The following is a 57,671-nucleotide window of genomic DNA, read 5'->3' as shown; positions in this document are numbered from 1 at the left end:
CTTAATAATGCCGATGTCATCCCATGAAAAGGACTAGACTCATCAATAATGTGCATCACCGTCCAAGATAAAGAAAAGCTAGGTGTCTGATTTCTCACCAGTTTAAGATCATATATCTTGCACCCATACCGATAATTGTGAATTGTCCATTGTGAATTTGAATATGAACTCGTGAATGCAAGTGTTTTCCCGGCTGCTGAAAAAATCTCTGTAATTTAAATTTCATGGGCAGTAAGTAAAAGTCCAGTGAATGATAGGATGACTAAAGATAAATATATTTAATTAACAATGAACCGAATTTTTTGGATTACTGCCTTAATTGCCTTTATTAACTCCCTAAGTTTTACAATTTTAATCCCCATAATTTATCTTTATGGTAAACAATTTGGTTTAAATGATTTCCAAACCAGTTTATTATTCTCAACATATTCCATTGCTCAATTTTTCGCCACTCCTGTAATTGGTAAACTCTCCGACAGATTTGGACGGAAACCATTATTAATAATTAGTTTAGCCGGAACAGTAATTGCTAATACCATAGCCGGAACTGCCACAACAGCAACTTTACTATTTTTCGCCAGATTTTTAGATGGTATCACAGGTGGAAATGCTTCTGTTGCCCAAGCCGTTATTTCTGATGTTACCAGTCAAAAAGATCGCGCTCAGGCATTTGGGATTTATGGTGCAGCAATGGGATTAGGCTTTGTTCTTGGCCCAGCGACTAGTTTAGTAGCACAGCAAATTTCTTTAGGAACAGCATTTTTAGTTTCCGGTGCAGTTGCTCTTATCGGGATGTTAATGACAATATTTTTATTACCAGAAACTATCCAAAATAAATCTCCAAAATCCACAAACATCTTTGATTTAGGGTTAGATAATTTAATTAAAGGATTTGCTATGCCAGGCATTGGCATTTTATTATTTATTAACTTTTGCACAGGGACAACATTTACCATGTTTACCTACGCATTTCAACCCTATTTTATTCAAGTTTTAGATCAAAATAATAAATCTTTAACACTCTTATTTTTAGTTTTTGGCACATTAGGAGTAGTTATGCAAACTTGGGGAGTATCTATTCTTCGTCGTAAATTTAATGTTGTCAAAATATTATTTTTAGGCTTATTTGTTCGCAGTTTATCATTTATATTAATGCCTGTTTGGCCTAGCATCACTTATTTTGTCGTAGTTAGCATATTATTTGCACTGTTTAACGCCCTAGTCCAACCCATGATTAGTACATTGATTTCTCTCAATGCTCAACCGCAAGATCAGGGAACTGTATTAGGATTAAACGCATCCTATTTAAGTATTTCCAGCGGTATTGGACCAGTGATTGCTGGGATGATAGTTCAACAATCTCAACCCATTACATACAGCTATCCTTTATATCTAGCAGGAGTTTTAACATTTTTGGTGTTAGTGTTAGCCATAGCTACGCGCAAAAGATACAGCACTGCGATTTGATTTGTGAATTTACAGTAGGTTCATTTATTAAATGCACAAGTTGATGGAAATTTTTCATCAACTTAATTAAATTTAAACTTTATTTATATCTGTATCCTTGAAAACAACTGGAAAATCCGGATCTTAACCTTGTTTCTGAAAAATATTGCTAGTCCTGGCAACTTGTCAATAATGTTACTTTCGTGTAATATACATCTTTGGTTGTGAAAATATTTTTACAACGGGGTTTCCAATCATCAATTCAACATTCCGACAATAACCACACCAGGCAAAAATATGCTGTTTTTTTTCAAGTTGATTGATTATTTATTAGCCGCAGTTGCTATCACATCAATTTTCATCATTTATGTTGGTTCTAGTGATCAACAATATATAACTGCTGCATCCGTTGCTTTAAGTGTTGCTCTTGGTTTGTTTATCTTCAATAGACAATCTGTGAAAAATGCTCAAAAGGAATCACAAAAAACTGAGCTTTCCAAAAAAGCTGAACTCTATACCTCTCTATTAAGCAATGGCACTACATTGGACTATAATACAGTTTTACCAGCACGAGCTAAAGCTTTAGAATATTGTCAAGAGTTGATTGATGATTATAAAAGTTCTCGAAATCTCGCCAGAACTCTTTACTATGTTTTGCAAATTTCTACCGTTATTTTGTCAGGTGTCACACCAATTTTAGTGTTGGTGGATAAATTAGAAGCAGGACAAAGCTGGTTAAAATGGCTGCCTGTTATTTGCCCAGCCGTTGCTTCCATTGTTGCTAGTATCGTTACCTCATTTCCTTTTGAAAAAAATTGGATGGCTGCTAACAAAGCCGTTGAATTATTAGAAGCTGAACAGGAAAAGTTTATTTTGGGAATTAGCCCAGCCTATCGTTGTTATGATATTTCCGAAGAAGGTAAACAACAACAAAGAGTAAGTCAGGCAATAGAACTATTTATTAATCAAGTGAATAATATTCACCTCCAAATAGTTCAACCCAGCAGTGATTCAGAACAAGGAAATCAAGAAAAACAAGAGTCACCACAACCTGAAGAATCAACTACAGGACAAAAAGTGGCTGCATAATCTTGGGCGCAGGGACTAATCTAATTGGACGCAGGACCTGCGCCCCTACGGAATTTCTGAAGGATCAAAAATGTCAGTTATCCCTGACATTACGGTTTATAGTAAAAAAATAGTTAGAATAGTGTAGACCCTCTTTTCCAGGGAGTCAACCCACTCGTGATTCTGATTAATTGCAACTTTGTATGAATTTAAATAGCCAGTCTGCCAATTCTTCCGATACATATTCCCAACGTTTGGCAGACATTGTGGGAACAGTGATCGCTTTGATCACCCTCACTTTACCAGTATTTATCATCGCCCACTATTCTTCAGTCAATGTTGAAAACAATCAGCCATCCTTAAGCTATGACCTATCTATTCCTGGAGATTAAAATATACAGCAGAATTTAGGAGTCAAAGCAGAGGATAATGGGCAGGGAGTTTTTTTCTCTGCTTTTTTTTGATCATTTGTGAAATTCACCAAGATTTTTAGCAGGAATCTGGGGGAAGAGATCCACAATGCCTTAGAATCTTACACTGGGAGCGAAAATGGCTGCTACCGCTTATTCACTTTTAGTAAAGGAGTTTTGTTGTGGATTTATCTTTGATTCCTGCCCAACCAAAGCCAGGTGTAATTAATGTCCTGATTGAAATTGCTGGCGGAAGTAAAAATAAATACGAATACGATAAGGATTTACAAGCATTTGCTTTAGATCGGGTTCTCTATTCTTCGGTTAAGTATCCTTATGATTATGGTTTTATCCCTAATACCTTAGCTGATGATGGCGATCCGTTAGATGGTATGGTAATCATGGATGAACCAACATTTCCCGGTTGCGTGATTGCGGCTAGACCAGTTGGTTATTTGGAAATGATTGATGGTGGCGATCGTGATGAAAAAATTCTTTGTGTTCCCGATAAAGATCCGCGCTATGCTCATGTAAAGTCTCTCAAAGACATATCCCCTCACCGACTAGAAGAAATTGCTGAATTTTTCCGTAGTTATAAAAATTTGGAAAAAAAGGTCACGCAAATTCTCGGTTGGCAGGATGTGGATAAGGTAGCTCCCTTGGTGGAAAAGTTCATTCAAGCAGCTAAAGCTAAAGCATAATAGATTATGGGTGATGGTAATGTGAATTACTCATTACCCACTAAACCGATAATTGTGGAATCATCAGTAACAACTTACTGAGTCTAATTCCCAACTATCTTACTGGTTGCAAAAAAAATTTAAACTCAAATGCAGCGCACTCTCTTGTCGGCAAAAATTCATAACTGTACGCTCACAGCAGCAAATATTAACTATGTGGGTAGTATCAGCATTGACGAGGTTCTCCTGAAAAAAGCTGGTATATTCCTCTATGAGCAGGTACAAGTAGTGAATATTGCTAATGGTGAGCGTTTTATTACTTATGCCATACCTGCTCCCGCTAATTCAGGAGCGATTGAATTAAATGGAGCAGCCGCACGTTTAGGTGTAGTTGGCGATCGCTTGATTATCATGACTTACGGGCAGTTTACTATGGAAGAGTTAAAATGTCACTCTCCTACCGTTGTAATTGTGGATGAAAAAAACCAGTTATTAGAAGTGCGACATTATGATGATCTGCTTAGTAAGCTCTAATTTTGTTGAAAATGTCAAATTTTGAGTTGTCCGATTCTCAAATTTATGCTCCTGAACAACTAAGTCCTACCCTTGCTGGTGAATCTGATCTATTTCAGGTGCGATTCTTGTACGTGGTTTGATTCCTACTCCTAGTGGCTCAGAAAGCTGGAGTAAAACGGTTAGTAATCTCCTATCATCATTCTGATGATGATGATTTTCTTGATCATGTTCAAACTGAAATTCAGTCAGTATTCCCTAAAGCATTACTAGCTCGTGAAGGACTTATTTTAAGTATTAATTAATATAACCGCCTAAGAGGTGGGCGGGAAATCGCCAAAATGTGTACAGAAACGTGAAATCGCCCAAAACTGCCATCTTCCTGTTACCAATTCTCTAAACTTAATTCTTCAACTCTCAATAAATCACGATCATTAGAAACTAGAATAAAACCTTTAACAATAGCAGTTGCAGCAATTAAGATATCTTCTGTTTGAATTGGTAATCCTCTTAATCTGAGATTTGCATGAATTTCTGACGCTTTTTCTAAAATCGCTAAATCATCTAATAAAATGATTTGATAATCTTGGCAAAATTCATCAAAATTTTCTAGTTGTTTAGTTGCTTTTACTGCAAACAATCCTCTTTTAACCTCAAAATAAGTAATGCAACTGATACATACTAATTCTCTTTGAGATTTTAATTGTTCTAGTCTTGCCTTAATTTGAAAATTATTTTTCAGTGCGAAGGAAACAATGTTTGTATCTAATAAATAAGTCATTGTCTCTATTTCCGTTTAATTGCTTCATCAAAAATAGCCATTTGTTCGGGTGTTAATTCATTCAAAGTCCCTGCGACTGCTTCTGTCACCATAATACAGCTACAATGTTTTTTTAATTCTTGATCTGACATAGTATTAAATTCTTCAATGGGTAAGTTAGTTTCAAATAATGTGGATAAAAGTTCAACCATCTCTGTAGGATTAAGTTCTTCTTTAAACAAAGGACGTTCTTCCATTAAAATAGCCACAATTTTCTCGATTCTGTTGATCATGGATTCTTGTTGAAGTTCTGTTGATAACATAATATTTCCTCCGAGGAAATGTAAATGATATTCATGGATGTTATTTATTGTAGCATTTTTTAGTTTTGTGATGTTTGTTGATTGTTACAGTGTTAATTTCTGAGGAATAGATTGTGTCATCAATTAAACTTGCCGTTTGTATTAAATTCTTGTATAACTAGAAGTTGAAATTGTCCGTTCTCAAATTTATAACAGAAAGTATCAAGCATCTAGCTGTGTGTTATATTTTTTTTAGTCTGTGTTAACAGGAGGATCTCAATGAGCCTGGTCATTTCCGAAGATATTGTCCAAGCTAGTGGACTATCAGAAAAAGAATTAGTTTTAGAATTGATTATCCTCTTATTTCAAACCCACTTTCCGCACTTCATTTTGTAATACGCGAATATTTCCATAATTTTATTTTTTATCGTTCAATAAAACACATATTTTATCCATCATTTTAGGTATTAATATTGAACAATCTAAGGCTTATTAGGCATAATTCTTGAAAAGATGGATACTACATTGTGAAGTGCGGAATATGGGTTCAAAGGAAAAAAATTAGTATCGGTAAAGCATCTCAACTGGCTAAAATGCCTTTACTACAATTTCAAAATGAATTAGCTATGAGAAACATTAATATTCATTATGATGAAACTGATTTAGATGTTGATTTAAAAAACTTGGGAATTATCTAAAATTTATGATCATAGTTAGCAATACTTCACCTATTACTAATCTATCAGCTATCGGGAAAAATCCAATTAGTAGAACAACTTTATGGATAAATTATCATATCATCAGCCGTTTTTCAAGAATTAACACAATGGGGAGATTCAATACCAGGAGCAAAAGAAGTCAAAACTTATGACTGGATTATTGTAAAACCTGTTAATAATGTTAGTTTAGGACAATCTTTATTATCTCATTAATGCTTGAAACCCAGCTTGAATAAAATGCTTATCAAAAGTTAAAGCTTGAGTAACTTTATTTTGTTTCATTACCACAAAAGAAACACAATCAACTAAACCCCATGATTTATCTTGATGTTGTTTGTATAAATTTAATGCCTCTTCAAATAATTCAGGATTTAACCGGATAACTTCTACTTCATCAGAATTTAAAAAAGTTTCCATTAATTCAACTGCTTCACTTTTATAATTACTCGATAAAGCATTACCAACTTCTAATAAAATTGCATCAGTGGTTATCAAAGGATAATTTTCAAATTTTTGAGCTAATTCTAAAGCTTTGACATGATATTGATCCCGTTTGTTTATTAAGGCTACAATAAACAGCGTATCAACAAAAATTTTATCCCTCACTTGTATCTCTCCCTAAACTAACACTCACTTGAATCGAGAAATCTTCAGGAGCATCAATTTTAATCTTTCGTAATTTGGACATGAGACTAGGTTTTTTAACAGCATTTTCTGCATCGCTTAACTGTTCAATAATCCCATAAACTTGATTAAGTTGTTCTTCTGTTAAATTTTTGAGTTTCTCTTGAATCATTTGTTTTGTAATCATAGTAACTTACCTCAAATAACTATTCTTAAGCACAATTATAGCAAATGACTCTCTAAATTTTCTGATGTTGTACATTGTAGCATTTTTTAGTTTTGTGATGTTTGTTGATTGTTACAGTGTTAATTTCTGAGTCATAGATTGTGTCATCAATTAAATTTGCCGTTTGTATTAAATTCTTGTATAACTGGAGTTCCTGAAGGTGAAGGAGCTACTATTCTGATGTTTAAATCAATTGTTAATTGGTTTTTCTCAAGAGTTATATTTGCTTCCTGTACTAAAAGTTTTATAGATACACCGTCACCTATTTCAGATTCAATAGAAGGCTGGCTTTTATATCCTGCTTCCTCAAGCCATTCAGTAATATTTCTCCAATTTTCTACCTTTTCATCAGATTTATCTACTAAACTTTTCACATACTTATACAAAGTATTGCAAAGGTCTACTTCGACACCTTTAACATTTTTATTCAGCCTCTCCGCTATCTCGGCGGGGCTGTAACCACAAAGTAACCCACGTAAATGTAGTTTCTCAACAGGTGTGAGCCGTTTACCCTTAGCAGATGCGATATCTGTGTATAGAGTTTCTAAATCCCAGTAGTTTGTGGCTTGAGCAAAGCGTTCTTCAGTAGATGCCATTGTCAACATTGTGTACATAAAATTTACTAACCTTATACTAGCCTAACTTCTAATATTGGCTAGTACACACCTAAATTCCGCAATGATAGTCTAGATTTAGACATTTTTAGCATTATTATCATGGTTTCATTTTATCCCGGTCAGAAAGCTAATGAACTAGCTAAGGGCGCTCAAGAACGATATGATCGCGCTTTAGAATGGTTGAAAATTGAGGAAGCAGCAACAAATAAGTTAGCAGAGGAGTATGGTGAACTCCAACTACAGGTGATAAAAGAAACTATTAAGCGTTTTGTAGATTTCGTTGAGCGCACTGGGAGAAAGGCTTCTGAAAGCGAGAGGAGGCTTTTAGAGGGTATGGACTTTTCGGTTCAACAGATTAAAGAATACAAAGCTGCTGCGGTAGGAGCAGAACAATATTTCGGTGCTGGGGCTAAATCCGTAGGAGCAGCAGTAGCAGGTTATGGTGGTGCTATTGGTGTTGCAACTTCAATAGGAGCAGCAAGTACAGGAACAGCGATATCAGGCCTCAGTGGAGCAGCAGCTTGGAATGCAACTTTAGCATGGTTTGGCGGTGGAGCGATCGCTGCTGGTGGCGGTGGTATGGCTTTAGGTACTGTTGTGCTAGGCGGTATTACCATTTTACCAGCTTTAGCGATTGGCAGCTTTTTTGCGGCTAGTGAAGGTGAAAAAGCCATGACAAAAGCGAGAGAGTATGTAGCAAAAGTAAATCAAGCAGTTACAGAAATTAACGCGGCTGAAGAATATTCTCAAGAGGTAAAACGGCGTATTACTGAGTTAAAGGGTGTGTTTGAATCTATTAACACTCATGCTATTCAAAGTCTTAATCAACTTCAATCTCAACCTTTTGATTCAAAGAGAGATGCTGATAAGTTTCGACAAGTAGGAACTCTCATGAAGTCCCTTATAGAAATTTTGAAGACTCCAGTATTAAACAGTGATGGAAAACTTAACCTTGGCTCTGTAACCGTCATAGAAAAATATCGCATTCTACCAGGTAAATAGAAATGACAGTCAAGAAAGTTCATGTAGAAGTATTGGGTGCAGGTGTAGATGCGGCTCACACCTTACGAGCTATTGTTGAAGCCTACACTGAGTACAAAATTGTTGCACAAGAAGAAACGACTAAACGACGTGGTATAGAAGCCTGGGAAAAAGCTACAATTGCGAAGATTCAAGCTGATCGTGATATTCTGATTAACTATCTTGAAAACTCGTTTGATGAACGAGCTAAGAATTTTAGCTTTCTGTTTGAAAAAGTAGATCAGGCAATAGCAAAGGGTGATAATAACCAATTAACTTTAGCTTTGCATTCTATCACAGAAATAGCAAAGTCTAGTCCATTTAAAGATTTTGCTGATTTGAAATCGGTAACAGCAGCCCTTGATGATCCAGATCATGAATGGGTTATCTAATTGAAAAAGACTCTGCGATAGAATTCTAATATTGATAGAAAAATTAGCTTATACACTTATAGACTATGACAATCCGAAAATATCTCACTGAATTCGGCCTTCATATGAGGGCAAGTAATATATATATAGTTCAACAAGATACCCTAGAAATATTGAATGAACTTGAAATATCAGATGAAAATGAGAAATTTCAAATTAATCCTTGTCATATCTACATGATTACTCGTCAACCACGTATAACACTAGACACTGAATCTTCTAAAATTGAAGGACAGTTTATAAAAGGTCGTTTAAAAATTCAGCAAAAAGATACTTATAAATATATAGGATTTGAATATCCTATGCCATCTGATAGTTACGATCTATCTATATATTGTCATTATCCCTATACAGAAATTATTTTAAAAGATGATCAAGGCACTGAGCGTTTTCGATTTACTAGCACTCAACTACTAGCAGACATGATGAAAACTACACAATATTCTGATAACTCAAATACAAGAGAATTTCTAGAACTAATTAGTTTTGAAGTTTTATATATTGGGCAATCATTTGGTAGAGAAGGATCAAGAACAGCATTAGATAGACTTTTGAAACATGAGACTTTACAAAAGATTTATTCTAAATCAATAAATCAATCACCTGATCAAGAAATTTGGTTGTTTCTTTTAAACTTTGAACAAACTAAAATTATAACAATTGATCCTCTGCAAGAATATTACGGTACTTCTTTGGATGACAATAATAGGCATCTTGAAAAAGCATTTTTGGAAGAAATATCAGAAGATCAAAAAATAAATTTTACAGAAGCTGCACTCATTCGATATTTTCAACCTGAATATAACAAGATTTACAAAATAAATTTTCCTAGCTCTGAGCATAAAACCTACTCTGAATGCTATGAATTAGATATAAATACAATTTCATTTGAGATTGAAACTCAAAGAACTGGTTGTATAATAAAATCCACACAAGTACCTCCCAAATGGGTTCATTTAGCAGAGTTTCCCTTACATTCTTCAGAAGAACGCAAGAGTATGTTAGACCTAAAGATATTAGAAAAGCAAGATAATGAACTCAGTAATCCATAACCTAAATAGTAATTTACCAAATTATCGTTTAAACTTTTCACTATAAATGAACCCTTTTACTTTATTCATTTGATCAACTATATCCTCTCTTCTCCATTGTCTCAGTAAAGTAGCCTGTATTCTGGGATTGGAGTAGAGACTGGGAATAAGTAATTGTCGCTTTTATCTATATAAACACATCTATATAAAAAATCTCCCATAAATCATGCAAAAACCGCAATCATTATATCCGGTTTTTGCATGATTACTCAAATTTAGTAACCTACTATACGAATTGTTATGAAAAATCACACTAACGTAACAATATCGGAACTGTCACACCACCAACCAGGAAACTAATATCAGTTATTTCCCCAACGTGGCAAGTACAGAACCGATAAGAACACGGATACACAGTTAATTAAGTCCTGTTCCCAAAAAAAGCCCATGATAGAAACAGCAACTACCACAGACAAACTAAATAAATTCGAGAAATTCAAAGCCGAAAAAGACGGACTTGCAGTTAAAAACGAAATAGAGAATTTTGCCCAAATCGGTTGGGAAGCAATGGACGAAAACGACCTTAACCATCGCCTAAAATGGTTAGGTGTATTTTTCCGTCCTGTGACTCCCGGTAAATTCATGATGCGGATGCGTTTACCTAACGGTATTCTCAACAGCAGTCAATTGTCAGCTTTAGCAGAAGTGGTACAGCGTTACGGTGAAAATGGCAGCGCCGATATTACCACCAGACAGAATATACAACTACGCGGGATCAACTTTGAAGATATCCCCGATATCTTTAATAAATTTCACAAAGTCGGATTAACTACTATCCAATCCGGCATGGATAACGTTCGTAATATTACAGGTGATCCTGTAGCGGGTTTGGATGCAGATGAGTTTTATGATACCAGAGAATTAGTCCAGCAAGTCCAGGATATGCTGACTAACAACGGTGAAGGTAATCCAGAATTTAGCAATCTTCCCCGGAAATTTAATATTGCAATTACCGGAGGCAGAGATAATTCAGTTCACGCAGAAATTAACGATTTAGCCTTTATTCCCGCTTTTTGGGGAAATGAAGATGAAACCCCAATCTTTGGTTTTAACGTCATTGTCGGCGGCTTATTTTCTGCAAAACGTTGTGAAGCAGCCATTCCTTTAAATGTTTGGGTATCTCCCGCCGAAGTTGTATCATTATGCAAAGTCATTGTCGAGATTTTCCGAGATCATGGCTTACGCGCAAATAGACTAAAAGCCCGGTTAATGTGGTTACTTGATGAATGGGGGATAGAAAAATTCCGCGCAGAAGTAGAAAAGCGAGTTGGAAAATCATTATTATCCGCAGCAGCAAAAGATGAAATTGACTGGGAAAAACGGGATCATGTGGGCATATATAAACAAAAACAACCTGGATTTAACTACGCAGGTTTAAATATTCCCGTGGGAAGATTGTCTGCTGATGATATGTTTGAAATTGCCCGATTGTCCGAAGTTTATGGAAGTGGAGAAATCCGGTTTACCGTTGAACAAAATATCATTATCCCGAATATTCCTGATTCCAGTTTAACAGCATTTTTCACAGAATCAGTATTAGAGAAATTTTCAGTTAATCCTGGTTTATTGATGCGATCGCTAGTATCATGTACAGGCGCACAATTTTGCAACTTTGCCTTAATAGAAACCAAAAATCGCGCCCTATCAATGATTAAATCATTGGAATCTGAACTAACTTTATCACGTCCCGTGCGAATCCATTGGACAGGATGCCCTAACTCCTGTGGACAGCCCCAAGTAGCCGATATTGGCTTAATGGGAACTAAAGTGCGTAAAAATGGCAAAATGTTGGAAGGTGTAGACATTTACATGGGTGGAACAGTGGGGAAAGACGCACATTTAGGAACCTGTGTGCAAAAAAGTATTCCCTGCGAAGACTTACAACCCCTATTAAGAGAAATACTAATTACCAAATTTGGGGCAAAATTGCGAGAACCAGCAATAATTTAACCTCAATAACTAGACATCAAATCATCCGCGTTTATCTGCGTTTATCCGCGTTTGATAAATCATTAATTTAGGCAATTTCATAATTGTCCTTGGATTTTTATATCCAATTTTTCAGAAATTCAATTATTTTGTGAGAGAAAAGAAATGTTAAAAGGATTATTTTCATTCCAAGGACGCTATCGCATACTACATCAAACATGGTTTGCATTTTTCCTAACCTTTGTTTGTTGGTTTAACTTTGCCCCCTTCGCTACCACAATTGGAAAAGAATTACATTTACTTCCTGAACAAATTAAAACATTAGGAATTTGTAACCTAGCATTAACAATTCCCGCTCGTCTAATTATTGGGATGTTATTGGATAAATTCGGGCCAAGAATTACCTATTCCCTCTTATTAATGTTTGCAGTTGTTCCTTGTTTAGCAACAGCATTAGCCCAAGACTTTAACCAACTAGTTATTAGTCGCTTATTAATGGGAATAGTCGGTTCTGGATTTGTGGTAGGAATCCGCATGGTAGCCGAATGGTTTCCTCCCAAAGAAATGGGAATTGCTCAAGGTATTTATGGCGGTTGGGGTAACTTTGGAGCATTTGGAGCAGAATTTGCTTTACCAACAATTGCAATTGCAACTAGCGTTTTAAGTGGTAGTGGTTCTAACTGGAGATTAACAATTGCATTAACAGGAATTGTTACCGCAATTTACGGACTATTCTACTTTAAAAGCGTTGAAGATACACCCATTGGTAAAGTTTATCAAAAACCCAATAAAAATGGTTCTTTAGAAGTAACATCAGTCAAAAGCTTTTGGGCGTTGATTGTTTCCAACCTTGGTTTAATATTCGCATTGGGTTTATTAGCTTGGAGACTAGAACAAAAGAAAATTCATTTCCTCACACTCAGCCAAATGTATATAGTTTGGATTGTATTAGCAGGATTATTTGCTTACCAAAGTTACCAAGCTTATCAAGTTAATCACGAATTACTAACAGGAAAAAAAACCTACCCAGCAAATCAACGTTATCAATTTGGTCAAGTAGCATTATTAGAATTTACCTACATTACCAACTTTGGTTCAGAACTTGCAGCCGTTTCCATGCTCCCAGCATTCTTTGAAAAAACCTTTGGTTTAGAACATATTGTCGCCGGCATGATTGCATCTATTTATCCCTTTCTTAACTTAGTTTCTCGTCCCAGTGGTGGTTTAATTTCCGATAAATTAGGTTCGCGTAAATGGACAATGACAATAGTTTCTGCGGGGATTGCAATAGGTTATTTAATGGCACATTTCATTAACAAAGATTGGCCTATCCCCCTCGCAATTGCTGTCACCATGTTCGCTGCTTACTTTGCTCAAGCTGGTTGTGGTGCAACCTACGGAATAGTGCCATTAATCAAAAAAGAAGCAACCGGACAAATAGCCGGAAACGTCGGTGCTTACGGCAACTTTGGCGGCGTAGTTTATCTGACAATCTTCAGTTTAACAGACGCATCAACCCTATTTGCAACAATGGGAATAGCCGCCATGATTTGCGCCTTTATGTGTGGATTCTTCCTCAAAGAACCAAAAAATTCATTTGCATCTGATAATGAAAATGAAGGAGAAATAATTAATCATCAATCTGTTTTAATAGAAGAATAATTATCTCACGCAAAGGCGCAAAGGTAAGAAGATAAAAACTAGAAATTAAAAATATTTCTCCTCTTATGAAATTATCTCTGTGTCCTCTGTGCCTCTGTGGTTCGTTTATCATAACTTTGCGCCTTTGCTCCTTAGCGTCTACCCTGCGGGATCTCTAAGAGAGATTGCGCGAAATAACTTTTTAAACCTGCAAATATTATGACAGAATTTACCAAAACACTTTGTCCTTATTGCGGGGTTGGTTGTGGTTTAGAAGTTTCTGCACCAGCCCAACATGGAAAAGCCACAAATCGAGATAGTGAAGGAATTCCTATTTGGCGAGTTAGGGGTGATAAATCCCATCCTTCTAGTCAAGGAATGGTATGTGTTAAAGGTGCAACTATTGCTGAATCTTTGGATAAAAGTAGATTACATTATCCCATGGTGCGCGATTCTTTAGATGCAGAATTTCGGCGTGTGAGTTGGAATGAAGCTTTTGATATTATTACCCACCGGATTCAAAGATTGAGATTGAATCAAGCCACAGATTCTATCTGTATGTATGGTTCTGGACAATTTCAAACAGAAGATTATTATATTGCTCAAAAGTTACTTAAAGGTTGTTTAGGAACTAATAATTTCGATGCTAATTCCCGGTTGTGTATGTCTAGTGCGGTATCTGGGTATATTCAAAGTTTTGGTGCTGATGGTCCTCCTTGCTGTTACGATGATTTAGAATTAACTGATTGTGCTTTTTTAATTGGTACAAATACAGCAGAATGTCATCCCATTATTTTTAATAAGTTAGCAAAATATCATAAAAAAAATCGCCATGTTAAAATGGTTGTGGTTGATCCTCGCCGCACTCCTACAGCCGAAGCCGCAGATTTACATTTAGCTATTCGTCCAGGTACAGATATTGATTTGTTAAATGGTATTGCCTATTTATTAATGAAATGGAATTATATAGATACAGTTTTTATTGATGATTGTACTAGCAATTTTCCGGCTTATGCTGAGGTGATTCGGCATTATTCACCGGAAGTTGTGGCGAGTCGTTGTGGTATTAGTATTGAAGATTTAGAAACCGCTGCTAAATATTGGGGAAAAGCAAAATCTGTACTTTCTTTATGGTCAATGGGTGTTAATCAATCTTCAGAAGGTACGGCTAAAGTTAGAACTATTATTAATTTACATTTAATGACGGGACAAATCGGTAAACCTGGTGCAGGTCCTTTTTCTTTGACTGGTCAACCTAATGCTATGGGTGGCAGAGAAGCGGGAGGGTTAGCCCATTTATTACCGGGTTATCGGTTGGTAAAAAATGCCCAACATCGCGCAGAAGTTGAGGATTTTTGGGGTTTGGAAAGAGGACAAATTTCCCGTGTTCCTGGTTTAACTGCTTGGGAAATGATCACTGGTTTAGAAACTGGAAATGTGGGTTTATTGTGGATTGCTGCCACTAATCCGGCTGTGAGTATGCCCGATTTAGAAAGAACTAAAAAGGCGTTGTTAAAATCTCCTTTTACTATCTATCAAGATGCTTATTACCCTACGGAAACATCAGCTTATGCTCATGTTTTGTTACCGGGGGCGCAGTGGGGTGAAAAAACTGGGATTATGACGAATTCGGAAAGAATGGTAACGCTATGTTCGGCTTTTCGTGAACCACCCAGAGAAGCAAAACCTGATTGGGAAATTTTTGCGGAAGTGGGAAAAAGATTAGGTTTTACTGATAAATTTACTTTTAATAATTCTGCGGAAGTTTATCAGGAATTTGTCCAATTAACTCGTCAGCGTCCTTGTGATATGTCGGGTTTAAGTCATGGGTTTTTAGCCGCACAAGGTCCAACTCATTGGCCTTATGCACAGGGTAGTAATTCAGAAACTAAGCGTCTATATACTAATTTGCGATTTCATACAAATGATGGACGCGCTAAGTTTGGTGCATATTATTCTAAAGGACTTGCTGAACCACCTGATGAAAATTATCCTTTTATATTAACCACTGGTAGATTATATGGGCATTGGCATACACAAACACGAACTGGCAGAATTGAGAAAATTCGCAAACTGCACCCGCAACCGTTTATTGAGATTCATCCCCGTGATGCTGCTGCTTTGGGTATTATTGATAATCAGTGGTTAGAGGTGCGATCGCGTCGTGGTACAACTAAGTTTCCAGCTAAAGTTACAAAAGCTATTTCTCCCGGTACTGTCTTTGTCCCTATGCACTGGGGTAAACTGTGGGCAGATGATGCGGAAGCTAACGCTCTTACCCATTCAGAAGCTTGTCCTGATTCACTCCAACCGGAATTAAAAGCCTGTGCTGTGCAGTTAGTTCCAATTCTTGTAGAATCTACGGTTAAAAATTATCAACTTCAGTCTTCTCAGTGGTAAGCTTTTGTCTGAATCAGGATGTCCAGGATTAAAGGATAAACAGGATAAATAGGGTGAGAACAAAAACTTTATCACCAATTACCGATTAAAATCTTTGCAGCAAAGTATTAATTTGTTGCAGTTTAGCTGCTAATACACCACTGCTGATTAGTTCGGTGGCTGTGTCTATACCAGCTTGCATATCTGAACAAATACCAGTGCGCCATAGATAAAAACCACCATTCCATAGGGCTGTTTGGCTGAGTTCGCTGGTTTTTCCCGTTAAAATCCCCTGCATTTCCTTAATGAGTTCTTCTGTGGTAGTTAGGGGAACGTTTTTAGTGATAAAGCCATATTCACGGGGTGCGAGTTGTAGCCGGGTTAATACTTCTGGGTTTGATGAAGATAAGCCAATGATAGCTGTGCGATCGCGTGGTAAGTCACAACTACCCTCTAAACCCTTGATAAAAGTGTATTTATTCACCCCACGTAATCCCAAAGCAGTCTGAAACATTCCTTCTGTGGGTGGATGAACAAAACCGGCAATAATGTGAGCATCACTCGTATATGGACACCAAATCAACTCCATTGTGGCTAACGGTGGACGTTTACCCAATTGCTCACGGTATTCCCACAAAGTTTGATTTAAAGGAAAATGCTTAGGTGTATAAATAAAACCAATTCCTGTTTGTTCAAAAACCTGCTGGGTTTGTTCGAGTGATAAACCAGTCCAATCTATTCCTAAACCTTGCCAAATCTCGATTAAAGGTAAACCATATTTTGTGGGTAAGCGGTTTCCTCCGTGCATAATTACAGGTTGTCCCGCAGCAGCTAATAATAAAGCCGTAATTATATTAATTGGTGCAGTGCGGGTTCTGCCATCATAGGGTATACCCAAAACAATCACAGGTTGGGCTACTGGTAGCAATTTGGGTCCGATTTCATAGTAACTGTCTAACATCCCTGCTAATTCTTCACCTGTGGGACGTTTAATGCGGTGAGCAATTAAAAATGCGCCAATTTGCGCTGGTGTGGCTTCACCTAATAACATCATTTTTGTTGCAGTAGCGGCTTCAGCACGAGTTAAATTATCTGATGTGTGAGTTCCACTACCTACTTTTTGAATAAATTCTCTAAATTTATTAGTCATTTGTTAGTTGTCAGTTGTCAGTGGAAAAAGGTAATAGTTTATTTTTAATTTTTTATTTCCGGAATATTATCTTTGACAAGTTGCCAAAAATATTTAATAGGGGGAATGTGAAGACGATCTTGGGTTGTTACCATCACTACCCGACGAGTTAGACTAGAATTGTCAGCTAAATTACTATTGTCGGCTAGGGGACGAACTGCCAGGGTGGGATCATGTCTGGCTTCTATTAATGCTGATTGGGGAAGTAAGGCAATGAGTTCTCCTTGACGAACTACTCCCCGAAAGGCATCTAGGGTGTTTACTTCTAAAGCTGCTTTGAGTGTAGCTTTCATCTGTTCAAATTTATCTTGAATCAGACGTTGCATTCCATAACCATCTTTAAATACTACTTGGGGATAACGAATTAACTCTAACCAGGGGATAGATTCATATTCAGATAGGGGATGATTTGCTGCGATGAGGACTTCTATGGGTTCTTCATATAGCAATTCTACGGCCATTTCTTTGCCGGTGATTAAAAAGCGATTGTGCATTACAATTGCTAAGTCTACTAAACCATCTTTGAGGACTTTCAGAGAGCGATCGCTTCCTAATGATGTGACTCGCAATTGCACCTCTGGATAATGATGACAAAATTTTTGTAACACTGGTGGTAGGTAAGAAGCACAGACTGAATGAATCGCTGCAATACATAGTTCTGGTTGCTTTCCCCCGATTAAATCTGTTAATTCCTGTGTAGCGGATTCCCATTCCTGGCAGATTTTATGCACACGAGGAAGTAAGCGTTCACCTCCTAAGGTTAATTTGGCATGGGTGCTGCGATGAAATAATTCTATGCCCAAATCTGCTTCTAATGCCTGAATTTGCCGACTAATAGTTGATTGAGTCACACCACATTGTTTAGCTGCTTGTTGAAAGCTACCTGTTTGAATGATCGCTAAAAAGGCTTGCAACTGCTCTAGACGCATTTTAATAGAACCTAAGTATAAATGAATAACTCTTATTAATTTAACGGGTTATCTGTATAATTTTAATTTAATTTAATTTGTTGTCCAGCATTTAACTTACATAATCACATTAGCAAAAATACTTGTGCATACTGAATTGATGCGTTATATAACAACTGATATAACAAGGAATAGGGAATAAAGTCAGAAAATTATTTCCCTCTGCCTCTTTCCTCCTGATTCCTGCTATGAGGTACATATCCAGCGGGCAAGATGCCCGCACTACAAGAGTTTCATAATTCAAGTTTGTACCTCATTAGAGCAAAATCTGCTGTATGATGACAGCCTGGAGAGTGTCAAGTTGCTTTAACTAAGATAGAACCACCTTCAATTTTAGCTTGGTAAGTTTTCAGCGGTTTTTTAGCAGGACCTCCTTGTGCTTTACCATCAGGAGCAAATTTTGCACCATGACAGGGACAGACAAATTTACTTTGTTTTGCGTTCCAATCAATGGTACAACCTTGATGAGTACAGGTAGGATTAACCGCAATCAGATTTTTTGCGGCTTTAGATGTGCCAACTACTAATACTGCGCCAATGGTTGAATCTTCTACTAATAGTTGCCCAGTTTTGTCTAATTGTGCCACAGTACCAACTTTTTGCCAGCCTTTCGTGGCAGCATTAGCAGATGTACTCGTTTCGGGAGAACAGGCTGCAATTGCGACAGGTAAGGAACTCGCTAAACAACCTAATCCTACCCAATTTATAAAGTCACGACGTTTCATATTTGCTGGTAATCAATATGTGATTTTTTACTAATATCTATTATTACTGGCAATGTTGGATAATGTCATTATTTAATTATTGATTTGTGCTGATGGAATTGAGGGCGCATACCCTGCAACTCTACGGTTTTTGTGAGTTTAAATCATTGTTTTTGCTAAGAAGAGTTTATCAAAGGAGCAATTTAAATTATTATTAAAACACATTGACTCCGTTAGGAATGTGCTATTATAACCTCGTATAAATAACAGTAGTCAAACCACATAAATTCATGGATATTGCTGTAATCGTTAAGTTTCTCGCTCCCTGTATGCCTTTTTTGCTGACTATGGGTAATAAAGCCGCAGAAGGTGCTTCCCAGAAAGTCGGTGAGGATGTTTGGAATAGGGCTAAAGCGATTTGGGATAAGTTATGGCCGAAGGTAGAAGCCAAGGAAGAAGCTAAAAAAGCTGCTACGAAGGCTCAACAAAACCCAGATGATGATGATTTACAAGCAGCTTTCCGGGTACAAATGAGGGAGATTTTAGAAGCAGATACAGCGCTCGCTGAAGAAATTGCTAACTTAAAACTATGGTTAAATAATCAAAATATTTCTTTGATTGGCATTGAAGGCATTGGTGGAACTGGTAAATCAATGTTGGCGGCGAAAATCTATGAAGATGAAACTATAACGGGTTTTAGAAAACGTTTTTGGGCTGATGTTGGTTATGGGGCAATTTTTACTGATGTGGCTACTCAAGTTTTACAAAAATTTGGTTATAAAGTCCCAAATCAAGAAATAGAGTTAGTACAAACTTTGGTAAAATGTTTGCAATCAGGTGAATATTTATTGATTATTGATAACTTAGAAAGTCTCTTACAAATAGATGGAATTTGGGGAAGTCAATTCTATGAAGACTTTTTTAAAACTTGGGTAGAATGTGGAGGTAAAAGTAAAGTAATTGTCACCACTAGGGAAAGACCAGAATTACCGAAAAGATGGGAATGGCTACCCTTATCAGGTTTAAAAATAGAAGATGGGGTAGCACTATTAACAGCTTTAGGTATTCAAGGAAATTTAGAGGAATTTGTCAAATTAGTAGACGGTTATCCCTTGCTGTTGCAATTTGTGGCAGATTTATTAAAGGAAGAATATCCCCAAGACCCAAATTTAAAAAGATTGGAAAGTTTAGGTTTGGGGAATTTGCAGCAATTATTGACGGATAAAAAAGTAGTTGGCCAGCACCGTCGGGAAAATGTGGCGATGGTGTTGGTATTAGATACCAGTTTTGGGCGTTTGAGTGAGTTGCAAAAGTCTCTATTACAAAATATTAGTGTTTATCGTGGTGCGGTAAATAGTAAAGCTGCGGTATCTGTATGTTTAGGAAGTTCAGAAACAGAGATTGAGAGGGAATTAAGAAATCTTGTCAAGCGTTCTTTTTTATCAGAAAAACTGATTGATGATTACAGATGGTTTGAGTTTCAGCCTGTGGTGTGGGAATATGTGAGATATAATGCAGGTGATCAGACAGAAGCACATCAAAAAGCTATTAATTATTATCTTTTAAATGTTAAACAAAAACCTTGGCAGACGAAAGAAGATATCAAGGAATATTTAGAAATTTTCTATCACTGGTATCAATTGCAAGATTATGATTCAGCATTTGAGGTGATTAGGCATTGTGATGATTTTTTGACTTTGGGGGGTTATTATGCCAACCAAGTGGAATTATATGGGCAGTTGGTAAATAAATGGTCGGAAATTGATGATAGAGAAAATTGGAATTATCAGGCTTCTCTCACTTCATTAGGCAATGCTTACAAGTCCCTGGGACAGTACGAAAGGGCGATCGCATTCCACCAGCAGTCTTTGGATATAGCTAAGGAGATAGGGGATATTCAGGGGGAAAGTAATTCCTTAAACAATTTAGGCAATGCTTACGAGTCCCTGGGACAGTACGAAAGGGCGATCGCTTTCTACCAGCAGTCTTTGGATATAGCTAAGGAGATAGGGTATNNNCGACTCCCTGGGACAGTACCAAAGGGCGATCGCTTTCCACCAGCAGTCTTTGGATATAGCTAAGGAGATAGGGTATATTCAGGGGGAAAGTGTTTCCTTAATCGGTTTAGGCAATGCTTACGGCTCCCTGGGACAGTACGAAAGGGCGATCGCTTTCTACCAGCAGTCTTTGCAGATAAAAAGGGAAATTGGCGATCGTGATGGTGAAGCCCTATGTCTACAAAATTTGGGTGTTGCTTATGGTAAGTGTGGCAAAATTAAAGAAGCATATTCAGCATCTTATCAAGCCCAAGTAATTCGCCAAGAACTTGGAGTTTCAATGTTTTATCCCCAGTGGATGAAATCATTAATAAATTTCGCTCAACGTGGTTATTTGCAATTAATTTTGTGTTTTATTTTTGGGTTGATAGCTTTTCCTTTTGCTTTAGTGTGGATTGTTATAATGTATTTATGGCTCTGGCTACGCGGTTCATTTCGGCGATGACATAAACTGTAAACATATATGATAGAAATTTAATGTAAATTCAAAGTTGTAAAATCCAATGTATGACAACATCTGTAAATATCTCGCCGAAAACTTCCAAGCAGACTTAGCCACATGGTTACTTGGTTCACCAGTTGAATTAACAGAACTGAGTCCAACAGAATTATCAAATGAACCAATTCGCGCTGATGCGTTAATTTTATTACAATCAGAGAACTTAATATTACATATTGAGTTTCAGACCGATGGTAATAAAAATATACCCTTTCGGATGTTAGATTATCGAGTTAGAGGTTATCGGCGTTTTCCTGACAAAGAGATGCGCCAAGTAGTGATTTATTTGAGAAAAACAGATTCTGAATTAGTCCATGAGAATAGTTTCAGATTAAACAAAACCCACCATGAGTTTGAAGTAATCCGTCTATGGGAACAACCAACAGAACAATTTATGACCGCGCCCGGTTTATTACCATTTGCCGTGCTAAGTCAGACAGAAGATCCTACAATGGTATTGAGCCAGGTAGCACAAGCAGTCGAAAAAATTAAAGATCAACAACAACAAAGGGATATAGCTGCTGCCAGCAGTATTTTAGCCGGGTTGGTGTTAAATAGAAATGTAATCAAGAAAATTTTCAGGAGTGAGATTATGCGCGAATCAGTAATTTATCAAGACATCCTCGAAGAAGGTGAAGCTAAAGGTGAAGCCAAAGGTAGGGCTGAAGGCAAGGCTGAAACAACAAGAAAATTGGCTATAAATTTATTACGAATTGGTATGAATTTAGAGCAAATTGCTGAAGTTACCGAATTATCTGTTGAAGAAGTTCAAGCTTTACAACAAGAAATTCAATCATTGTAAAACTGAGTATTTGTAGTGATTTTTCAGTAAAGAGTGCGATTCCTACGGAGCGCTTCGCTATCGCTCTCCGTAGGAATTATGTATACCTCACAACCAACGAAGATGAGCGATCGCCCCTTGATTTAAAAAACTCTGCTATGATGTAATAACTATATCAATTCAAAACAACTAAAATCATGCAAAAAATAGAAATTGAACTTGATCAAGAAACTTTTAACAAAATAGAACAATTGACACAAACACATCATTGTGAAGTTTCCGATTTAATCAAAGCAATGATTGAGCAATTAACTAAACCAGAAATTATCAACAATTCATTTATTGGTGAATGGTCTAATGATGCTGAATTAGTAGATAAAATGGTTGAAGATATTTTACAATATAGAAATTCATAGAAATTGGTGAATAATATATCAAAAAAGGAGACTTGACACTATGTTACAAAATACCTATCAACTTCCCTTAACATTTGAGCAAATTCTAACTTTAGTTAAACAACTTTCTAATTCCGAAAAATTATTACTTAGTAAAGAGTTAGAAAAAGAAACATTGAATAATGAATTAACAGAGTTATTAGAAATATTTCAAACTGATGAATTGTCATTAGAAGAAATTACAGAAGAAGTTGAAATTGTCCGTTCTCAAATTTATAACAGAAAGGATCAAATATCTACCTGTGTGCTATAATTTTTCTAGTCTGTGTTAACGGGAGGATATCAATGAGCTTAGTCATTTCCGAAGATATTGTTCAAGCAAGTGGATTATCGGAAAAAGAATTAGTTTTAGAGTTGATTATTCTATTATTTGAAAGAAAAAAAATTAGTATCGGTAAAGCATCCCAACTTGCTAAAATGCCTTTATTGCAATTTCAAAATGAATTAGCCATCAGAAACATTAATATTCATTATGATGAAACTGATTTAGACGTTGATTTAAAAAACTTGGGAATTATCTAAAATTTATGATCATAGTTAGCAATACTTCACCTATTACTAATCTATCAGCTATAGGAAAAATCCAATTATTAGAACAACTTTATGGAGAAATTATCATATCATCAGCCGTTTTTCAAGAATTGACGCAATGGGGAGATTCAATCCCAGGAGCAAAAGAAGTAAAAACTTATGACTGGATTATTGTAAAACCTGTTAATAATATTAGTTTAGTACAATCTTTAAAAAACAAATTGGATGAAGGAGAATCTTCAGTAATAGCTTTAGCATTAGAATTAAATGCAGATTGGTTAATTATAGATGAACAATTAGGCAGACAAACAGCAACAGAATATAACTTGAAGATAACAGGTATTCTAGGAATTTTAATTGAGGCAAAACGTCAGAAATTAATTCCATTAGTTAAACCTATTCTTGATGATTTAATCAATACAGCTAAATTTTGGGTTAATCCCTCTCTTTATAATCGTATTTTATCAATTGTTGGTGAATGATAATAGGTAACAGGTAAAAACCAATTACCAATTACCAATTACCTATTACCTATTACCTATTCGCTAAATATTGATACATCTCCCATCTTGCATTAACTTCTGCTTGCGCTTGTTCTAGCAACAACTTCGCCACCTCTGGTTTACTCTTCGTCAACATCTTAAACCGATTCTCTTGATACATTGACTTTTCCACCGATTCAGAAGGCGCTTTCATATCCAATTGTAGGGGGTTCTTACCCTCATTTTGTAATGCCGGATTATAGCGATATAACAACCATCTTCCTGAGTCTACTAACGCCTTTTGTTGTTGTAAACCAGTGGTCATATCAATACCGTGAGCAATACAATGACTGTAGGCAATTATGATTGATGGACCATCAAAAGCTTCCGCTTCTAAAAATGCTTTGAGTGTATGTTCATCCTTCGCACCTAACGCCACACTCGCCACATAAACATTACCATAAGTCATCGCCATTAAACCCAAATCTTTCTTAGGTGCAGGTTTTCCACCAGTCGCATATTTAGCAACTGCGGCTTTGGGAGTGGCTTTAGAAGATTGTCCTCCAGTGTTAGAATAAACTTCTGTATCCATGACCAAAATATTGACATTGCGACCTGTAGAAATCACATGATCAATCCCACCAAAATCTATATCATACGCCCAACCATCACCCCCAACTATCCACACACTTTTCTTAACTAAATAATCAGCGAGGGATTTGAGATTTTCAAACGCAGATAAACGCTGATTAACGCGGATATTTTTTGATTCTATCTGCGTGTATCTGTGTTCATCTGCGTTTAAAATTTCTTGGAGTTTGTGTTTGAGAATGACAATTCTTTCCCGTTGGTCCCAAATATCAGCTTCGGTTTTTTGTTCAGCTTTGAGAATGGCATTAACTAAATTATCGCCAATTTCATTACTTAATTGTGACAATAATTCGGCAGCAAATTCCGCTTGTTTGTCTATAGATAAACGATAACCAAAACCGAATTCGGCGTTATCTTCAAATAAACTATTAGACCATGCTGGACCTCTTCCTTCTGCGTTTTGACTCCAAGGTGTTGTGGGGAGATTTCCCCCATAAATGGAAGAACAGCCGGTGGCGTTGGCAACGAGTGAGCGATCGCCAAACAATTGTGTTAATAATTTAAGGTAGGGTGTTTCTCCACAACCAGCACAAGCACCAGAAAATTCAAACAACGGTTCTTGTAATTGCTGCTGACGAATTTGGCTTACTTTCAAAGTTTTCCGGTCAGGATTTGGTAAATTCAAAAAGAAATTCCAATTTTCCCGTTCTTGTTCCCGCAACGGTAATTGCGGACTCATATTAATCGCCTTGCGGGTGGGTTCTGCTTTGTTTTTGGCAGGACAGACGCTAACACAAATTTCACAGCCTGTACAGTCTTCTGGCGCTACCTGAATGGTGAATTTCTGGTTAGCAAAGTTCTTGTCTTTGCTGTTAGTGGATTTAAAAGTTATCGGTGCGTTGACTAACTCACTGGGTTGATAAGCTTTAGCGCGAATAGCAGCGTGAGGACAAACCATCACACATTTACCACATTGAACGCAGACATCACCATCCCAAACGGGTATTTCTTCTGCAACGTTGCGTTTTTCCCATTTTGCAGTGCCACTGGGGAAAGTTCCGTCAGCAGGTAAAGCACTCACAGGTAAATCATCACCTTCCCAGACCATGATTTTGCTAAGAACATTCTCGATAAATTTGGGTTTGGTAATTGCTAATTGCGTTTCTTCCCTATTACCTCTTACTAATGACCTATTACCGACTTCATGGAGATTTTCTAGAGTGTTGTCTACCGCTTTTAAATTCATGTTGACAACTTCTGCGCCTTTTTTACCATAGGTTTTTTCTATGGCTTGTTTGATTTTAGCAATTGCTGCTTTTTCTGGTAATACTCCTGCTAAAGCAAAGAAACACACCTGCATGATAGTATTAATTCTGTGTCCCATACCACTATTTTTAGCTACTTGACTAGCGTTAATAGCGTAAATTTTCAGATTTTTGTCAATAATCTGCTGTTGGACTTTTGGGGGTAGATTTTCCCAAACATGATCAGCATCATAAGGACTATTTAACAGCAAAGTCGCCCCTGGTGCAGCAGCTTTTAAAATATCAATACTTTCCACAAATCCCCAATGGTGACAACCGATAAAATTAGCTTTGTCTATGAGGTACGTTGAGCGAATTTTTCCAGTTCCAAAACGCAGATGAGAAACTGTCATTGAACCGGATTTTTTGGAATCATAAACAAAGTAACCTTGGGCGTTATTTTCTGTGCCTTCACCGATGATTTTGATCGAGTTCTTATTTGCACCAACTGTACCGTCTGAACCCAAACCATAGAACATGGCGCGAACTACATAATCTGGTTCTGTGGAGAAATTGGGGTCAAAATTCAAAGAAGTGAAAGTGACATCATCATTAATCCCAATTGTGAAATGATTTTTGGGTTTAATTTGAGTGAGATTATCAAATACACTCTTCACCATTGCGGGAGTAAATTCTTTAGAAGACAGTCCATATCTTCCCCCAACAATTTTCGGGAATGTGGTTTTTTTCCAGCCTTCATAAATGGCTGTCACCACATCTAAATATAAAGGTTCTCCTGCGCTTCCGGCTTCTTTGGTTCTATCAAGAACGGCAATAGATTTAACACTATTTGGTAATGCTTCTATAAATCTGTGAACATCAAAAGGACGGAAAAGCCGCACTTTGATAACTCCGACTTTTTCCCCTTGGTTGTTGAGATAATCCACTGTTTCATGAACAGTTTCACAACCAGAACCCATAATCACAATTACTCTTTCTGCGTTAGTGCTTCCATGATATTCATAAAGTTTGTAATATCTGCCTGTGCGTTCTCCAAATTTGTCCATAATTTTTTGGACAATATCAGCACAAACATTGTAATAAGGATTTGCACCTTCACGCGATTGGAAATAAACATCAGGATTTTGTGCCGTTCCTCGTAATACTGGATTATCTGGAGTTAAGCAGCGTTGACGATGTGCAGATATTGATTCTACAGAAATAAGTTCCTGTAAATCTTCATCAGATAATAATTCAACTTTCTGCACTTCATGGGAAGTTCTAAACCCATCAAAAAAGTGCATAAATGGTATTCTTGCTTCTAATGTTGCTGCATGAGAAATCAGTGCAAAATCATGACTCTCCTGTACAGAAGCGGAACATAAAAAAGCGAAACCAGTCGCTCTTGCAGCCATGACATCACTATGATCACCGAAAATAGATAACGCATGGGTAGCTAAAGAACGAGCAGAAACATGAAGTACGAAACTGGTTAATTCTCCGGCAATTTTGTACAAGTTAGGAATCATTAATAATAATCCCTGAGAAGCGGTGAAAGTTGTACTTAATGCCCCCGTTTGTAATGCCCCATGGACAGCAGCAGCAGCCCCTCCTTCGCTTTGCATTTGGGTGACACTGGGAACTGTTCCCCATAAATTGGGTTTATTTTCAGACATCCAAGCATCAGCCCATTCACCCATATTTGAAGATGGGGTGATAGGATAAATAGCAATAACTTCGTTTAATTTGTAAGCTACACGGGCAACGGCTTCGTTACCATCAATTGTGGCATAAGATTTGGTCATGATTTTCCTTTCTGTGTCTTTTCTGGTTGTTTAAACTGTATGCAGAGAAACCAAAAAGATAAGCATTAGAAATAGCTAAAGTCAGGAAGTTAATTTGTGATCTTTTTTACAGTTTTATGAATTAAAAATTATTACTCATGAATTATTCTGACTTTTAGCCAATATTCTAATTATAGCAGACGATAAATATCCGATCTACTCTTGAGATGTACGGAATTTGTTCAAAACTCAAATAGGAGTCCTATATGAAGGTTTGATGGTTTGATGATTGTCATGGGGTGGAGGTACGGGAAGTTTTCGGGTAGCAATTCTCATGTTGAAACTAAGTACAGGGTTAGGCGATTTTATTTTTATTTAACAAATAGTCTCTCAAACTGGGGTTAAAATCAAAACGCTTATCCAATTGAGAATACGAAACTTTACTTATGCTCAATCCAGTACCAGTCCAAGATAATAATGTCAATATTTTAGTAATTGGCGCAGGAGTAAGCGGTCTAACAACCGCTATTTGTCTGAGAGAAGCTGGTTTTAATGTGATTATTGTTGCAGACCGTTTCACCCCCGATTTAACCTCTGTTGTCGCAGGTGCGTTGTGGGAATGGCCACCAGCAGTTTGTGGTCGTCATGGAACTCCCAGATCACTAGAACGCTCTAAAGAGTGGTGTATGACTGCCTACAATAAATTCAAAGAAATACACGCAGAGTTTGGTTCACAAGAAACAGGCGTTTATTTAAGGGATTCCTATTTTTATTTCCGAGATATTTTGGAAAATAGACCTGCTGATTTTCGCAAGATGAATGAACTCAAGGATAAGGTTGATGGATTTGAAAGAGGATTACACATCGTTAAAGAAACCATTGATTTAACTTTCCAAGGCGGCATAAAAGATGCTTTTAAGCATATGGCTCCAATGGCAAATACTGATGTCTACATGAAGTGGTTACTGCAATACGTCAAGGATATTGGATGTGAAATCATCCAGGAAAAAATTACTGTCAATGTAGTTCAAAATGAGCAGGAACTTCTCCGTCGCTTCAATGCAAAAGCAATTGTTAATTGTGCGGGACTAGGTTCTATCGCAACTACAGGAGATACTTCCATGTATCCCTTGAGAGGCGCACTTGTCAGAGTTAAAAATTTAGGTGGCGTTGTCACAGACGCTCATTGCATTGCCCACGATGAAACCTCATCCTCTGAACAAGACATTATTTTCATTGTTCCTAGAGGGGATGATTTAGTAGTTTTAGGAGGATTAGCACAGCAAGACCAATGGGATACAAACTTATCTTTGGAAGTGCCAATTATTCGACAGATGTATGATGGTTGTTTGCAATTTCTCCAGGAATTAAGACCACTCCCACTCGATGAACAAGAGCCTGTTAGAACTGGTTTACGACCATTTACAGAAGAAAATGTTTGTGTAGAAAGAGTGCCAAATACTCGGGTATTTTATAATTATGGACATGGAGGAGCAGGTGTAACTCTATCATGGGGATGTTCACAAGAAATTGTGGAGTTGGTACGAGAAATGTTCCGCGAAGAGGCCAATCCAGTTGCCTTTTTGAGTAATAAAATAGATACCAATAAGCAGACTATTTTCGTGCTGCATGATATGCTTCCCAGCAAAACTGATTTTAGAGAGATTCAATCAGGCAATAGAAATCTAGTTTTACTCTGTAGTAGGAGAGGAATAAGTAAGGTTATACCCTCCCAGTATCAACATTTGAACCTTGTGCAGATTGTAGAACCCTATAATTTGCAAAATCTCCTCCAAACCTATCAACAAATTAAGGCAGCTTATGGACTATTGGATGATAATTGTCGGATTGTCACCAATGATGAGTATTCTGTACTATTAGCCGCACAGTTACGTGAAGCTCTAAATTTAGCCGGCGATCGCCCAACAATGATCCGCCAATTTACTGACAAGAGTTACCTCAAATCTGCCCTCAAAAATTCATCCATTCGTGTACCAAAGCATCTAATTTTTAATCAGAGCCAATACCGCCAAGAGGGAATTTCCTACTTACAGTTTGTTATCAAAGAACTGGGTAATGACGTTTTTGTCAAGCCTGTTATTGGTGCAGGAAGTGAAAAAACGAGAAGAATCCACACTATTGATGAATTACAAGCTTGGTGTGACAGCAATATAGATTCTGATGATGAATTTGAATTCAATGAATTCGGTTCTACCGTTCCCCTTATGATCAAACATCCTTTTAATATATCCAAAACCATTGGTGTACTTGAAAATATTAAAACCTCAAATCCAATCGGTGTAGGGGTTTCAGGGATATTTTACCGAAAATATCATAAAGGGAGCGGTAGAGCCATGAATTTATCAGAGGCGAACTATACAATACAAGTATTGTCATGAAAAATGGTCAACCTTGTTATTTTGCTGCTTGCAAACACTACCGACCTAATGATGATTTTATTTACGGTCATGCAATCGGGAATATTGTTGTTAGAGAGGAAGATCCAGAATTTGAGAAACTGCGACAATTCTCCAGTGATACGTTGCAAAGTTTAGAACACGGTTATCCCAAAAATGGTGTACTCAACATTGATTTCTTCCTGCAAGAAGGCAGCGAAGAACCAATTCTCATGGAAGTAGCTGCACGCACCCCAGGTGGACTTGTATCCAAAATGTTTTACACATATCAAGGAATACGTCTAAACGAATTACATCTCCAATTACAGATGGGAGATGATCCTGAAATCATCCTCAAAAACAGAAGTGAATGGAAGTATAGTGCTTACTCGATTCATCCCAAACAGGAGGGTGTGGTGACAGAAATTGAGAAGCCAATTCTCGACAGTGACGTGGAAGTTTATTGGCAGATTTATCTGGGAGAGACACTCAAGGCATCAGAAAGCATGAGAGATGTTGCTATTGCCATGCTTTTGAGCCATCATGACTTTTCAACACTCGAACAGGATTATAAACTAGCTAACTCTACCAGTTTATATAAGACTAAAAAAGATTCTTTCCTGGAATCTAAAGCTGTTTTTGCAGCCGTGACAGCATAAGTAAATATAGCGGCATCTGAGTAAGATAAAGTCACTAAATTGTTAAGCCTGTAGGGGCGCAGAGTCTGCGTCCCTGACTCTACAGCATTCTAGAGATAACCGCTATATATCCAGTTCAGGTTTAACTCTTATGGTTCAGTAAGCTATAATCATCTTCGTGTAGCGAGTATAATGTTTTATACAACAGAAAAATAAAATATCTTTCAAAACTTATGCTTGAGCAACCAAGTTTACCACTAAATAGTACCAAGAACTATTCATTCTCATGGGCTTTTGTTTGGTTATTATTAGGAGTTTTTATTTTATCCTTTGCGGCAATTTTTACTCGACTGAGCGAAAACGAACTTGGACCAGCAGCAACTAGTTTTAATCGTTATTACATAGCTACAATTGTTTTGGCTCTGTGGGAAGGAATTCAATATGGGATGAATAAGTCATCTAACCCGAATAAATCCATTCAGTTGAAAGATTGGGGAATTTTTCTTTTGTCATCAATCTTAGGAACGGCTGCTATTTTTCTTTGGGCTTTGTCATTAACTCAAACCAGCGTTGCTAATTCTAATTTACTCCATAATTTCACCCCTATCTTTGCAGTGTTAGGTGGATGGCTGTTCTTTGGTCAACGTTTTGATTATAAGTTTGTATTGGGAATGACGTTAGCAATCATTGGGGTAGCTATCATCAGTTTTGGAGATTTTCAAGAAGCAGTCAACTCCCTTTATGGTGATTCTTTAGCTCTTCTATCTGCTGTTTTTTATGCTCTCAATTATCTGGTTCGAGAAAATCTTCGTTCCAAATTTTCAGCGTCCACTATATTACTGTGGACTTGTTTATTGGGCGGATGCTTTACTTTCTTAATTACATTAACTACTGAAACGCAATTTTTTCCAACCTCTTGGCAAACTTGGCTCGCAGTTATTTCTCTAGGCGTTCTATGTCAAATTATAGGACAGGGATTACTAATTCATAATCTTAAGCAATTTTCTTCAGGTTTTGTGACGCTTTTAATGCTCATTGAACCTTTGCTAACAGCTTTATTTGCTTGGGTAATTTTTGCAGAAAAATTGAGTCCTCTTAATTGGATAGCATTTTTTCTGATTTTAATAGGTATATATCTAGCAAAATTAAGCATTGGTTCAGTAAAGCTCACAGAGGAAACCCCTCTGACTATTCAGGAGACTGAATAAAAGCGCGATCGCCATTTTGTAGGTTGCGTTAATGAAATGTAACGCACCTTATCTGTGTGAATAAACAACAATACCCGTATTTCAACATAGTAACTCTATGCTACAATGGTATCTATCTTAGAAAAATATCTGAGGAAAATATGAACAACATCTCTTTAAAAGAAGCAACAAACTTTAAACGCATCTCAGCAATCATAAAATATTTGATTGCTAATAATAGTGTGTATCAAGAAAGATTGGAACAAGATAAAATGATTCAGAAAATGTATGAACTTTTTACTAAACCAAATTCTGGTGATGATATAGATACAATTGCTGAAGATGACTTAACAGAAAGAATTAGTAAAATGTTAGCTGTAGAAGCAATCAGTGGTTTGTTAAATGATTTTACACCAGAAGAAATGGCAATATTTGATGAAGCAGTGAAACGGAAATAAGTCAATGGGATATCTACTAGATACTAATATGGTTACAGCAATTCTTAAAGAAAATTTAAAAGTAACCAATCAGCTAGAAAGTTTAAATCGTCAAAACGAGGAAGTTTTCATTAGTGGGATTACTTACTATGAAATTGAGCGAGGACTCTTAGCAGTTAAAGCGGTAAAGAAATTATCAGACTTTGAAAAATTTTTGAAGAAATACCAAGTTTTACTCTTGGACGATATGGCAATTTTTCAGAAAGCGTCAGAAATTTATGCTGATTTAAAACAAAGAGGTTTACCAATTCAAGATGCAGATATATTTATAGCAGCTACGGCTATTATTCACAATTTAATTGTAGTTTCCCATGATTCTGATTTATTAAGAATAAAAGAATTGCAATTGGAAGATTGGTTACAAGAGGAATTAAATTAAATCGTTTTTAATCAACCGTTTTTGTAAAGCCACAACAACAGCTTGAGAGCGATCGCTCACTTCTAGTTTTTGTAAGATAGTATGGACGTGAACCCGCACTGTTCCCGGTGTAATATAAAGTGCCAGAGCAATTTCTTGATTAGTTTTTCCCGCTGCCAATAGTAATAAAATTTCTTGTTCTCTTTGTGTTAGTTTATGAGTAGGCTTTGAGCTATTTTCTGATTCAAAATGGTGATGATCTGATGCAAAGGTAGAACGAATTTCCCTAGTTGCAGTTTCATCCCACCAAGATGCCCCAGATGCGACGGAATACAGAGCCAATACCAATTTTTCAGCCGCAACACCTTTAAGACAATAACCTTGAGCGCCCACTTCAATTAACCGCGTAATCAGAGATTTTTGGGAATGGGAAGTAAGAACTAAAACAGGCAAATTAGGATATTTTTGTTTAATTTGATAACAGGCTTCAATCCCGCCAATTCCTGGTAATCCTACATCTAAAATAACGACATCAAGAGGGTGCTGGTTGACTAACTCAATGGCTGTTTCACCATCTTCCGCTTCCGCGATAATCTCCAAACCAGTTTCTTGCTGCAATCGCACACGCAAGCCCAAACGGAAAAGTTCATCATCCTCAACTAGGAGGATTTTTATGGGGGTAGAAGACATCTGATGTTGTTTAAGATTGAAATGGCAAAACAGGGAGCTTGAAGGCAAAAATAGCGCCATTGGGAACTCTGTTTTCTGCCCATATTATACCGTTATGAGCTTCAATAATTTGCCGAGATAAATAAAGTCCTAATCCCGAACCTTTAGCTTGGCGTTGGGAAAGCTCACCGCGATAGCGTTCGCGGAGCGTCCCGGAGGGAACTAGCGCTCCGTAGGAATCGCTATTTCCTTGGTAAAATCGTTCAAATAAGTGGGAAAACTGTTCAGGTTGGATACCTGCACCTGTATCTAAAATTTTGACAACTTGATAGGAAGTTTGCGGTTCTAAGACAATTTCGACATGATCACCGCGTCGAGAATGGTTAATAGCATTAATCAGCAAATTGCTAAAAACTCGTTGCAGTTGCAAAGCATCACCGCGCACCCAAAGAGAGCGTTTCCAATCAGAATCACCATAGTTTAATGATAGATGAATGCGACGATTTGCTGCTAATTCAATTAAGGTAGCCGTTGCCGTTTCTGCTAAGATACTTAAATCCACAGGAGCTAAATCTAGTTTTAAGCCTTCTGTATCATTGCGATAAACATCTAACAAAGTTTCTAATAAATCAAGGGAAGTTTCATGGCTGCGTGCCATTGTTGCTAGAACTTTCTGTTGGGTTGGTAAAACTGCACCAAATTTTTCTTTTTGAAAGGCTTTAATAGTTTCAACTGCTCCTAAAAGTGGCGTTTTTAAATCGTGAGTAAGTGTGGAAGCAAAATCTTCTCTTAGTCTCACTAATTGGGCTTGGGATTCGAGTTTAGTTTGAGTGAGGGCAATGGCTTTTTGAGATTTTCGTAATCGCTGACTTAAAAATCCGGTGACTATCAAAGCTATTGCAGCAATTACTCGACTAGCAACAGTAGAAGCTCGAATTGATTCACCTCCAGGTATCCACGCATTTAACATAGTTAGAAAAACAGCAAGAAATGTTGCGCTTATTGTTGCCATTCCCCCCAACCAAGAATTTACTAATAAAATTGCTCCACTGTAGAGATATCCAAAAACATAATCATTGGGGGTAGAATATTCTAAAACTGCTAGAAAGATAAATATAGTGACAATTAGTAATATTTTACCAAGACGTAAGTTATTGTTTATTAATTTATTTTTTAAAGATGCCATTTACTAACTTACCTTTTCTCAACTTATACAACTATAGCAATTATCAAGGCTCAGATCCCTGACTTCTTAAAGAAGTCAGGGATCTTGATGGGATCTTGTTTACTAGCGTTTAGATTTCTTCTAAACTTTACTAAACACTGATATATATCTTTAGGTAGACACATAAATAGAAAAATAAACGATTTTTATATCCTTGTACTCCTTGTTTTTATTGCCACAATAATTGATGATATAAATTAATCATCTCAAGATTACTATCTAAATCAGGATTTTTAGGATGAAATAATTAACAGAAATGATACTGAAAGTAAGCATTTAGCCGTCAGCTATTAGGAAGAATTGAATTGATAAGCATTCTGAATATTAATTACTGATGTCAGCCTCCCCCTACTTGAAAACCCGTAAAATCTGTTTTTAGCTGACTGCTTAATACTGAAAAGCCATAACAACTTTCTTTGAGGAGATTTTATAATTCATGTTACAAGGTTGGATACAAATTGCATTGACATTAATCATTGTCATTGCTACCACTCCTTTATTAGGGAGATATATCGCTTGCGTTTTTCTAGGAGAAAGCACACTGCTTGACTCTGTGTTAAATCCCATAGAAAGAATAATTTTTGTTTTAATTGGAGTTCGTCCTCAAGATGAAATGACAGGTTGGCAATATGCCAAAGCAGTGCTTTACAGTAATGTAGTTATGGGGATTTTGGTATTTACTATTTTGATGACTCAAGCATGGCTACCATTCAATCCGACAGGGTTAGGTACACCAACTTGGGATACAGCATTACACACGACTTTTTCTTTTCTGACTAATACAGATCAACAACATTATTCTGGAGAAACAACCTTCAGTTATGCCAGTCAAACATTCGCTTTGAGTTTTTTGATGTTCGTTTCATCAGCGACCGGTTTGTCGGTGGGAATTGCCTTTATTCGGGGCTTAACTGGCAGAACATTGGGTAACTTTTATATTGACATCACCAAGTCAATTACGCGGATTTTGTTGCCTATGTCAATCATTATGGGATTGTTATTGATCATGGCTGGTGTGCCTGAAACCCTTGCCGGAGTGGCAACAGCGACAACATTAGAAGGTGCTACTCAAGCGATCGCTCGCGGACCAGTTGCCCACATGGAAGCGATTAAACAAATTGGTGAGAACGGTGGTGGTTTTTTTGCTACTAACTCAGCACATCCCTTTGAAAATCCCAGTGGTTTTTCTAACTTATTGCAAACCTGGGGTATGATTTCTATCCCCACAGCACTAATTTACACCTATGGCATATTTGCTAACAATCTCAAACAGGCATGGTTAGCATTTTGGATGGTATTTACTATCTTTACCATCTTGTTGATTGTAACTACAATTGGTGAGTATCAAGGAAATCCCTTAGTTAATTCTCTTTTAGGATCACAACAACCCAATTTAGAAGGAAAAGAAGTAAGATTTGGTTGGGCGCAAAGTTCATTATTTGCAACTATTACCACCGGGACAATGTGTGGTGCTGTTAACGCACTTCTCGACTCATTTATGCCCCCAGGTGGATTTGTATTTCTCTTTAATTTATTCTTGCAAATAGTTTGGGGAGGTCAAGGAACTGGGACAGCATATTTATTTATCTACTATATTTTGGCAGTGTTTTTAACCGGCTTAATGGTAGGACGGACTCCAGAATTTTTAGGTCGCAAAATCGAGAAAAAAGAAATCGTTCTGTCCAGCGTTGTTTTATTAGTTCACCCCTTCGCCATTCTCATCCCTTGGGCAATAGTTTTTGCTTTTCCCGATGCGCTTTCAGGTATTAGTAACCCAGGCTTTCATGGCGTTTCTCAAGTAGTTTATGAATATGCTTCCGCAGCCGCAAATAACGGTTCTGGCTTTGAAGGACTAGCTGATAGTCAACCAGCAGCAACAGGACTTTGGTGGAATCTCAGTGCTAGTTTCAGTATTCTCGCAGGACGTTATATTCCCATGATTGCCTTGTTGCTATTAGCAGATAGTATGTCCAACAAACAACCAGTTCCTATGACTGCCGGTACTCTCAGAACCGACACTGGTTTATTCACTGGAGTTACAGGAGGAGTAATTTTAATTCTTGGGGCGCTGACTTTCTTTCCTGTATTAGTTTTAGGTCCAATTGCAGAATGGTTTTTAATTTCCAAATAAACTTATGACTTACACAAAATATGTTTCAATCTTTTATTTCTCTGCGTCCTCTGTGCCTCTGTGGTTCGTCCCTGACATTTTTGAATAACTAAACATCCATGAAAACTACAAAAACTCGACAAGAACGAAAACATACTCCCAAAGTTAAAAATACTGGAATTTATTCTAGGGCATTGAAACAAGCGTTTGTCAAATTAGACCCACGCAATATGCTAAAAAATCCAGTTATGTTTTTAGTGTGGGTGGGGACGATTGTTACAGCTTTAGTAACTATTGAACCGAATCTTTTTGGGATTACTCCTGATAATAATCCGCGACTTTTTAACGGTCTAATTACCATAATTCTGTTCTTGACTCTTATTTTTGCAAATTTCGCCGAAGCGGTAGCAGAAGGACGAGGAAAAGCGCAAGCTGACTCATTACGGGCGACAAAATCCGATGTTGTAGCCCGAAAACTTCTCCCTGACGGTTCTATTCAAGAAGTTAATTCTGCTACTTTGCGTCGTGGTGATCAAATTAAAGTTATCGCTGGTGATGTTATCCCCGCAGACGGAGAAGTAATTGCTGGTGTGGCTTCTGTAGATGAATCTGCTATTACTGGAGAATCTGCGCCAGTTTTAAAACAACCAGGAACTGATATTGCTAGTTCTGTAACGGGAGGAACGCGCATTAATTCTGATGAACTAACTATTAGGGTAACATCAGATCCAGGTCAAGGTTTTATTGATAGAATGATTGCTTTAGTAGAAGGGGCTTCTCGCACTAAAACCCCCAATGAAATTGCCTTAACTGTACTTTTGGCAGTGCTAACTCAAGTTTTTTTAGTGGTAATTGTCACACTACCAACAGTGTCAGTTTATGTTAAATCACCTGTGAGTATTGCGGTATTAATTGCCTTATTAGTGGCGTTAATTCCTACTACAATTGGCGGATTATTGAGTGCAATTGGCATTGCCGGGATGGATAGAGTGGCTCAATTTAATGTCATAGCCACATCTGGAAGGGCTGTAGAAGCCTGTGGAGATATTAACACTTTGGTTTTAGACAAAACGGGAACAATTACATTAGGAAACCGCATGGCGGAAGAATTTATTCCTGTTAAAGGTCATTCTCTCAATGAAGTTGCCCAAATTTCCTTGGCATCCAGTATTTTTGATGAAACTCCCGAAGGAAAATCAATTGTTAAATTAGCCGAATCATTAGGAGCAAAATTGAGTTTTAATCCCACAAATGCGGCAGGAATTGAATTTTCAGCAAAAACGCGTATGAGTGGCATTGATTTACCGAATGGCGTAGAAATTCGCAAAGGGGCTGTAGATGCAATTAAAGGATTTGTGCGTTCTCGCAATGGACAATTAACCCCAGAACTTGATGCGGCTTATGAGCGAGTTTCTAAATTAGGGGGAACACCATTAGCAATTTGTCAAAATGATGATATTTACGGTGTAATTTATCTTAAAGATATTATTAAACCGGGGATTAAAGAACGTTTTGATCAAATGCGAAGAATGGGAATTAAAACTGTGATGCTGACAGGAGATAACCGTCTCACTGCTTCTGTAATTGCCGAAGAAGCTGGTGTAGATGACTTTATTGCTGAAGCAACTCCAGAGGACAAAATTGAAGTAATTCGCAGCGAACAAGCACAAGGAAAATTAGTCGCTATGACTGGAGATGGCACTAATGATGCCCCAGCTTTAGCACAAGCGAATGTTGGTGTAGCAATGAATTCTGGTACACAAGCTGCAAAGGAAGCTGCTAATATGGTAGACCTGGATTCTGACCCGACAAAATTAATTGATATTGTCACTATTGGTAAACAATTACTAATTACCCGTGGGGCTTTAACAACTTTTTCTCTCGCTAATGATGTTGCTAAATACTTTGCCATTATTCCAGCAATTTTCCCTGGTATTGGGGTAAATGGTTTAAATATTATGGGTTTGGCAAGTACCCAATCTGCGGTTTTATCAGCTTTGATTTACAACGCTTTGATTATTCCGGCATTGATTCCTTTAGCATTAACTGGTGTGAAATTTCGTCCTCTCACTGCTGACCAACTTTTGCAACGGAACATCTTTATTTATGGATTAGGTGGCGTGATTGCTCCTTTTATTGCTATCAAAATTATTGACGTTTTCATTGTATCTATAGGATTAGCTTAATCAATCATGGATTATTTATCAATGACAATTTCTAAAGGTCATCGTGTTCCTCTGGGTCTGTTTTTACTACTTTGCTTGAATTTATTATTAGCACCAGCAGTTCAAGCAGCGACTTCGGTAGCAGAATCGCGTTTTTCGGCTTATACAATTACTTTGTTGGGGCTTGTTACTCTATGTCTTTGTGTTTATTTGTTTGTGGTGATTTTTCAGCCTGAGAGGTTTTAATATGAACCATATTTTTTATTTCGCGCAAAGACGCTAAGGAGCAAAGGCGCAAAGGAAGAAATATATTTTGTTGTGGTTTTTTAAATTAGGGAGGTTTGAATATGAGTCAGAGACATCAAGTTAGTAAGGCGATTCGTTCAACTTTGGTTTTGTGGGTGATAACGGCTTTTATTTATCCGTTATTTATGTTGATTTCGGGACAAGTTGTTTTTTCTTATCAGGCTAATGGTAGTTTAATTAAAAATTCTCAAGGTGTGATTATTGGTTCAGCTTTAATTGGTCAACCTTTTGCCAGTGAAAAGTATTTTTGGGGTCGTCCTAGCACTACTAATTACAGCACAGCAGACCCTAAAAAGGATGAAGCTGGTGTTTTGAAGACGGGGGTATCTGGTGCTAGTAATTTAGCTCCCAGTAATCCAATATTACTAGAACGTATTAATGGCAATGAAGGTGAAATTCAGCGACTTAAAAAAGCGGGTATTCAACCTACTGCGGATTTAGTTTATACTTCTGGTTCAAGTCTTGATCCTCACATTACTCCTGAAAGTGCTAAGGTACAAATTGCCAGAGTAGCAAAAGCGCGAGGAGTTGAACCAAAGCAGTTGGAAACTTTAATTTCTCAAAACACTGATGGTCGTTTCTTGGGTATTTTTGGTGAACCGGGAGTAAATGTTTTAAAACTAAATCTAGCAGTGGATAAAATTAGTAAATAAGTAGGAATTTGTTCATGTTTAATCCCTCTACTCCTTCTCCTGACAGTTCTTATATTCGTCCTGCTCGACGGGGAAAGCATAAAATTTTCATTGGTATGGCTCCCGGTGTGGGGAAAACTTATAGAATGCTAGAGGAAGCACATCAACTCAAACAAGATGGTATTGATGTTGTTATTGGCGTTTTAGAAACTCATGGACGCAAGGACACGGCTGCAAAAGCCATAGGATTGGAGATAATTCCTAAAAAAGCCAGTATTCACAAGAATATCAATCTTCAAGAAATGGACACGGAGACAATTTTAGAACGCTCTCCCCAACTGGTTTTAGTTGATGAATTAGCGCATACGAATATCCCCGGTTCAGCTAGAGAAAAACGCTATCAAGATGTAGAATTAATTTTAGCAGCCGGCATAGATGTTTACTCTACTGTTAATATTCAACATTTGGAAAGTTTGAATGATTTAGTAGTAAGAATTACGGGTGTTGTCGTCCGAGAACGTATTCCTGATCTTCTTTTAGATGAAGCTGCTGCTGTGGTTGTAATTGATGTGACTCCAGAAACTTTAGAAGAGCGTTTACGGGAAGGAAAAATTTATGCTCCTGATAAAATTGAGCAATCTTTAGAAAACTTTTTTCAGCGTCGTAACCTGATTGCTTTGCGAGAATTAGCATTAAGAGAAGTCGCAGATACGGTTGAAGAAGAAGCAAATACTTCTATTTCTGCTGGGCAAATTTGTAATGTCCACGAACGAGTTTTAGTATGTGTATCTACTTATCCCAATTCGATTCAATTATTACGGCGTGGGGCGCGACTTGCTAATTATATGAATGCCAAACTTTATACTCTATTTATTGCAGATCCTGAACGTTTTCTCAGTAAGGAAGAAAGTTTACACATTGATACTTGTGAAAAACTATGTCTTGAATTCGCTGGTGAATTTATCCATATTAAAAATCACAATGTTTCTCAAACAATTGCCCAAATTGCCGCAACTTATCATATCACTCAGATAGTTATTGGTGAAAGTCAGCAACCTCGATGGAAAAGATTTTTCAAACGCTCTTTTACACAACGCTTGCTGGAGTTAATCAGAAATCAAAACATAGATTTACATATTATCGCTACAGAGAAATAAATTTTAATATTTTTTAATCTATCTTCGATGAGATGCAATTTTTTTCTTTTTCGTCTAGTATAAATATCGAACATTAACTTAAATATCTATTCTCACCAGTTACCCAAATTCTTTGTGTATAGATGCAAGATATTGTAGTTATATGAAGTGTAAAATTTAATTACAAAACTATGCCATAAAAGGCTTTGACTCTTGACCCCTGTTGTATGATTGTTAGTGAATATTAAGGATGCTTTTACCAAATATTAACCTAAAAAGCTGAATATACTCATTATCATTAGTTAGCAAGCTAACATCGAGGTATATATGTTTAACAGAATTTTAGTCGCAGTAGATCGCTCAGAAATGAGCATAAAAGTTTTTGAACAAGCTTTATCTTTAGCCAAGATCACATCTGCAAACTTAATGTTACTGCACGTTTTATCACAAGAAGAAGAAGGCAGTCCAGAGGCGCTGGTTTTCCCCAATATTGACTACTATCCCGGTTGGAATGAGCAAAGTTTTCAATTATACCAAGAGCATTGGGAAAAATTTAAAAATGAAGGCTGGCAAATGTTACAGTCATGGAGCGCCCAAGCTAATAAATCTGGTGTTAATACGGAATTTACGCAAAATACTGGTAATCCAGGACGAAGGATTTGTGAATTAGCCATTGACTGGAATGCTGACTTAATTATGATGGGACGACGGGGACGTTCTGGACTGACGGAATTTTTTCTCGGTAGTGTGAGTAATTATGTTTTACATCATGCACCCTGTTCAGTGCAAATTGTTCATCTTCCTGTTGCTTCTAAAGCGATAAATGTTACTTCAGCAGCTACTACATTTAGTAATTAATGCTAATTGAAGCTGCATAGGATCAGATTTAAAGAATTATTAACCGCAGATAAACGCAGATAAACACAGATAAAGAGGGATGAATATTTGTAGGGTGCGTCAGATATCAACAATCTGTTTATTTGCAGGATTTATGCCTTCTGACGCACCCGACAACAGATTTTTAGTGTGACACTTGCGTGAAAAATATGAAAACATCAGTTCCACTTTCTTCAACTCATCCAAGTGGAGACAAGCGGTTAAAGATTTTAGACGCAACTATTAAGCGTCATCAATATCAACAAGATGCACTCATTGAAATTCTGCATCGGGCTTCTGAACTATTTGGTTATTTAGAACTGGATTTATTGCTTTACATTTCCCATAGTCTCAAGTTACCACCGAGTCGGGTTTATGGGGTAGCTACTTTCTATCATTTGTTTTCCTTAGCACCGAAAGGGGTTCATAATTGTGTGGTTTGTACGGGTACAGCTTGTTATGTTAAAGGCTCAATGGCGATCTTAACAAATGTGGAACAGTTTACGCAAATTCACGCAGGAGAAACTACTGCAAATGGTCAAATTTCTTTGATTACGGCTAGATGTTTGGGGGCTTGTGGAATTGCCCCTGCGGTAGTGTTTGATGGTGCTATTTTAGGTAATCAAACTCCAGAATCGGTTTGCGAAAAAGTGGGAGAATGGTGGCAAAATGGAACTAAATGAGTTATTAGAAATTGCCCAAACGGAACTTTCTCAACGGAAATCTGTGCAAGTTCGGTGTTGTACTGCTGCGGGTTGTCTCTCTTCTGATTCTCAAGCTGTGAAAGACAATCTCGAAGCATCTGTGAAAGCTGCGGGTTTACAAGATACTGTGCAAGTTTCTGGTGTGGGTTGTATGCGTCTGTGTTGTCAGGGACCATTGGTACAGGTGGAAAACCAGGAAAATTCATTTATATCAAAGTTGTATCAAAAAGTTACTCCGGAAAATGCAGCAGAAATTATTGTGGGGGTAAATGGAGAAGTCACAAATTTACAACAGGGTGATTTAAATCAGCCATTTTTTAGCCGTCAATTGCCGATTGTTCTAGAAAACAGTGGTAAAATTGACCCGGAACGGATTCAAGCTTATATTGCGGCTGATGGTTATCAAGCCCTTTACCAAGTGCTACGGGAAATGAAACCTAGTCAGGTGGTAGAAACTATTACTAAAAGTGGTTTAAGGGGACGCGGTGGTGCTGGTTATCCCACTGGTTTAAAATGGGGAACAGTAGCAAAATCCGCCGGTGAGAGGAAGTTTGTAATTTGCAATGCTGACGAAGGTGATCCTGGTGCATTCATGGATAGGAGTGTATTGGAAAGTGATCCCCATCGAGTTTTGGAAGGGATGGCGATCGCTGCCTACTCTATCGGGGCAAATCAAGGCTATATTTATGTTAGGGCAGAATATCCTATTGCTATTCAACGTCTAGAAATTGCTATTCGTCAAGCCCAACACTTAGGGCTTTTGGGTTCACAAATCTTTGACTCTCCCTTTGATTTTAAAGTAGAAATTCGCATTGGTGCGGGTGCTTATGTCTGCGGTGAAGAAACGGCTTTAATGGCTTCCATTGAAGGTAAACGTGGTGTCCCTCATCCCCGGCCACCATACCCGGCTGAGTCCGGTTTATGGGGCTATCCGACGTTAATTAACAATGTGGAAACCTTTGCCAATATTGCGCCGATTATTCGTAAAGGTGCAGATTGGTTTGCTAATATCGGCATTGGTAAAAGCAAAGGTACAAAGGTATTTGCGTTAGCGGGAAACATTCGCAACACGGGTTTAATAGAAGTCCCAATGGGAACATCTTTGCAGAAAATTGTCGAGGAAATGGGAGGAGGTGTTCCCGACAATGGTATTGCTAAAGCAGTACAAACCGGCGGTCCTTCAGGGGGATGTATTCCTGCGTCGGCTTTTGCTACACCTGTAGATTATGAATCCTTAACCGCCTTGGGTTCAATGATGGGTTCGGGGGGAATGATTGTCATGGATCAAACTACAAATATGGTAGATGTCGCTCGCTTTTTCATGGAATTCTGCATGGATGAATCTTGCGGTAAGTGCATTCCTTGTCGTGTAGGAACTGTACAATTACACGGTTTATTAACAAAGATTAGTCAAGGAAAAGGTTCACTAGCTGACTTGGATTTGTTGGAGGAACTTTGCGATATGGTAAAACACACAAGTTTATGTGGTTTAGGACAGTCTGCACCAAATCCAGTTTTTAGCACTTTGCAATATTTTCGAGATGAATATTTGGAATTAGTCAGTAGTTAGTTGTCAGTTGTCAGTTGTCAGTTGTTACTGGTAAGAGTTATTTACCAATTACCAATTACCAAATTATTATGACTGTAAAAACTTTAACAATAAATGGGGAATTGATTAGCGCTCGTGAGAATGAAACCTTACTAGAAGCAGCGCAGGAAGCGAGTATTCATATTCCTACATTGTGCCATTTAGAAGGTGTAGATGATATTGGTGCTTGTCGTTTATGTTTGGTGGAAATTGCTGGTAGTAATAAATTACAACCTGCTTGCGTGACTAAAGTTACAGAAGGAATGGAGGTGAATACAAATAGCGATCGCTTACAAAAATATCGGCGGACAATTGTAGAAATGTTATTTGCCGAAGGTAATCATGTTTGTTCCGTTTGTGTTGCTAATGGTAACTGTGAATTACAAGATTTAGCCATAGAAATGGGCATGGATCATCTCCGCTTAGAATATCAAAATCCTCAGCGAACTGTTGATACTTCTCATCATCTTTTTGGCATAGATCATAATCGTTGTGTGCTTTGCACTCGCTGTATTCGGGTCTGTGATGAAATCGAAGGCGCACATACTTGGGATATGGCAGGAAGAGGATCAAAATCTCATGTGATTACTGATTTAAATCAACCTTGGGGAACTTCCCAAACTTGTACTTCCTGCGGTAAATGTGTGAATGCCTGTCCCACAGGGGCGCTATTTGATAAAGGTTCAAGTGTAGGCGAAATGAAACATGATCGGGGCAAAATTGAATTTTTAGTAACTGCAAGAAATAAAAAGCAATGGAATTTTTAATATCTAATATCTCACGCAGAGGCGCAGAGGGAGAAATACATGAATTTTAAATATCTAAAAATCTAAAAAAATGACTAAAATTAAATTAGCAACGGTGTGGTTAGGTGGTTGTTCTGGTTGTCATATGTCATTCCTTGATTTAGATGAATGGTTAATAGATTTAGCCGCACAAGTAGATATAGTTTATAGTCCCTTAGCTGATATTAAAGAATATCCCGAAGGTGTAGATGTAGTATTAGTTGAAGGTGCTATAGCTAATGAAGAACATCTAGAATTAATTCACAAAATTAGAACCCGAACTAAAACAATAATTTCCTTTGGTGATTGTGCTGTTACTGGTAATGTTACCGCTTTGCGTAATCTTTCCGGTGGTGCTGAACCAGCCCTACAATTAGCTTATATTCAAGAGGCTTGTATTAATCAACAAATTCCCAATTCACCAGGAATTGTTCCCCCTTTACTAGATACAGTTGTCCCTGTGCATAAGGTAGTATCAGTTGATATTTATTTACCCGGTTGTCCACCTTCTGCACCTCGCATTCGTGCCGCACTTGAACCACTATTAAAAGGAGAAAAGCCGGAAATTGTCGGCAGAGAAATGATTAAATTTGGTTAATTAGTGATCACGACCAAATAAATATCTTCTTTCTTCTTCTTTCTCCTGACTCCTATTTTTTCTGAGGTGACTTATGTTAACAGCAGCAGATGTAATGACTAAAGATGTGGCAATGATTCGCAGTTCAGCCACAGTCAAAGAAGCAGTTGATTTAATGAAAGCTAGAGATTGGAGAGCATTAATTGTAGATCGTCGTCATGAACAAGATGCTTATGGAATTATCACAGAAAGCGACATTGTTTATAAAGTCATTTCCTACAGCAAAGATCCAAATAAAATCCGTGTTTATGAAATTATGACTAAACCTTGTATTGTCGTCAATCCAGAATTAGGTTTAGAATATGTAGCCAGATTATTTGCTAACCACCATCTCCGCCGTGCGCCTGTAATTAGTGGTAGATTATTAGGAATAATTTCACTTACTGACATCTTAGCCAGAAGTAGTTGTTTAGAACAACCGCGCTCATTTTTGTTAGAACAAGAATTACAAGATGAAATTAAAAAAGCTCGAATTGTTTGTGCAGAAAAAGGTATTAATTCCACAGAATGTGCAGCCGCTTGGGATGTGGTAGAAGAAATTCAAGCTGAAATTGCTCACCAACTCTCTGAAAAACCTCTCAAAACTGCCTTTGAAGATTACTGTGATGAATATCCAGAATTAGCAGAATCTAGAATTTATGATTTGTAATTAATATCCGTAGGTTGGGTAGAACAAAGTGAAACCCAACAAAATCTTTGATAATGTTGCGGAAATGTTGGGTTTCCTTCCGTCAACCCAACCTACAATTTTATATAATTACCAATCACCGATTATTTATGAAAACAATTGTTATTGACCCCGTTACTCGCATTGAAGGCCACGCGAAAATTAGCATTTATTTAGATGATGAAGGTCAAGTGAATGATGCTAGATTTCATGTCACTGAATTTCGCGGGTTTGAAAAATTTTGTGTCGGTCGTCCATTTCCAGAAATGCCAGGAATTACTGCGAGAATTTGCGGTATTTGTCCAGTCAGTCACTTATTAGCATCAGCCAAAACAGGCGATCGCATTTTAGCCGTCACAATCCCCAAAACAGCCACCCAATTACGCCGTTTGATGAATTTAGGGCAAATCATCCAATCCCATGCCCTCAGCTTCTTTCACCTCAGCGCACCAGACCTATTATTAGGTATGGATAGCGAACCAGAAAAACGCAATATTTTTGGTTTAATTGCCGCTGAACCGGAATTAGCCAGAGGTGGAATCCGTTTACGCCAATTTGGACAAGAAATCATTGAATTATTAGGAGGCAAAAAAATTCATCCTTCCTGGGCTGTTCCTGGTGGAGTTCGTGACCCTTTAACAACAGAAAATCGCACCCACATTCAGCAAAAAATTCCTGAAGCCAAAGCCACTGTAATTAGTGCCATAGCTTTATTTAAAACCCTATTAAAAACTTATGAGAAAGAAGCAAAAACCTTTGGTAATTTTCCGAGTTTATTCATGGGTTTAGTCAGTTCTGAAGGTTTATGGGAAACTTATGATGGACATATCCGATTTGTTGATAGTGGAGGAAACATCGTTGCTGATCAACTTGACCCCACTAACTATCATGAATTTATCGGTGAAGCGGTGCAAACAGACTCTTATTTAAAATCACCTTATTATCTTCCTTTAGGTTATCCTGATAGCAGTGATCATTGTCGTTTAGATAGTGGAATGTATCGCGTCGGACCATTAGCTAGATTAAATATTTGTAGTCAGATTGGCACACCTTTAGCAGACACAGAATTAAAAGAATTTCGTAGTTATGGAACCGGAACTGTTAAATCATCATTTTTCTATCATCATGCCCGGTTAATTGAAATTTTAGCAGCAATTGAACATATAGAGATTATCCTTGATGATCCAGATATTTTATCAAATCGTCTCTGTGCTGAAGCTGGTATTAATTGCCTAGAAGCTGTGGGTGTAAGTGAAGCCCCAAGGGGGACATTATTTCACCATTATCAAGTTGATGAAAATGGTTTAATGTTAAAGGTAAATTTGATTATTGCCACGGGTCAAAATAACTTAGCAATGAATCGTAGCGTTGCCCAAATTGCCCGCCATTTTATCCAAGGTGATAACATAAAAGAAGGAATGTTAAACCGTGTCGAAGCCGGAATTAGGGCTTTTGATCCTTGTTTGAGTTGTTCAACTCATGCAATGGGACAAATGCCTTTATTAATAGAAGTAGTAAATAACAATGGTGCTGTAGTTAATCAAATTTGCCGTAATTAAGTATTTAGATCCCCGACTTCTTGAAGAAGTCGGGGATCTGGGGATCTGGTATTTTTATGATATAATTTAAGCTAAACTCATATTACCCAAATTTTATCTATTATTTAGAATGCTACAGTGACCCATATCAAGATTTACAAGGTAAATTTGGCTATCGTCACAAATCAATTATCCTCCCTAATGAGTCTGTCAAATTGCCATCTTTCTCGGAATTAATTTTAGATTTAACTAAAGTATTTCCAGGGGAAAATTAAGTTATAAAATTAAAATTTGCAAAAATTGATAAAATATGCTATTCTAATTGTCAAGTGATATAATGGGATAACTATAACAAGTTACGATATTGTCAGTATAAATAATAAGCGGCTATAGCAGCCGCACCAGTATCTATGCTGAGTTTTCACTCATGTTTACACCTGCTACAATAGGGTCAAAATTTGTGGGAAACCGGGTATTATGATCACAATCTGCTTTTTCTAAATGCGTCCCCTGTAAATTAGCTGTACGTAAATTTGCAGAAAATAACATTGCTCCGCGCAAATCTGCATTTTCTAAATTAGCTTCACTTAAATCAGCAAAACTCAAATCACATCCTCGCAGATTTGCACCACTGAGATTAGCTGTACTCAAATCAGCATAACTGAAATCAGAGCCTTTCAAGTCAAAATTTTGTAGATTAGCTTCTCCTAATTCTGCTTTTTCAAAGTCTCTTTTTCCGACTGCATATTCTTCTACAATCGTAGCAGCACTATTAATTGACTGTTGAAAATTAACTTCAGGCATAGAGCAGCCTCACAATTTATCTAAATTTTTTACGGAATTCCCAATGCTATCTACATTCATATTATAACGGATATGCAAAAAAATACAGGCTATGTTTACATAAGTTTGTTTTCAGTGTTTTTGTGTCTTATCAGAAATTTCTCAAATCTTTATGCTAGTTTTAAAGCAAAGGATAAATCATCAGGAGAATACTCCCCTTTTTATCCTTCCACGGTCTTTCGCAAACAACTAGCTACAATAAATTCGGTTAATTTGTCAAATTTTCAGCCTTATACAGCCAGTAAACACGCGGTATTAGGCTTAACTCAAACAGTGGCTTTAGAAGTTGCCCAATCAAATATTCGTGTTAATGCAGTATGTCCGGGGGTGATTGATACAGATCTGGCTCGTCCTTTCTTTTCTATTCCTTTTTATCGAGAGTTTATTAACAAACATCCCATGGGTAGAGTCGGAAAAGAAGAAGAAGTTGCTAATGTAGTAGTTTTTCTTTGTTCAGATCAGGCTTCCTTTATTACGGAAGAATACCTTGTCATAGACGGAGGTTTTATGGCTCAGTAAATGACTTCAAAAATAACAATTTATTTGATGTTTCAAAAACATTTAGGAGGAAAATTAAAAATGCCGTGTTGTACTAGATCAAAAGAGTTGAAAAATAATGGTAACTGCAATGGTGATTGGTTATGGCAATGATTTACGTGGTGATGATGCTATTGGACAACAAGTGGCAAAAGCTATCAAAGATTGTTGTTTATCATCTGTGCAATCCATTGCAATTCATCAATTGACACCAGAATTAGCTGCACCTTTAGCAAATGTCAATTTAGCAATTTTTGTTGATGCTTGTATCAATTCCCAATCTGGTCAGGTGCAGGTGCAATCATTATTACCGTCTGAGTTGAATACTATTAATACCCATATTAGTAATCCGTCATCCCTACTTGCCCTTTCTCAAATCCTCTATGGTCATTGTCCCTCAGCGTGGTTAGTCTCAGTCCCAGGAGTGAATTTTGAACTGAGCGATCGCATTTCACCAACAGCAGAAAAAGGTATAGCGATCGCCATAGTTACAATTATGCAAATTCTCAATACAAGCAAATAAAAGGATAGTCATGGAAGCACCTATCAAACCAATCACCAACAAGCCTTACAATATCTTTTGTCCAGAGAAATTAAACCCATTAGATGCCATTTTTGCACCTAAAACTGTTGCTGTCATTGGTGCAAGTGAGAAACCCGGAAGTGTGGGACGGAATCTACTTTGGAACTTAATCACTAATCCCTTTGGAGGAACAGTTTTTCCCATTAATCCTCAGCATTCTAGTATATTAGGAATTAAAGCTTATTCTACTATATTTGATGTTCCTGAAAAAATAGATTTAGCTGTTATTGCAACTCCTGCATCTACAGTCCCAAAAATTATTGCTGATGGCGTTGAGTCCGGAATTAAAGGAGCAATTATTATTTCCGCCGGATTTAAAGAAGTAGGTGAAAAAGGTCTAACTTTAGAACAGGAAATCCTGCAACAAGCACACCGAGGAAAAATTAAAATTATTGGACCAAATTGTTTAGGAGTAATGAATCCAATTTCCGGTTTAAATGCCACATTTGCTAGTAAAATGGCACTACCAGGAACAGTTGGCTTTATTAGTCAAAGTGGAGCATTATGTACATCAGTTCTTGATTGGAGTTTACATGAGAATGTTGGTTTTAGTGCCTTCATTTCCATTGGTTCAATGTTAGATATTGGTTGGGGAGATTTAATTTATTATCTCGGAGATGATCCCCATACTAAAAGTATTGTAATTTATATGGAATCCATTGGGGATGCGCGTTCTTTTCTGTCAGCAGCGCGAGAAGTGGCATTAACAAAACCGATCATTGTCATTAAAGCCGGTCGTACTACAGCCGCAGCTAAAGCCGCAGCTTCTCACACGGGTGCATTAACAGGAAATGATGCTGTATTAGATGCAGCTTTTCGCCGTTGTGGGGTATTACGAGTCAATAGTATTTCTGATTTATTTGATATGTCAGAAGTATTAGCAAAACAACCCCGTCCCCAAGGTTCACGATTGACGATTTTAACTAATGCTGGTGGTCCAGGAGTATTAGCAACAGATACATTAATTGAAAATGGAGGAGAATTAGCAGCAATTTCTCCAGAAATAATGAGTTCTTTAAATGAAATTTTACCCCCGCAATGGAGTCATAATAATCCTATTGATATTTTAGGAGATGCTGATCCCCAACGTTATAAAAAAGCCTTAGAAATTATCACAAAAGATCCCAATAGTGATGGGTTATTAGTAATTTTAACGCCTCAAGCAATGACAGATCCTACCCAAATAGCCGAACAATTAAAACCTTATGTACAAATGTCTGGTAAACCAATTTTAGCCAGTTGGATGGGTGGTGCTGATGTAGCTGCGGGACAACAAATTCTTAACCGTCAAGGTATTCCCACTTATGCTTATCCCGATACAGCAGCGCGGGTATTTAGTTATATGTGGAAGTCCAGTTATAACCTGCGCGGTATTTATGAAACTCCAGTTTTACCGACATTCACTTGTGATGCTAATACTCGTAATTGTGCTAAAGTGGAAAATATTATTCAAGCCGCAAAAACAGCAAAAAGAACAATTCTCACGGAATTTGAATCTAAGGAAATCTTAGCCGCTTACGGTATTCCTATAGTTGCAGGTTGCATTGCTGAAAGTGCAGATAAAGCAGTTGAATGTGCAGAAAATCTGGGTTATCCCGTTGTTTTAAAACTTTATTCTCAGACTATTACCCATAAAACTGATGTGGGTGGTGTGCAGTTAAATCTGCAAAATGCGGAATCGGTAAAACTTGCTTATCAAAATATTGAAACATCAGTAAAACAGAAAGCTAAAGCCGCAGATTTTCTCGGTGTAACTGTACAACCAATGATAAAAACAGATGGTTATGAATTGATTATTGGGAGTAGTTTAGATCCGCAATTTGGACCAGTATTATTATTTGGTGCTGGGGGACAATTGGTGGAAGTTTTTCAAGATAGTTCTATTGCCCTTCCTCCTCTCAATACTACCCTAGCCCGGCGAATGATGGAACAAACTAAAATTTACAAAGCCTTGCAAGGGGTCAGAGGACGTAAAAGTATTAATATTACTGCTCTTGAACAATTAATGGTAGAATTTAGTCAATTAGTTGTGGAACAACCTGGGATTAAAGAAATTGATATTAATCCGTTGTTGGCTATTCCTCCCACTCCTATACATCCCGGAGGATTAATTGCCTTAGATGCGCGGATAGTTTTACATTCTGCTGATGTGGAAAAACATCAATTACCAAAATTAGCTATTCGTCCCTATCCTAGTCAATATATTAGTAATTGGAAATTGAACAATGGTACACCAATTACTATTCGTCCTATTCGTCCCGAAGACGAACCTTTAATGGTAGAATTTCACAAGACCTTATCAGAAGAAAGTGTTTATTTCCGCTATTTCCACATGATTAAATTGAGTCAACGCATTACCCATGAACGACTCACCCGAATATGCTTTATTGACTATGATCGAGAAATGGCTTTAGTTGCAGAATACCAAAATCCCGAAACAGAAAAGCGGGAAATATTAGCAGTAGGAAGATTAAGTAAATTACATGGTAGTAATGCGGCAGAATTTGCTATGCTAGTTAGCGACAAATTTCAAGATCAAGGCTTAGGGACAGAATTACTCCGCAGATTGTTAGAAGTTGGTAAAAACGAGAAAAGTTGCTGTATCTATGCTGATATTTTAGCTGATAATTCAGGTATGCAACGAGTATGTGAAAAACTTGGGTTCCAAATCACAAATACAAGTGATACAACAGTATTAAGGGCAGAAATTAAACTTTAAATGGGGTTGGCTGAAAAAATTTTTCAGCCAGTTATAATTAGGTGGACAGGAATCTGTTACAGTATTAGTCTGTAAATAAAAGCTACATAGCATAGATGTTTTTGAATTATGTAACCTATGCCGGCGAATTCCTGTCCTGAAAATGATGCTGATAACGGAAACTCTGATCCCCTTGACTCTATCTTTACTGACCTATCAGTAGATGAGGAATCAGAAGTAAGGATGGATTCCGCGTCTCTACCACCAAGCCGATTTAAAGGCCGTAGAGGCAAAGCTGCTCTAGTTTTAACTATAGTCTGGAGTGGTACTATTACCTTGCATTTAGTTTCCTGGGGTTCGATATTTGTCCTGGGACTAACAACAATGCTAGGTATTCATGCTTTGGGGATTATTTTCGCCAAACCCCGTCACCATTCCCAAGAAATAGAGGGAGATTTGCCTTTTGTTTCTGTGTTAGTGGCTGCTAAAAATGAGGAAGCGGTAATTGCCAGATTAGTCAAAAATTTGTGTAATTTGGAATACGGTAATGGTCAATATGAAGTCTGGATTATTGATGATAATAGTACGGACAATACACCCCAATTACTCGCCCAACTCAAGCAAGAATATCAACAACTTAATGTATTTAGGCGTGATCCTGACGCTAGTGGCGGCAAATCGGGGGCATTAAATCAAGTATTACCTCTGACAAAGGGAGACATTATTGCTGTATTTGATGCCGATGCCCAAGTTACACCGGATTTGCTATTACAAATAGTTCCGTTGTTTCAAAAAGAACGGGTAGGGGCGGTACAAATGCGTAAAGCGATCGCCAATGCTAAGGAAAATTTTTGGACTAAGGGACAAATGGCGGAAATGTTGTTGGATATTTGGTTTCAACAACAGCGTACCGCTATTGGTGGGATTGGTGAACTTCGAGGTAATGGTCAATTTGTCCGTCGTCAAGCGTTAGCAAGTTGCGGTGGTTGGAATGAGGAAACTATCACCGATGATCTGGATTTAACTATCCGTTTACATCTGGATAAATGGGATATTGAATGCGTTTTTTATCCGCTAGTGCAAGAAGAAGCGGTAACCAATGCTACAGCCCTTTGGCATCAACGTAACCGTTGGGCAGAAGGTGGTTATCAACGTTATTTAGACTACTGGGATCTGATTCTCAAAAACCGCATGGGGACAAGGAAAACCTGGGATTTGTTGATCTTTATGGTGACAATGTATATCTTACCGACAGCAGCAATACCAGATATTTTCATGGCGATCGCTCGTCATCGTCCCCCCATATTAAGTCCTGTAACTGGCTTATCTTTGGGAATGTCAGTAGTAGGAATGTTTGCCGGTTTAAAGCACGTCCGTTCCGATCAACAATTTAAACCATCTACCTATTTAATGGTACTTTTACAAACCCTGCGCGGCAGTTTATATATGTTGCATTGGTTAGTAGTTATGAGTAGCACAACGGCGCGAATGTCTTTCCGACCAAAACGCCTTAAATGGGTAAAAACTGTCCATACAGGTGTTGAGAAATAAGGAAATAAAAACCATAAATTTTGCAGGGTGAAGGATGAATTTTTTATCCTTCATTTTTTTGTATTGGCAACCAATCATCTAAAATTTGTTCTAATGAACCAATGGGGATAATAGGAAATATGTCAAGGGGAAGTTGTGAGCGATCGCTTGCTTCTAATCTAGCATCTTGATAACATTCATTAAATATTTCTAAAATGTAAGGTTTTAAACTAGGACTATCTTTAAGAGAGTTCTTAATCTGTTTGCGAAATGTTCTAATTTCCCCTAACCAATGTCCTTGATTACGTTCTCTTTCACTATCCCAACATTTGAGTTTTAGTAGATGTACAAGCAGCTTAGTTAATAAACTTTCAATTGCTCGTTTCTCACTTTTACCCATAGTTTCTAATTCTTCTAATAAATTCTCTAAATCAACAGCAGAAAATTGTCCTGTGCGAAGTTGGTTAATGGTTGTTCTTATCCACAGGTAATAATCTTGATCGTATAAGGTTTGAGTTGTGGGTTGTGTTGATGTAACCATATACTGGTGAGGATTTTACTATTTCTTTTATTTTAGGTTAATTTAGTGATAACTGTTATTAATTGAGTTGCAGATTTTACAAACTTGATTTATACTGGAAATAAGAGTTTATGAAATTAGCTTATATGTCAAATTTACTGGAAAGAATTACAATAAATCCTAAACAATGTGGTGGTCGTCCCTGTATTCGGGGGATGAGAATTAGGGTATCAGATGTATTAGATTTGTTTGCGTCTGGTTTAAGTGCTGAAGAAATTCTAGAAGAAATGCCGGATCTTGAAGCTGATGATCTCAAAGCAGCACTTTTATACGCTTCACGAAAACTCAATCATCCGGTGTTAGTTGCATGATAATCTGGATTGATGCACATTTATCACCATCTATTGCTACTTGGATTACTGAGACATTCAGTATAACTGCTTTAGCCTTGCGTGATGTAGGACTACGAGATGCTGAAGATGAGGAAATTTTTGCAGCAGCAAAAGCTCAAGGAGTTATTTTTATTACCAAGGATAGCGATTTTATTGATTTAGTTGATCGTCTGGGAACACCCCCGCAAATCATCTGGTTGACCTGTGGTAATACTTCAAATGCTAGACTGAGAGAGATTTTGAGTGCAAATTTGCTGGAAGCTTTGAAGATTTTATCTTCAGGTGAGGCATTAGTGGAAATTACTTGAGTTAATAGTAGGCATATATCAAGTAATTGGTTAGGAACAAACAGATTTTCAACCCTGTCACGTCACCTGCTATATCAGAAATACTTATGTATATATATTTAAATAGCCCTTGCAAATACATAATTTTTTTGTATAATATTTTCAATACAGTGTATAAATTAATAAAAAAATGCTAAGTCAATTTTTACCAGATAACCCTAGTAATACAACTGAAATAAAAACAACTATTTTAAAAATTAGAGGTAAAACCTTAATATACGGAAATGTTGTTTATCAAATTCATAATATTTCGAGCATTGGTTTAGTTGATCTGACAACCACAAAACCAATACCCAAATTATATTGGTCTTTGCTTGTAATAGGAATTTTATTTCTTCTTATTCCTAATGCACAACCAAGAATATTAGGATTTTTGCTTCTAGTTATTGTATCTTGGTTATTCTATCAACACAATTTGAAAAAAACTACGGAAAGGTATGGCATGACAATTTATGCCAATTCTGGGACTAAAACAATATTGGTTAGTAGAAGTGAGGATTTTATAAAAGGAGTAATTATGAATTTGTATAATGCCATGAATAGTGAGGAGCTAAAAGCCATTAATTTTAATTTTGAAACTTTGGATATGTCATCATCATCAGTTAAGATTGGAACAAATATAGGCGCTCCTGTAGTTACAGGTTCGGTTTCAGGAGACGTTGTTAGTCAAGTTTAATGTTAGTTGAAGTGATAAAAGATTTATTCATATTCAAAAATCTGAGGAGAAAAAACATGGAAAACAACTCTGTCAATATTGGAACAAACATAGGTTCTCCTATTGTAACTGGTTCTGTTACGGGAACTGTTTATAGTGGTTTCAAAGACTCATTCAACACTTATGGGAATCAGAAGAGTCTTGCAGAGGCAGCATTTGAAATTCAGCAGTTACTTGAACAATTGGAAAAATCATATCCAAGTAAAACAACAGTTGAAAAACTGACTTTTGCTGCCGAAGCTATAAGTCGGATTGATAGTGACCCTAAACTGCGTCCAAAAGTTATAAGTGCGCTGAAGGCTGGTGGAATGCAAGCTTTAGCGCAAGCTCTTAACCACCCTGTAGTTAGTTTTTTTATTGCTGCTTTAGAGGATTGGCAAAAGTCAAATTAAAAAATGAGCATTGCTGAATTGAGGTATGAAAATCAAAAATTTCATTTCTCAAACTCTTATTTTCTTTGCGCCTCTGCGTGAGAAAAATTCATACCTTCATTCACCAACGCCAAAAAATGTATAGTTTTTAATTAACTCAAAGCTGAGAGCGATCGCCTACACTAGAAAATAGATGTATGCCTTATCTTCCTATTGAGGTCAGTTAACATGGATATCAGTGTAACTTTAAATGAAATCAAAGCCCTGAGTATTGCCGATAGAATTCGGATTGTACAAGATATTTTAGAAAGTATCGCAGCAGAACAGGCTTATCCCGATTTAACAGCAGCGCAAAAACGAGAACTTGATCGTCGGATTAGTGATTATGAAACAAATCCAGATGATGTAATGACATGGCAAGAAATCAAAGCTTCAATTAGAGATTAAATAAGAAGTATTAATAACAATTTCACTCGTGTTAGGCCTTTTCTATATCTGATAATAATTCCTCTGCACTTAAATCAATTAATGGCACTCCATAATCATTTAATTTAAGAATAAAAGTTACTCTCTCTACTCCCAGTAACGCCGCAGCCATACCAGAAGAAAGGCGTTTCATTTCATATAGTTTAACTGCCATTGCCCATTTTGCTTCTTGTTCAAACTGTTCTCTAGTTTTACCAACAGCATCAGGTAAAGTTTCGGGGTAGTTAATTTTGAGTTGCAAAGACATGATTTATTGTATAGCAAAGGTTGATAAAATAATAACAAAGATCATGATTAACTCAAAGTATACGGCGATATCTGGGTTGTGGTGCGATTCCTAGGTCGCGCTTCGCTATCGCACCATCAAATTAACTCAAAGCTGAGAGCGATAGCGAAGCGCTCCGTAGGAATCGCCTTCCGTGGGGTTAAAGTCGGTAATGCGATCGCCAAGTCTATCAATTGGCATGATTCACTCAAATTCTTTTAATAGTTTCATAAGATAAACCAGTTGATTCTGCAATAATTTCTATGGCTATATTTTGCTCTTTCAAAGCTTTAGCAACTTTCTCAATACCTTTCTCAATACCTTTCTCAATACCAGCTTTCTCACCTTCTTCAAAGGCTGTATCAAATACATTTTTCACCTCTAAATACTGGACTAAACTCTTCTTATATTGTTGATAGCCAAAATCTGTATAAGGATTAAAGTATTTTGCAGCCATAACTACTCCTCCAAGATTATTTTAATGAAATACTCGCTGAATAACTTTAGAAAACTCTGTCTAATATTTCCTGTATAGCACAAAAAATGGGCGTAATTTTAATAGCTTCATAAGATAAACCAGTTGATTCTGCAATAATTTCTATAGCTATATTTTGCTCTTTCAATGCTTTGGCAACCTTCTCAATACCTTTCTCAATACCCTTCTCAATGCCCTTCTCAATACCGGACTTCTCACCTTCTTCAAAGGCTGTATCAAATACATTCTTCACTTCTAAATACTGCACTAAACTCTTCTTATATTGTTCATACTGCTCCACATTTAAGTGAGATATTTCCGCTATTTCAAACCCTTTCTGAAATATTGGTTCATTTAATATCACGGGTATATGATTAAAACTTTCTAAGTTCTTCAAAAAATACAGCCATTTATCAAAATGCGTCATTAATTCATTTTCTTGTTTATTAAATAATGGCATTTGTAAAAATTTAAAGTTTAACTTATCAAAGAAAATATCACCATCTTGATCTTTTAGACATACATCGCGCCTAAATTTAGATGTTGTATTTTCGTCATATTCAAAATCTAAAATGGCGATAAAATAGACGGGTAGTAAAAAGAAATTCCAATCGCCTTTTTCTGATTGTTCACGAATGGGGAATGTGGAATAAA

At 37.1% G+C, this 57,671-nt stretch carries 61 protein-coding genes and 3 pseudogenes (1 of these 64 running past the window's edge); 47 read left to right on the top strand and 17 right to left on the bottom strand.

Annotation, left to right across the window (positions count from 1 at the left end):
• Nucleotides 1-119 (bottom strand): annotated as a pseudogene (locus AN490_RS18530) (ATP-sensitive inward rectifier potassium channel 10); its annotated part reaches 199 nt to the left of the window's first position; the annotation flags it as partial.
• A gap of 169 nt (nt 120-288) precedes the next feature.
• On the opposite strand from AN490_RS18530, the gene AN490_RS18525 reads away from it, so the two are divergent.
• From AN490_RS18525 to AN490_RS18500, 6 genes and pseudogenes are all read left to right on the top strand, one after another.
• Nucleotides 289-1,467, top strand: a complete 1,179-nt coding sequence (locus AN490_RS18525; RefSeq protein ID WP_300006401.1) for an MFS transporter — start codon at nt 289-291, stop codon at nt 1,465-1,467.
• 276 nt (nt 1,468-1,743) lie between these two features.
• Complete coding sequence (locus AN490_RS18520) at nt 1,744-2,535, top strand: DUF4231 domain-containing protein (RefSeq protein WP_213799512.1); 792 nt, start codon at nt 1,744-1,746, stop codon at nt 2,533-2,535.
• 182 nt (nt 2,536-2,717) lie between these two features.
• Nucleotides 2,718-2,906, top strand: coding sequence for a hypothetical protein (locus AN490_RS18515; protein ID WP_300006400.1), 189 nt, complete (start codon nt 2,718-2,720; stop codon nt 2,904-2,906).
• 200 nt (nt 2,907-3,106) lie between these two features.
• A complete protein-coding gene (locus AN490_RS18510) occupies nt 3,107-3,625 on the top strand; it encodes an inorganic diphosphatase (protein WP_148765371.1) in 519 nt (172 codons plus the stop codon).
• A gap of 129 nt (nt 3,626-3,754) precedes the next feature.
• The gene (gene panD, locus AN490_RS18505; RefSeq protein ID WP_300006399.1) at nt 3,755-4,138 is read left to right on the top strand and encodes an aspartate 1-decarboxylase; all 384 of its coding nucleotides are present in this window, start codon (nt 3,755-3,757) and stop codon (nt 4,136-4,138) included.
• 128 nt (nt 4,139-4,266) lie between these two features.
• Nucleotides 4,267-4,422 (top strand): annotated as a pseudogene (locus AN490_RS18500) (MBL fold metallo-hydrolase); the annotation flags it as partial.
• An 80-nt stretch (nt 4,423-4,502) separates the two neighbouring features.
• On the opposite strand, the gene AN490_RS18495 reads toward AN490_RS18500, so the two are convergent.
• Entirely contained in the window at nt 4,503-4,898 is a 396-nt protein-coding gene (locus AN490_RS18495) for a type II toxin-antitoxin system VapC family toxin (RefSeq protein ID WP_300006398.1), read from the bottom strand.
• A gap of 5 nt (nt 4,899-4,903) precedes the next feature.
• Nucleotides 4,904-5,200, bottom strand: coding sequence for a hypothetical protein (locus AN490_RS18490; RefSeq protein ID WP_300006397.1), 297 nt, complete (start codon nt 5,198-5,200; stop codon nt 4,904-4,906).
• Between the two features lie 506 nt (nt 5,201-5,706).
• Here AN490_RS18490 and AN490_RS18485 point away from each other — a divergent pair.
• A complete protein-coding gene (locus AN490_RS18485; RefSeq protein WP_300006396.1) occupies nt 5,707-5,877 on the top strand; it encodes a UPF0175 family protein in 171 nt (56 codons plus the stop codon).
• Nucleotides 5,878-6,099: 222 nt separating this feature from the next.
• Here the strand turns inward: AN490_RS18485 and AN490_RS18480 are convergent, their stop codons facing one another.
• The 3 genes from AN490_RS18480 to AN490_RS18470 form a co-directional block, all read right to left on the bottom strand.
• Entirely contained in the window at nt 6,100-6,504 is a 405-nt protein-coding gene (locus AN490_RS18480) for a PIN domain-containing protein (protein WP_300006395.1), read from the bottom strand.
• On the bottom strand, nt 6,494-6,709 hold the full coding sequence (locus AN490_RS18475) for a hypothetical protein (protein ID WP_168634384.1): 216 nt from the start codon (nt 6,707-6,709) through the stop codon (nt 6,494-6,496). The genes AN490_RS18480 and AN490_RS18475 overlap by 11 nt, the downstream gene beginning before the upstream one ends.
• A 146-nt stretch (nt 6,710-6,855) precedes the next feature.
• Nucleotides 6,856-7,362, bottom strand: coding sequence for a helix-turn-helix domain-containing protein (locus AN490_RS18470; RefSeq protein ID WP_300006394.1), 507 nt, complete (start codon nt 7,360-7,362; stop codon nt 6,856-6,858).
• Nucleotides 7,363-7,464: 102 nt separating this feature from the next.
• Between AN490_RS18470 and AN490_RS18465 the strand changes: the two genes are divergently transcribed.
• The 6 genes from AN490_RS18465 to AN490_RS18440 all read left to right on the top strand — a co-directional run bounded on the left by AN490_RS18465 (nt 7,465) and on the right by AN490_RS18440 (nt 15,877).
• The gene (locus tag AN490_RS18465) at nt 7,465-8,367 is read left to right on the top strand and encodes a hypothetical protein (protein WP_300006393.1); all 903 of its coding nucleotides are present in this window, start codon (nt 7,465-7,467) and stop codon (nt 8,365-8,367) included.
• Between the two features lie 2 nt (nt 8,368-8,369).
• Entirely contained in the window at nt 8,370-8,777 is a 408-nt protein-coding gene (locus tag AN490_RS18460) for a hypothetical protein (RefSeq protein WP_300006392.1), read from the top strand.
• A gap of 65 nt (nt 8,778-8,842) precedes the next feature.
• Nucleotides 8,843-9,868 carry a hypothetical protein gene (locus AN490_RS18455; protein WP_300006391.1) on the top strand — a complete coding sequence of 342 codons (1,026 nt, stop codon included), beginning with the start codon at nt 8,843-8,845 and terminating at the stop codon, nt 9,866-9,868.
• Between the two features lie 426 nt (nt 9,869-10,294).
• Nucleotides 10,295-11,857 carry a ferredoxin--nitrite reductase gene (locus tag AN490_RS18450; protein WP_300006390.1) on the top strand — a complete coding sequence of 521 codons (1,563 nt, stop codon included), beginning with the start codon at nt 10,295-10,297 and terminating at the stop codon, nt 11,855-11,857.
• A 144-nt stretch (nt 11,858-12,001) separates the two neighbouring features.
• Entirely contained in the window at nt 12,002-13,498 is a 1,497-nt protein-coding gene (locus tag AN490_RS18445; protein ID WP_300006389.1) for a NarK family nitrate/nitrite MFS transporter, read from the top strand.
• A 198-nt stretch (nt 13,499-13,696) separates the two neighbouring features.
• Entirely contained in the window at nt 13,697-15,877 is a 2,181-nt protein-coding gene (locus AN490_RS18440; protein WP_300006388.1) for a molybdopterin oxidoreductase family protein, read from the top strand.
• A gap of 85 nt (nt 15,878-15,962) precedes the next feature.
• Here AN490_RS18440 and AN490_RS18435 read toward each other — a convergent pair whose 3' ends face one another.
• The 3 genes from AN490_RS18435 to AN490_RS18425 all read right to left on the bottom strand — a co-directional run bounded on the left by AN490_RS18435 (nt 15,963) and on the right by AN490_RS18425 (nt 18,738).
• On the bottom strand, nt 15,963-17,006 hold the full coding sequence (locus tag AN490_RS18435; protein ID WP_300006386.1) for an anthranilate phosphoribosyltransferase family protein: 1,044 nt from the start codon (nt 17,004-17,006) through the stop codon (nt 15,963-15,965).
• 44 nt (nt 17,007-17,050) lie between these two features.
• The gene (locus tag AN490_RS18430; protein WP_300006384.1) at nt 17,051-17,974 is read right to left on the bottom strand and encodes a LysR family transcriptional regulator; all 924 of its coding nucleotides are present in this window, start codon (nt 17,972-17,974) and stop codon (nt 17,051-17,053) included.
• 335 nt (nt 17,975-18,309) lie between these two features.
• On the bottom strand, nt 18,310-18,738 hold the full coding sequence (locus AN490_RS18425; RefSeq protein WP_300006382.1) for a ubiquinol-cytochrome c reductase iron-sulfur subunit: 429 nt from the start codon (nt 18,736-18,738) through the stop codon (nt 18,310-18,312).
• Nucleotides 18,739-19,007: 269 nt separating this feature from the next.
• Here AN490_RS18425 and AN490_RS18420 point away from each other — a divergent pair, with 269 nt between their 5' ends.
• From AN490_RS18420 to AN490_RS18390, 7 genes are all read left to right on the top strand, one after another.
• Nucleotides 19,008-20,798, top strand: coding sequence for a tetratricopeptide repeat protein (locus AN490_RS18420; protein WP_300006380.1), 1,791 nt, complete (start codon nt 19,008-19,010; stop codon nt 20,796-20,798).
• Nucleotides 20,785-21,219 (top strand): tetratricopeptide repeat protein, encoded by a 435-nt coding sequence (locus AN490_RS18415; RefSeq protein WP_300006378.1) that lies wholly within the window; start codon nt 20,785-20,787, stop codon nt 21,217-21,219. Before AN490_RS18420 ends, AN490_RS18415 begins: the two co-directional genes overlap by 14 nt.
• Before the next feature lie 58 nt (nt 21,220-21,277).
• Nucleotides 21,278-22,075, top strand: a complete 798-nt coding sequence (locus AN490_RS18410) for an Rpn family recombination-promoting nuclease/putative transposase (protein WP_300006376.1) — start codon at nt 21,278-21,280, stop codon at nt 22,073-22,075.
• A 176-nt stretch (nt 22,076-22,251) separates the two neighbouring features.
• On the top strand, nt 22,252-22,470 hold the full coding sequence (locus AN490_RS18405) for a hypothetical protein (RefSeq protein WP_300006374.1): 219 nt from the start codon (nt 22,252-22,254) through the stop codon (nt 22,468-22,470).
• Nucleotides 22,471-22,510: 40 nt separating this feature from the next.
• The gene (locus tag AN490_RS18400; protein ID WP_300006372.1) at nt 22,511-22,762 is read left to right on the top strand and encodes a hypothetical protein; all 252 of its coding nucleotides are present in this window, start codon (nt 22,511-22,513) and stop codon (nt 22,760-22,762) included.
• 32 nt (nt 22,763-22,794) lie between these two features.
• Nucleotides 22,795-23,031: a UPF0175 family protein gene (locus AN490_RS18395; protein WP_300006370.1), complete on the top strand. Its 237-nt coding sequence runs from the start codon at nt 22,795-22,797 to the stop codon at nt 23,029-23,031.
• Between the two features lie 5 nt (nt 23,032-23,036).
• Entirely contained in the window at nt 23,037-23,522 is a 486-nt protein-coding gene (locus tag AN490_RS18390; RefSeq protein ID WP_300006368.1) for a DUF3368 domain-containing protein, read from the top strand.
• Between the two features lie 52 nt (nt 23,523-23,574).
• On the opposite strand, the gene nifJ is transcribed toward AN490_RS18390, so the two are convergent.
• Nucleotides 23,575-27,162: a pyruvate:ferredoxin (flavodoxin) oxidoreductase gene (gene nifJ, locus AN490_RS18385; protein ID WP_300006366.1), complete on the bottom strand. Its 3,588-nt coding sequence runs from the start codon at nt 27,160-27,162 to the stop codon at nt 23,575-23,577.
• Between the two features lie 425 nt (nt 27,163-27,587).
• Between nifJ and AN490_RS18380 the strand changes: the two genes are divergently transcribed.
• The 5 genes from AN490_RS18380 to AN490_RS18360 all read left to right on the top strand — a co-directional run bounded on the left by AN490_RS18380 (nt 27,588) and on the right by AN490_RS18360 (nt 32,238).
• On the top strand, nt 27,588-29,540 hold the full coding sequence (locus AN490_RS18380) for an FAD-dependent oxidoreductase (RefSeq protein ID WP_300006364.1): 1,953 nt from the start codon (nt 27,588-27,590) through the stop codon (nt 29,538-29,540).
• Nucleotides 29,537-30,196, top strand: a complete 660-nt coding sequence (locus tag AN490_RS18375) for a hypothetical protein (RefSeq protein WP_300006362.1) — start codon at nt 29,537-29,539, stop codon at nt 30,194-30,196. Before AN490_RS18380 ends, AN490_RS18375 begins: the two co-directional genes overlap by 4 nt.
• 212 nt (nt 30,197-30,408) lie before the next feature.
• On the top strand, nt 30,409-31,383 hold the full coding sequence (locus AN490_RS18370; RefSeq protein ID WP_300006360.1) for a DMT family transporter: 975 nt from the start codon (nt 30,409-30,411) through the stop codon (nt 31,381-31,383).
• Between the two features lie 140 nt (nt 31,384-31,523).
• Entirely contained in the window at nt 31,524-31,820 is a 297-nt protein-coding gene (locus tag AN490_RS18365) for a hypothetical protein (protein WP_300006358.1), read from the top strand.
• 4 nt (nt 31,821-31,824) lie between these two features.
• Entirely contained in the window at nt 31,825-32,238 is a 414-nt protein-coding gene (locus AN490_RS18360; RefSeq protein WP_300006356.1) for a type II toxin-antitoxin system VapC family toxin, read from the top strand.
• Here AN490_RS18360 and AN490_RS18355 read toward each other — a convergent pair.
• Nucleotides 32,230-32,907, bottom strand: a complete 678-nt coding sequence (locus tag AN490_RS18355) for a response regulator transcription factor (RefSeq protein WP_213799483.1) — start codon at nt 32,905-32,907, stop codon at nt 32,230-32,232. The two genes, AN490_RS18360 and AN490_RS18355, sit on opposite strands and share 9 nt — an antisense overlap.
• A 10-nt stretch (nt 32,908-32,917) precedes the next feature.
• Complete coding sequence (locus AN490_RS18350) at nt 32,918-34,072, bottom strand: HAMP domain-containing sensor histidine kinase (RefSeq protein WP_271821342.1); 1,155 nt, start codon at nt 34,070-34,072, stop codon at nt 32,918-32,920.
• Nucleotides 34,073-34,547: 475 nt separating this feature from the next.
• Between AN490_RS18350 and kdpA the strand changes: the two genes are divergently transcribed.
• The 13 genes and pseudogenes from kdpA to AN490_RS18285 form a co-directional block, all read left to right on the top strand.
• Nucleotides 34,548-36,242, top strand: coding sequence for a potassium-transporting ATPase subunit KdpA (kdpA, locus tag AN490_RS18345; RefSeq protein ID WP_300006351.1), 1,695 nt, complete (start codon nt 34,548-34,550; stop codon nt 36,240-36,242).
• 98 nt (nt 36,243-36,340) lie between these two features.
• On the top strand, nt 36,341-38,407 hold the full coding sequence (gene kdpB / locus AN490_RS18340) for a potassium-transporting ATPase subunit KdpB (protein WP_300006349.1): 2,067 nt from the start codon (nt 36,341-36,343) through the stop codon (nt 38,405-38,407).
• 6 nt (nt 38,408-38,413) lie between these two features.
• Nucleotides 38,414-38,632, top strand: coding sequence for a K(+)-transporting ATPase subunit F (gene kdpF / locus AN490_RS18335; protein ID WP_213718029.1), 219 nt, complete (start codon nt 38,414-38,416; stop codon nt 38,630-38,632).
• 101 nt (nt 38,633-38,733) lie between these two features.
• Nucleotides 38,734-39,345 carry a K(+)-transporting ATPase subunit C gene (gene kdpC, locus AN490_RS18330; RefSeq protein WP_300006346.1) on the top strand — a complete coding sequence of 204 codons (612 nt, stop codon included), beginning with the start codon at nt 38,734-38,736 and terminating at the stop codon, nt 39,343-39,345.
• Between the two features lie 14 nt (nt 39,346-39,359).
• Nucleotides 39,360-40,481 carry a universal stress protein gene (locus tag AN490_RS18325; protein ID WP_300006344.1) on the top strand — a complete coding sequence of 374 codons (1,122 nt, stop codon included), beginning with the start codon at nt 39,360-39,362 and terminating at the stop codon, nt 40,479-40,481.
• A 306-nt stretch (nt 40,482-40,787) separates the two neighbouring features.
• The gene (locus AN490_RS18320; RefSeq protein WP_300006342.1) at nt 40,788-41,318 is read left to right on the top strand and encodes a universal stress protein; all 531 of its coding nucleotides are present in this window, start codon (nt 40,788-40,790) and stop codon (nt 41,316-41,318) included.
• Between the two features lie 188 nt (nt 41,319-41,506).
• The gene (hoxE, locus tag AN490_RS18315) at nt 41,507-42,019 is read left to right on the top strand and encodes a bidirectional hydrogenase complex protein HoxE (RefSeq protein ID WP_300006340.1); all 513 of its coding nucleotides are present in this window, start codon (nt 41,507-41,509) and stop codon (nt 42,017-42,019) included.
• Nucleotides 42,006-43,610, top strand: coding sequence for a NuoF family protein (locus AN490_RS18310; RefSeq protein ID WP_300006338.1), 1,605 nt, complete (start codon nt 42,006-42,008; stop codon nt 43,608-43,610). The genes hoxE and AN490_RS18310 overlap by 14 nt, the downstream gene beginning before the upstream one ends.
• Before the next feature lie 68 nt (nt 43,611-43,678).
• Nucleotides 43,679-44,395 carry a bidirectional hydrogenase complex protein HoxU gene (hoxU, locus tag AN490_RS18305; RefSeq protein ID WP_300006403.1) on the top strand — a complete coding sequence of 239 codons (717 nt, stop codon included), beginning with the start codon at nt 43,679-43,681 and terminating at the stop codon, nt 44,393-44,395.
• A 70-nt stretch (nt 44,396-44,465) separates the two neighbouring features.
• Nucleotides 44,466-45,011, top strand: a complete 546-nt coding sequence (locus AN490_RS18300) for an oxidoreductase (RefSeq protein WP_300006336.1) — start codon at nt 44,466-44,468, stop codon at nt 45,009-45,011.
• 73 nt (nt 45,012-45,084) lie between these two features.
• Nucleotides 45,085-45,699 carry a CP12 domain-containing protein gene (locus AN490_RS18295; RefSeq protein ID WP_300006334.1) on the top strand — a complete coding sequence of 205 codons (615 nt, stop codon included), beginning with the start codon at nt 45,085-45,087 and terminating at the stop codon, nt 45,697-45,699.
• A 128-nt stretch (nt 45,700-45,827) separates the two neighbouring features.
• A complete protein-coding gene (locus AN490_RS18290; RefSeq protein ID WP_300006332.1) occupies nt 45,828-47,276 on the top strand; it encodes a Ni/Fe hydrogenase subunit alpha in 1,449 nt (482 codons plus the stop codon).
• A 101-nt stretch (nt 47,277-47,377) separates the two neighbouring features.
• A pseudogene (locus AN490_RS18285) lies at nt 47,378-47,530 on the top strand (Uma2 family endonuclease); the annotation flags it as partial.
• Between the two features lie 133 nt (nt 47,531-47,663).
• On the opposite strand, the gene AN490_RS18280 reads toward AN490_RS18285, so the two are convergent.
• On the bottom strand, nt 47,664-48,059 hold the full coding sequence (locus tag AN490_RS18280; RefSeq protein WP_015079810.1) for a pentapeptide repeat-containing protein: 396 nt from the start codon (nt 48,057-48,059) through the stop codon (nt 47,664-47,666).
• 252 nt (nt 48,060-48,311) lie between these two features.
• Here AN490_RS18280 and AN490_RS18275 point away from each other — a divergent pair, with 252 nt between their 5' ends.
• From AN490_RS18275 to AN490_RS18260, 4 genes are all read left to right on the top strand, one after another.
• Entirely contained in the window at nt 48,312-48,617 is a 306-nt protein-coding gene (locus tag AN490_RS18275; RefSeq protein WP_217359799.1) for an SDR family oxidoreductase, read from the top strand.
• Nucleotides 48,618-48,714: 97 nt separating this feature from the next.
• Complete coding sequence (locus AN490_RS18270) at nt 48,715-49,158, top strand: hydrogenase maturation protease (RefSeq protein ID WP_168652088.1); 444 nt, start codon at nt 48,715-48,717, stop codon at nt 49,156-49,158.
• A gap of 10 nt (nt 49,159-49,168) precedes the next feature.
• Nucleotides 49,169-51,937, top strand: a complete 2,769-nt coding sequence (locus AN490_RS18265) for a bifunctional acetate--CoA ligase family protein/GNAT family N-acetyltransferase (RefSeq protein ID WP_300006326.1) — start codon at nt 49,169-49,171, stop codon at nt 51,935-51,937.
• A gap of 117 nt (nt 51,938-52,054) precedes the next feature.
• A complete protein-coding gene (locus tag AN490_RS18260; protein ID WP_300006324.1) occupies nt 52,055-53,467 on the top strand; it encodes a glycosyltransferase family 2 protein in 1,413 nt (470 codons plus the stop codon).
• 43 nt (nt 53,468-53,510) lie between these two features.
• Here AN490_RS18260 and AN490_RS18255 read toward each other — a convergent pair whose 3' ends face one another.
• The gene (locus tag AN490_RS18255) at nt 53,511-53,987 is read right to left on the bottom strand and encodes a DUF29 domain-containing protein (protein WP_300006322.1); all 477 of its coding nucleotides are present in this window, start codon (nt 53,985-53,987) and stop codon (nt 53,511-53,513) included.
• Nucleotides 53,988-54,112: 125 nt separating this feature from the next.
• Here AN490_RS18255 and AN490_RS18250 point away from each other — a divergent pair, with 125 nt between their 5' ends.
• The 5 genes from AN490_RS18250 (at nt 54,113) to AN490_RS18230 (ending at nt 56,238) form a co-directional block, all read left to right on the top strand.
• Entirely contained in the window at nt 54,113-54,337 is a 225-nt protein-coding gene (locus tag AN490_RS18250; RefSeq protein WP_300006402.1) for a DUF433 domain-containing protein, read from the top strand.
• Entirely contained in the window at nt 54,334-54,666 is a 333-nt protein-coding gene (locus AN490_RS18245) for a DUF5615 family PIN-like protein (protein ID WP_300006320.1), read from the top strand. Before AN490_RS18250 ends, AN490_RS18245 begins: the two co-directional genes overlap by 4 nt.
• A 169-nt stretch (nt 54,667-54,835) precedes the next feature.
• Nucleotides 54,836-55,381, top strand: a complete 546-nt coding sequence (locus AN490_RS18240) for a DUF6232 family protein (RefSeq protein WP_300006318.1) — start codon at nt 54,836-54,838, stop codon at nt 55,379-55,381.
• A gap of 56 nt (nt 55,382-55,437) precedes the next feature.
• Nucleotides 55,438-55,812, top strand: a complete 375-nt coding sequence (locus AN490_RS18235) for a hypothetical protein (RefSeq protein ID WP_300006316.1) — start codon at nt 55,438-55,440, stop codon at nt 55,810-55,812.
• Between the two features lie 207 nt (nt 55,813-56,019).
• A complete protein-coding gene (locus tag AN490_RS18230; protein WP_213711031.1) occupies nt 56,020-56,238 on the top strand; it encodes an addiction module protein in 219 nt (72 codons plus the stop codon).
• Nucleotides 56,239-56,269: 31 nt separating this feature from the next.
• Here the strand turns inward: AN490_RS18230 and AN490_RS18225 are convergent, their stop codons facing one another.
• The 3 genes from AN490_RS18225 to AN490_RS18215 all read right to left on the bottom strand — a co-directional run.
• Nucleotides 56,270-56,524 carry a UPF0175 family protein gene (locus AN490_RS18225; RefSeq protein WP_039200860.1) on the bottom strand — a complete coding sequence of 85 codons (255 nt, stop codon included), beginning with the start codon at nt 56,522-56,524 and terminating at the stop codon, nt 56,270-56,272.
• 226 nt (nt 56,525-56,750) lie between these two features.
• Nucleotides 56,751-56,999, bottom strand: a complete 249-nt coding sequence (locus tag AN490_RS18220) for a hypothetical protein (protein ID WP_053540488.1) — start codon at nt 56,997-56,999, stop codon at nt 56,751-56,753.
• Between the two features lie 46 nt (nt 57,000-57,045).
• On the bottom strand, nt 57,046-57,671 hold a 626-nt coding region (locus AN490_RS18215), incomplete at its 5' end, for an Rpn family recombination-promoting nuclease/putative transposase (RefSeq protein ID WP_300006310.1).

Origin of the sequence: Anabaena sp. AL09 (assembly GCF_001672255.1) — a bacterium.
Taxonomy (GTDB): Bacteria; Cyanobacteriota; Cyanobacteriia; order Cyanobacteriales; family Nostocaceae; genus Dolichospermum; species Dolichospermum lemmermannii.
The sequence above is the reverse complement of the archived record's forward strand: the minus strand, read 5'-3'. Positions and strand labels throughout refer to the sequence as shown.

What these genes read in the sequence shown, in the direction of transcription:
- AN490_RS18280 (WP_015079810.1), bottom strand. Translation starts at nt 48,059, where the DNA reads ATGCCTGAAGTTAATTTTCAACAGTCAATTAATAGTGCTGCTACGATT.
- AN490_RS18245 (WP_300006320.1), top strand. Translation starts at nt 54,334, where the DNA reads ATGATAATCTGGATTGATGCACATTTATCACCATCTATTGCTACTTGG.
- AN490_RS18450 (WP_300006390.1), top strand. Translation starts at nt 10,295, where the DNA reads ATGATAGAAACAGCAACTACCACAGACAAACTAAATAAATTCGAGAAA.
- AN490_RS18265 (WP_300006326.1), top strand. Translation starts at nt 49,169, where the DNA reads ATGGAAGCACCTATCAAACCAATCACCAACAAGCCTTACAATATCTTT.
- nifJ (WP_300006366.1), bottom strand. Translation starts at nt 27,162, where the DNA reads ATGACCAAATCTTATGCCACAATTGATGGTAACGAAGCCGTTGCCCGT.
- AN490_RS18515 (WP_300006400.1), top strand. Translation starts at nt 2,718, where the DNA reads ATGAATTTAAATAGCCAGTCTGCCAATTCTTCCGATACATATTCCCAA.
- AN490_RS18490 (WP_300006397.1), bottom strand. Translation starts at nt 5,200, where the DNA reads ATGTTATCAACAGAACTTCAACAAGAATCCATGATCAACAGAATCGAG.
- AN490_RS18260 (WP_300006324.1), top strand. Translation starts at nt 52,055, where the DNA reads ATGCCGGCGAATTCCTGTCCTGAAAATGATGCTGATAACGGAAACTCT.
- AN490_RS18250 (WP_300006402.1), top strand. Translation starts at nt 54,113, where the DNA reads ATGTCAAATTTACTGGAAAGAATTACAATAAATCCTAAACAATGTGGT.
- kdpB (WP_300006349.1), top strand. Translation starts at nt 36,341, where the DNA reads ATGAAAACTACAAAAACTCGACAAGAACGAAAACATACTCCCAAAGTT.
- AN490_RS18445 (WP_300006389.1), top strand. Translation starts at nt 12,002, where the DNA reads ATGTTAAAAGGATTATTTTCATTCCAAGGACGCTATCGCATACTACAT.
- AN490_RS18320 (WP_300006342.1), top strand. Translation starts at nt 40,788, where the DNA reads ATGTTTAACAGAATTTTAGTCGCAGTAGATCGCTCAGAAATGAGCATA.
- AN490_RS18400 (WP_300006372.1), top strand. Translation starts at nt 22,511, where the DNA reads ATGTTACAAAATACCTATCAACTTCCCTTAACATTTGAGCAAATTCTA.
- AN490_RS18290 (WP_300006332.1), top strand. Translation starts at nt 45,828, where the DNA reads ATGAAAACAATTGTTATTGACCCCGTTACTCGCATTGAAGGCCACGCG.
- AN490_RS18230 (WP_213711031.1), top strand. Translation starts at nt 56,020, where the DNA reads ATGGATATCAGTGTAACTTTAAATGAAATCAAAGCCCTGAGTATTGCC.
- AN490_RS18235 (WP_300006316.1), top strand. Translation starts at nt 55,438, where the DNA reads ATGGAAAACAACTCTGTCAATATTGGAACAAACATAGGTTCTCCTATT.
- AN490_RS18255 (WP_300006322.1), bottom strand. Translation starts at nt 53,987, where the DNA reads ATGGTTACATCAACACAACCCACAACTCAAACCTTATACGATCAAGAT.
- AN490_RS18525 (WP_300006401.1), top strand. Translation starts at nt 289, where the DNA reads ATGAACCGAATTTTTTGGATTACTGCCTTAATTGCCTTTATTAACTCC.
- AN490_RS18390 (WP_300006368.1), top strand. Translation starts at nt 23,037, where the DNA reads ATGATCATAGTTAGCAATACTTCACCTATTACTAATCTATCAGCTATA.
- AN490_RS18355 (WP_213799483.1), bottom strand. Translation starts at nt 32,907, where the DNA reads ATGTCTTCTACCCCCATAAAAATCCTCCTAGTTGAGGATGATGAACTT.
- AN490_RS18455 (WP_300006391.1), top strand. Translation starts at nt 8,843, where the DNA reads ATGACAATCCGAAAATATCTCACTGAATTCGGCCTTCATATGAGGGCA.
- kdpF (WP_213718029.1), top strand. Translation starts at nt 38,414, where the DNA reads ATGGATTATTTATCAATGACAATTTCTAAAGGTCATCGTGTTCCTCTG.
- AN490_RS18375 (WP_300006362.1), top strand. Translation starts at nt 29,537, where the DNA reads ATGAAAAATGGTCAACCTTGTTATTTTGCTGCTTGCAAACACTACCGA.
- AN490_RS18495 (WP_300006398.1), bottom strand. Translation starts at nt 4,898, where the DNA reads ATGACTTATTTATTAGATACAAACATTGTTTCCTTCGCACTGAAAAAT.
- AN490_RS18405 (WP_300006374.1), top strand. Translation starts at nt 22,252, where the DNA reads ATGCAAAAAATAGAAATTGAACTTGATCAAGAAACTTTTAACAAAATA.
- AN490_RS18325 (WP_300006344.1), top strand. Translation starts at nt 39,360, where the DNA reads ATGTTTAATCCCTCTACTCCTTCTCCTGACAGTTCTTATATTCGTCCT.
- AN490_RS18360 (WP_300006356.1), top strand. Translation starts at nt 31,825, where the DNA reads ATGGGATATCTACTAGATACTAATATGGTTACAGCAATTCTTAAAGAA.
- AN490_RS18520 (WP_213799512.1), top strand. Translation starts at nt 1,744, where the DNA reads ATGCTGTTTTTTTTCAAGTTGATTGATTATTTATTAGCCGCAGTTGCT.
- AN490_RS18440 (WP_300006388.1), top strand. Translation starts at nt 13,697, where the DNA reads ATGACAGAATTTACCAAAACACTTTGTCCTTATTGCGGGGTTGGTTGT.
- AN490_RS18365 (WP_300006358.1), top strand. Translation starts at nt 31,524, where the DNA reads ATGAACAACATCTCTTTAAAAGAAGCAACAAACTTTAAACGCATCTCA.
- AN490_RS18395 (WP_300006370.1), top strand. Translation starts at nt 22,795, where the DNA reads ATGAGCTTAGTCATTTCCGAAGATATTGTTCAAGCAAGTGGATTATCG.
- hoxE (WP_300006340.1), top strand. Translation starts at nt 41,507, where the DNA reads ATGAAAACATCAGTTCCACTTTCTTCAACTCATCCAAGTGGAGACAAG.
- AN490_RS18430 (WP_300006384.1), bottom strand. Translation starts at nt 17,974, where the DNA reads ATGCGTCTAGAGCAGTTGCAAGCCTTTTTAGCGATCATTCAAACAGGT.
- AN490_RS18425 (WP_300006382.1), bottom strand. Translation starts at nt 18,738, where the DNA reads ATGAAACGTCGTGACTTTATAAATTGGGTAGGATTAGGTTGTTTAGCG.
- AN490_RS18350 (WP_271821342.1), bottom strand. Translation starts at nt 34,072, where the DNA reads ATGGCATCTTTAAAAAATAAATTAATAAACAATAACTTACGTCTTGGT.
- kdpA (WP_300006351.1), top strand. Translation starts at nt 34,548, where the DNA reads ATGTTACAAGGTTGGATACAAATTGCATTGACATTAATCATTGTCATT.
- AN490_RS18220 (WP_053540488.1), bottom strand. Translation starts at nt 56,999, where the DNA reads ATGGCTGCAAAATACTTTAATCCTTATACAGATTTTGGCTATCAACAA.
- AN490_RS18470 (WP_300006394.1), bottom strand. Translation starts at nt 7,362, where the DNA reads ATGTACACAATGTTGACAATGGCATCTACTGAAGAACGCTTTGCTCAA.
- AN490_RS18295 (WP_300006334.1), top strand. Translation starts at nt 45,085, where the DNA reads ATGTTAACAGCAGCAGATGTAATGACTAAAGATGTGGCAATGATTCGC.
- hoxU (WP_300006403.1), top strand. Translation starts at nt 43,679, where the DNA reads ATGACTGTAAAAACTTTAACAATAAATGGGGAATTGATTAGCGCTCGT.
- AN490_RS18370 (WP_300006360.1), top strand. Translation starts at nt 30,409, where the DNA reads ATGCTTGAGCAACCAAGTTTACCACTAAATAGTACCAAGAACTATTCA.
- AN490_RS18225 (WP_039200860.1), bottom strand. Translation starts at nt 56,524, where the DNA reads ATGTCTTTGCAACTCAAAATTAACTACCCCGAAACTTTACCTGATGCT.
- panD (WP_300006399.1), top strand. Translation starts at nt 3,755, where the DNA reads ATGCAGCGCACTCTCTTGTCGGCAAAAATTCATAACTGTACGCTCACA.
- AN490_RS18410 (WP_300006376.1), top strand. Translation starts at nt 21,278, where the DNA reads ATGTATGACAACATCTGTAAATATCTCGCCGAAAACTTCCAAGCAGAC.
- kdpC (WP_300006346.1), top strand. Translation starts at nt 38,734, where the DNA reads ATGAGTCAGAGACATCAAGTTAGTAAGGCGATTCGTTCAACTTTGGTT.
- AN490_RS18300 (WP_300006336.1), top strand. Translation starts at nt 44,466, where the DNA reads ATGACTAAAATTAAATTAGCAACGGTGTGGTTAGGTGGTTGTTCTGGT.
- AN490_RS18475 (WP_168634384.1), bottom strand. Translation starts at nt 6,709, where the DNA reads ATGATTACAAAACAAATGATTCAAGAGAAACTCAAAAATTTAACAGAA.
- AN490_RS18465 (WP_300006393.1), top strand. Translation starts at nt 7,465, where the DNA reads ATGGTTTCATTTTATCCCGGTCAGAAAGCTAATGAACTAGCTAAGGGC.
- AN490_RS18460 (WP_300006392.1), top strand. Translation starts at nt 8,370, where the DNA reads ATGACAGTCAAGAAAGTTCATGTAGAAGTATTGGGTGCAGGTGTAGAT.
- AN490_RS18380 (WP_300006364.1), top strand. Translation starts at nt 27,588, where the DNA reads ATGCTCAATCCAGTACCAGTCCAAGATAATAATGTCAATATTTTAGTA.
- AN490_RS18240 (WP_300006318.1), top strand. Translation starts at nt 54,836, where the DNA reads ATGCTAAGTCAATTTTTACCAGATAACCCTAGTAATACAACTGAAATA.
- AN490_RS18435 (WP_300006386.1), bottom strand. Translation starts at nt 17,006, where the DNA reads ATGACTAATAAATTTAGAGAATTTATTCAAAAAGTAGGTAGTGGAACT.
- AN490_RS18270 (WP_168652088.1), top strand. Translation starts at nt 48,715, where the DNA reads ATGGTAACTGCAATGGTGATTGGTTATGGCAATGATTTACGTGGTGAT.
- AN490_RS18310 (WP_300006338.1), top strand. Translation starts at nt 42,006, where the DNA reads ATGGAACTAAATGAGTTATTAGAAATTGCCCAAACGGAACTTTCTCAA.